The 57,671-nt window shown below is 66.5% G+C and carries 45 protein-coding genes (1 of these 45 running past the window's edge); 15 read left to right on the top strand and 30 right to left on the bottom strand.

Annotation, left to right across the window (positions count from 1 at the left end):
- The 3 genes from CL52_RS19250 to CL52_RS19240 form a co-directional block, all read right to left on the bottom strand.
- Positions 1–689 carry the 5' portion of a methyltransferase gene (locus CL52_RS19250; RefSeq protein ID WP_043222554.1) on the bottom strand. Its footprint begins 535 nt before the window's first position, so only the first 689 of its 1,224 coding nucleotides appear in the window; it begins with the start codon at positions 687–689; its stop codon lies off the left edge, out of view.
- 90 nt (positions 690–779) lie between these two features.
- Positions 780–2,156, bottom strand: a complete 1,377-nt coding sequence (locus tag CL52_RS19245) for a TRAP transporter large permease (protein WP_041109523.1) — start codon at positions 2,154–2,156, stop codon at positions 780–782.
- Complete coding sequence (locus CL52_RS19240; RefSeq protein ID WP_041109524.1) at positions 2,149–2,700, bottom strand: TRAP transporter small permease subunit; 552 nt, start codon at positions 2,698–2,700, stop codon at positions 2,149–2,151. The genes CL52_RS19245 and CL52_RS19240 overlap by 8 nt, the downstream gene beginning before the upstream one ends.
- Positions 2,701–2,992: 292 nt before the next feature.
- Between CL52_RS19240 and CL52_RS19235 the strand changes: the two genes are divergently transcribed.
- Positions 2,993–4,093: a TRAP transporter substrate-binding protein gene (locus tag CL52_RS19235; protein WP_043222552.1), complete on the top strand. Its 1,101-nt coding sequence runs from the start codon at positions 2,993–2,995 to the stop codon at positions 4,091–4,093.
- Positions 4,094–4,169: 76 nt separating this feature from the next.
- Here the strand turns inward: CL52_RS19235 and CL52_RS19230 are convergent, their stop codons facing one another.
- From CL52_RS19230 to CL52_RS19215, 4 genes are all read right to left on the bottom strand, one after another.
- Positions 4,170–4,595, bottom strand: coding sequence for an OsmC family protein (locus CL52_RS19230; RefSeq protein WP_041109528.1), 426 nt, complete (start codon positions 4,593–4,595; stop codon positions 4,170–4,172).
- Positions 4,596–4,637: 42 nt separating this feature from the next.
- Positions 4,638–4,952 carry a DUF2388 domain-containing protein gene (locus CL52_RS19225; protein WP_043222550.1) on the bottom strand — a complete coding sequence of 105 codons (315 nt, stop codon included), beginning with the start codon at positions 4,950–4,952 and terminating at the stop codon, positions 4,638–4,640.
- Positions 4,953–5,023: 71 nt separating this feature from the next.
- Positions 5,024–9,004: a PAS domain S-box protein gene (locus CL52_RS19220; RefSeq protein ID WP_043222547.1), complete on the bottom strand. Its 3,981-nt coding sequence runs from the start codon at positions 9,002–9,004 to the stop codon at positions 5,024–5,026.
- Positions 9,005–9,178: 174 nt separating this feature from the next.
- Positions 9,179–10,777 carry a L,D-transpeptidase family protein gene (locus tag CL52_RS19215; RefSeq protein WP_043222546.1) on the bottom strand — a complete coding sequence of 533 codons (1,599 nt, stop codon included), beginning with the start codon at positions 10,775–10,777 and terminating at the stop codon, positions 9,179–9,181.
- A gap of 203 nt (positions 10,778–10,980) precedes the next feature.
- Between CL52_RS19215 and CL52_RS19210 the strand changes: the two genes are divergently transcribed.
- A complete protein-coding gene (locus tag CL52_RS19210) occupies positions 10,981–11,694 on the top strand; it encodes a murein L,D-transpeptidase catalytic domain family protein (protein ID WP_041109534.1) in 714 nt (237 codons plus the stop codon).
- A gap of 99 nt (positions 11,695–11,793) precedes the next feature.
- Here the strand turns inward: CL52_RS19210 and tfpB are convergent, their stop codons facing one another.
- Both tfpB and CL52_RS19200 read right to left on the bottom strand, forming a co-directional pair.
- Positions 11,794–13,578, bottom strand: coding sequence for a type IV pilus assembly ATPase TfpB (gene tfpB / locus CL52_RS19205; RefSeq protein WP_043222543.1), 1,785 nt, complete (start codon positions 13,576–13,578; stop codon positions 11,794–11,796).
- A gap of 90 nt (positions 13,579–13,668) precedes the next feature.
- On the bottom strand, positions 13,669–15,033 hold the full coding sequence (locus tag CL52_RS19200; RefSeq protein ID WP_043222541.1) for a CYTH domain-containing protein: 1,365 nt from the start codon (positions 15,031–15,033) through the stop codon (positions 13,669–13,671).
- A 110-nt stretch (positions 15,034–15,143) separates the two neighbouring features.
- Between CL52_RS19200 and CL52_RS19195 the strand changes: the two genes are divergently transcribed.
- From CL52_RS19195 to argA, 4 genes are all read left to right on the top strand, one after another.
- Positions 15,144–15,821, top strand: coding sequence for a TIGR00153 family protein (locus CL52_RS19195; protein ID WP_041109542.1), 678 nt, complete (start codon positions 15,144–15,146; stop codon positions 15,819–15,821).
- A gap of 39 nt (positions 15,822–15,860) precedes the next feature.
- Positions 15,861–17,126: an inorganic phosphate transporter gene (locus tag CL52_RS19190; RefSeq protein ID WP_041109544.1), complete on the top strand. Its 1,266-nt coding sequence runs from the start codon at positions 15,861–15,863 to the stop codon at positions 17,124–17,126.
- A 112-nt stretch (positions 17,127–17,238) separates the two neighbouring features.
- Positions 17,239–18,393 carry an acetylornithine deacetylase gene (gene argE, locus CL52_RS19185; RefSeq protein ID WP_043222537.1) on the top strand — a complete coding sequence of 385 codons (1,155 nt, stop codon included), beginning with the start codon at positions 17,239–17,241 and terminating at the stop codon, positions 18,391–18,393.
- Positions 18,394–18,422: 29 nt separating this feature from the next.
- A complete protein-coding gene (gene argA / locus CL52_RS19180; protein ID WP_043222536.1) occupies positions 18,423–19,721 on the top strand; it encodes an amino-acid N-acetyltransferase in 1,299 nt (432 codons plus the stop codon).
- 287 nt (positions 19,722–20,008) lie between these two features.
- On the opposite strand, the gene gshA is transcribed toward argA, so the two are convergent.
- From gshA to CL52_RS19125, 11 genes are all read right to left on the bottom strand, one after another.
- Entirely contained in the window at positions 20,009–21,583 is a 1,575-nt protein-coding gene (gene gshA, locus CL52_RS19175) for a glutamate--cysteine ligase (protein ID WP_043222533.1), read from the bottom strand.
- Positions 21,584–21,690: 107 nt separating this feature from the next.
- Complete coding sequence (locus tag CL52_RS19170; RefSeq protein WP_052264604.1) at positions 21,691–22,080, bottom strand: PaaI family thioesterase; 390 nt, start codon at positions 22,078–22,080, stop codon at positions 21,691–21,693.
- A gap of 2 nt (positions 22,081–22,082) precedes the next feature.
- Complete coding sequence (locus CL52_RS19165; protein WP_043222531.1) at positions 22,083–24,395, bottom strand: Tex family protein; 2,313 nt, start codon at positions 24,393–24,395, stop codon at positions 22,083–22,085.
- A 105-nt stretch (positions 24,396–24,500) separates the two neighbouring features.
- The gene (gene bcsC / locus CL52_RS19160) at positions 24,501–27,977 is read right to left on the bottom strand and encodes a cellulose synthase complex outer membrane protein BcsC (protein WP_235366379.1); all 3,477 of its coding nucleotides are present in this window, start codon (positions 27,975–27,977) and stop codon (positions 24,501–24,503) included.
- Positions 27,978–27,988: 11 nt separating this feature from the next.
- Positions 27,989–30,220 (bottom strand): cellulose biosynthesis cyclic di-GMP-binding regulatory protein BcsB, encoded by a 2,232-nt coding sequence (gene bcsB, locus CL52_RS19155; protein ID WP_043222528.1) that lies wholly within the window; start codon positions 30,218–30,220, stop codon positions 27,989–27,991.
- Complete coding sequence (bcsA, locus tag CL52_RS19150; RefSeq protein WP_043222526.1) at positions 30,217–32,805, bottom strand: UDP-forming cellulose synthase catalytic subunit; 2,589 nt, start codon at positions 32,803–32,805, stop codon at positions 30,217–30,219. The genes bcsB and bcsA overlap by 4 nt, the downstream gene beginning before the upstream one ends.
- Entirely contained in the window at positions 32,798–33,541 is a 744-nt protein-coding gene (gene bcsQ / locus CL52_RS19145; protein WP_043222524.1) for a cellulose biosynthesis protein BcsQ, read from the bottom strand. The genes bcsA and bcsQ overlap by 8 nt, the downstream gene beginning before the upstream one ends.
- A complete protein-coding gene (gene bcsR / locus CL52_RS19140; RefSeq protein WP_043223348.1) occupies positions 33,538–33,762 on the bottom strand; it encodes a cellulose biosynthesis protein BcsR in 225 nt (74 codons plus the stop codon). The genes bcsQ and bcsR overlap by 4 nt, the downstream gene beginning before the upstream one ends.
- 5 nt (positions 33,763–33,767) lie before the next feature.
- Positions 33,768–35,393 carry a cellulose biosynthesis protein BcsG gene (gene bcsG / locus CL52_RS19135; RefSeq protein WP_043222523.1) on the bottom strand — a complete coding sequence of 542 codons (1,626 nt, stop codon included), beginning with the start codon at positions 35,391–35,393 and terminating at the stop codon, positions 33,768–33,770.
- Positions 35,390–35,578, bottom strand: a complete 189-nt coding sequence (gene bcsF / locus CL52_RS19130) for a cellulose biosynthesis protein BcsF (RefSeq protein WP_043222521.1) — start codon at positions 35,576–35,578, stop codon at positions 35,390–35,392. Before bcsF ends, bcsG begins: the two co-directional genes overlap by 4 nt.
- The gene (locus tag CL52_RS19125) at positions 35,575–37,110 is read right to left on the bottom strand and encodes a BcsE family c-di-GMP-binding protein (RefSeq protein ID WP_052264603.1); all 1,536 of its coding nucleotides are present in this window, start codon (positions 37,108–37,110) and stop codon (positions 35,575–35,577) included. Before CL52_RS19125 ends, bcsF begins: the two co-directional genes overlap by 4 nt.
- A gap of 176 nt (positions 37,111–37,286) precedes the next feature.
- Here CL52_RS19125 and CL52_RS19120 point away from each other — a divergent pair, with 176 nt between their 5' ends.
- The 3 genes from CL52_RS19120 (at position 37,287) to CL52_RS19110 (ending at position 39,887) form a co-directional block, all read left to right on the top strand.
- Positions 37,287–37,685 carry a diacylglycerol kinase gene (locus tag CL52_RS19120; protein WP_043222518.1) on the top strand — a complete coding sequence of 133 codons (399 nt, stop codon included), beginning with the start codon at positions 37,287–37,289 and terminating at the stop codon, positions 37,683–37,685.
- Between the two features lie 113 nt (positions 37,686–37,798).
- On the top strand, positions 37,799–38,533 hold the full coding sequence (gene ompR, locus CL52_RS19115; protein ID WP_041109552.1) for an osmolarity response regulator transcription factor OmpR: 735 nt from the start codon (positions 37,799–37,801) through the stop codon (positions 38,531–38,533).
- Positions 38,534–38,567: 34 nt separating this feature from the next.
- Positions 38,568–39,887 carry an ATP-binding protein gene (locus CL52_RS19110; protein WP_043222516.1) on the top strand — a complete coding sequence of 440 codons (1,320 nt, stop codon included), beginning with the start codon at positions 38,568–38,570 and terminating at the stop codon, positions 39,885–39,887.
- Between the two features lie 10 nt (positions 39,888–39,897).
- On the opposite strand, the gene rimK is transcribed toward CL52_RS19110, so the two are convergent.
- Positions 39,898–40,803, bottom strand: coding sequence for a 30S ribosomal protein S6--L-glutamate ligase (gene rimK, locus CL52_RS19105; protein ID WP_041109556.1), 906 nt, complete (start codon positions 40,801–40,803; stop codon positions 39,898–39,900).
- Positions 40,800–41,267, bottom strand: a complete 468-nt coding sequence (rimB, locus tag CL52_RS19100) for a retropepsin-like aspartic endopeptidase RimB (protein WP_102847920.1) — start codon at positions 41,265–41,267, stop codon at positions 40,800–40,802. The genes rimK and rimB overlap by 4 nt, the downstream gene beginning before the upstream one ends.
- Positions 41,268–41,361: 94 nt before the next feature.
- Between rimB and CL52_RS19095 the strand changes: the two genes are divergently transcribed.
- The 4 genes from CL52_RS19095 to CL52_RS19080 all read left to right on the top strand — a co-directional run bounded on the left by CL52_RS19095 (position 41,362) and on the right by CL52_RS19080 (position 45,224).
- Positions 41,362–41,763: an RNA-binding S4 domain-containing protein gene (locus CL52_RS19095; protein ID WP_043222514.1), complete on the top strand. Its 402-nt coding sequence runs from the start codon at positions 41,362–41,364 to the stop codon at positions 41,761–41,763.
- A 117-nt stretch (positions 41,764–41,880) separates the two neighbouring features.
- Positions 41,881–42,768: an Hsp33 family molecular chaperone HslO gene (gene hslO / locus CL52_RS19090; RefSeq protein ID WP_043222509.1), complete on the top strand. Its 888-nt coding sequence runs from the start codon at positions 41,881–41,883 to the stop codon at positions 42,766–42,768.
- 156 nt (positions 42,769–42,924) lie between these two features.
- On the top strand, positions 42,925–44,469 hold the full coding sequence (locus CL52_RS19085) for a phosphoenolpyruvate carboxykinase (RefSeq protein WP_043222505.1): 1,545 nt from the start codon (positions 42,925–42,927) through the stop codon (positions 44,467–44,469).
- A 152-nt stretch (positions 44,470–44,621) separates the two neighbouring features.
- Positions 44,622–45,224 (top strand): nitroreductase family protein, encoded by a 603-nt coding sequence (locus CL52_RS19080; protein WP_043222503.1) that lies wholly within the window; start codon positions 44,622–44,624, stop codon positions 45,222–45,224.
- Between the two features lie 64 nt (positions 45,225–45,288).
- Here the strand turns inward: CL52_RS19080 and CL52_RS19075 are convergent, their stop codons facing one another.
- Positions 45,289–47,310, bottom strand: a complete 2,022-nt coding sequence (locus tag CL52_RS19075; protein WP_043222500.1) for an FIST N-terminal domain-containing protein — start codon at positions 47,308–47,310, stop codon at positions 45,289–45,291.
- 939 nt (positions 47,311–48,249) lie between these two features.
- On the opposite strand from CL52_RS19075, the gene CL52_RS19070 reads away from it, so the two are divergent.
- Positions 48,250–48,999 carry a dienelactone hydrolase family protein gene (locus tag CL52_RS19070; protein ID WP_158485401.1) on the top strand — a complete coding sequence of 250 codons (750 nt, stop codon included), beginning with the start codon at positions 48,250–48,252 and terminating at the stop codon, positions 48,997–48,999.
- On the opposite strand, the gene CL52_RS19065 is transcribed toward CL52_RS19070, so the two are convergent.
- From CL52_RS19065 to CL52_RS19050, 4 genes are read right to left on the bottom strand one after another with little or no spacing between them, the layout of a single operon-like run.
- A complete protein-coding gene (locus CL52_RS19065; RefSeq protein ID WP_043222497.1) occupies positions 49,000–51,192 on the bottom strand; it encodes an urea transporter in 2,193 nt (730 codons plus the stop codon).
- Positions 51,192–52,622, bottom strand: a complete 1,431-nt coding sequence (locus tag CL52_RS19060; protein ID WP_041109576.1) for an alanine racemase — start codon at positions 52,620–52,622, stop codon at positions 51,192–51,194. Before CL52_RS19060 ends, CL52_RS19065 begins: the two co-directional genes overlap by 1 nt.
- On the bottom strand, positions 52,619–53,704 hold the full coding sequence (locus tag CL52_RS19055) for an ATP-grasp domain-containing protein (protein WP_052264601.1): 1,086 nt from the start codon (positions 53,702–53,704) through the stop codon (positions 52,619–52,621). Before CL52_RS19055 ends, CL52_RS19060 begins: the two co-directional genes overlap by 4 nt.
- The gene (locus CL52_RS19050) at positions 53,701–54,006 is read right to left on the bottom strand and encodes a PqqD family protein (protein ID WP_043222494.1); all 306 of its coding nucleotides are present in this window, start codon (positions 54,004–54,006) and stop codon (positions 53,701–53,703) included. Before CL52_RS19050 ends, CL52_RS19055 begins: the two co-directional genes overlap by 4 nt.
- A 246-nt stretch (positions 54,007–54,252) precedes the next feature.
- On the opposite strand from CL52_RS19050, the gene CL52_RS19045 reads away from it, so the two are divergent.
- Complete coding sequence (locus tag CL52_RS19045; RefSeq protein WP_043222492.1) at positions 54,253–55,812, top strand: ABC transporter substrate-binding protein; 1,560 nt, start codon at positions 54,253–54,255, stop codon at positions 55,810–55,812.
- 52 nt (positions 55,813–55,864) lie between these two features.
- Here the strand turns inward: CL52_RS19045 and CL52_RS19040 are convergent, their stop codons facing one another.
- From CL52_RS19040 to CL52_RS19030, 3 genes are all read right to left on the bottom strand, one after another.
- Complete coding sequence (locus CL52_RS19040; protein WP_041109581.1) at positions 55,865–56,488, bottom strand: hypothetical protein; 624 nt, start codon at positions 56,486–56,488, stop codon at positions 55,865–55,867.
- Between the two features lie 313 nt (positions 56,489–56,801).
- Positions 56,802–57,356 (bottom strand): ATP-dependent Clp protease proteolytic subunit, encoded by a 555-nt coding sequence (locus CL52_RS19035; RefSeq protein WP_256363852.1) that lies wholly within the window; start codon positions 57,354–57,356, stop codon positions 56,802–56,804.
- Between the two features lie 67 nt (positions 57,357–57,423).
- Positions 57,424–57,630: a DUF2795 domain-containing protein gene (locus CL52_RS19030; protein ID WP_041109585.1), complete on the bottom strand. Its 207-nt coding sequence runs from the start codon at positions 57,628–57,630 to the stop codon at positions 57,424–57,426.
- Between the last annotated feature and the right edge of the window lie 41 nt (positions 57,631–57,671).

Raw genomic sequence — 57,671 nt, 5'->3', positions numbered from 1 at the left:
ATGCGGTTGTAGCAACAGGGCGAGAGCGCCAGTTGCCGGCATTCGCGCACGACCGTCAGTTGCAGCAGGCGCACGTGCAGATCGCCGCAGGCGTGCAGGGCGATGGCCGTGTGCTGCGGCTGCAACACCGTGGCACAGCTGTCGGCGAGCACGTCCTGGCCGCGATGGTCGGCGGAGATGCCGAGGCGGGCGCTCAGGCGGGCGCCCTCGCGGACCAGTTCGGCATCCCATTCCAGGCAGGTCAACGATGCGCCCTGGCGGGCCAGGTAACGGCCGAGGTGGCCCTTGCCGGCGCACCAGTCGAGCCAGTGCGCAGGGCGCTCGGTGAATTGCAGGCGTGCAGCGAAGGCCTCGATCTGCTGCCACTTGCGGCCGGGGACGTCGAGCTGTTGGCGATGCTCGCCAGCGGGCGCAGGGTGGCCGGGCAGCGGCTCGACCTCACTCAGACGGCGGGCCTGCTCGGCCAGCGCGGCAAAGGGGGCCGGTGCCTTGAGCATGGCCGGGTCGCGCTGGACGGCTTCGGCATCGTTCAGCGAGCGGCTGCGCAGCCAGGCCGCGAGTTCCGGATGGTCGTCCTCCCAGGCCAGCCGCCGCTCGACGAACGGCCGCGGTCGCCAGAGCGACTGGTGTTCGAGAAGAAACGCGTCCAGCGCGCGGAAACGTTCGGCAAGCGGGGTTCGGCTGGGCATGGCGGTGTGGTGGTCGGGCGGGGCTGCGATTGTCGCGCATTACAGCGGTACGGAAAATGAAACGCCCGTCGGGTGACGGGCGTTGTGGGCTCAGTTGCCGTAGACCTGCTCGGGTAGCCAGGTGATGAGGTCGGGCCATAGGTAGGCGATCACCAGCATGGCGATCTGGATACCGATGAAGGGGATCACCCCCTTGTACATGGTGCTGGTCGGCACGCTGCGCGGTGTCACCCCGCGCAGGTAGAACAGCGAGAAGCCGAACGGCGGGGTGAGGAAGGAGGTCTGCAGGTTCAACGCGATCATCACGCCGAGCCAGATCGGGTCCAGGCCCATGGCCAGGAGAATCGGCCCGACGATGGGCACCACGACGAAGATGATCTCGATGAAGTCGAGGATGAAGCCGAGCAGGAAGATCACCAGCATCACCACCAGGAAGGCGCCGAGCACGCCGCCGGGCAGCTGGTTGAGCGCGTGCTCGATCATCATCTCGCCGCCGAAGCCACGGAACACCAGCGAGAACAGCGAGGCGCCGATGAGGATGAGGAACACCATCGAGGTGATCTCGGTGGTGCCGCGGGCGACCTCGCGCAGTTGGCCGAAATCGAGCTGGCGCTTGGCCAGCGACAGCAGGGTGGCACCCAGCGCGCCGATCGCAGCCGCTTCGGTCGGTGTGGCGTAGCCGGCGAGGATGGAGCCGAGCACCGCAGCGATCAGCACCAGCGGCGGCAGCAGGGCACGGAACAGCTTGCCCCATTCGATCGGCCCCAGCTCCGATTGCGGCAGCGCTGGCAGCTTCTTCGGCTGGAAGATGGCGATTGCGATCAGGTAAAGGATGTACAGGCCGACCAGTGTCAGGCCGGGAATCAGCGAGCCGACGAAGAGGTCGCCGACCGAGACGGTCTTCGGCGAGAAGATGCCCATCTTCAGCTGGGCCTGCTGGTAGGCGCTGGACATCACGTCGCCGAGCAGCACGAGGATGATCGACGGTGGAATGATCTGCCCCAGGGTGCCGGTCGCGGCCAGGGTGCCGGTGGCGACCGCCGGGTCGTAGCCGCGGCGCAGCATGGTCGGCAGGGCCAGCAGGCCCATGGTCACCACGGTGGCGCCGACGATGCCGGTACTGGCGGCGAGCAGCGCGCCGACCACGCAGACCGAGATCGCCAGGCCACCGCGCAGGGTGCCGAACAGGCGTGACATCGATTCGAGCAGGTCCTCGGCGACGCGCGATTTCTCCAGCATCACGCCCATGAAGACGAACAGTGGCACGGCCAGCATCGTCTGGTTGTTCATGATGCCGAAGATGCGGTTGGGCAGCGCATGCAGGTAGCCGACATCGAAGGTGCCGGTGAGCACGCCGGCGCCAGCGAACAGCAGGGCCATGCCGCCAAGGGTGAAGGCCACCGGGTAGCCCGACATCAGCGCGATGCAGATGCTGACGAAAAGGGTGATCGCCATGATCTCAGCCATGCTTCACCTCCGCTTGCTCTTCCGGCAGGCGGCCGGCGAGGCGATAGCCGACCTTGATCAGGTCGGCGATCGCCTGCAGCGCGAGGCTGAGGACCAGCACCAGGATGATCGTCTTCTGCAGGTAGACGAACTTCAGCCCGCCCGATTCGCTGGAGCTTTCGAACGTGGCCCAGGAATTGGCCACGTAGTCCCAGCTGTTCCAGGCGAGGAACAGGCAGACCGGCAACAGGAACAGCACATGGCCCAGGCCGTCGACCAGCGCCTGACGGCGGGCGGGAAACTTCTGGTAGAAGATGTCGACGCGCACGTGGCCGTTGCGCTGCAGCGTCCAGGCGGCGGCGCCCATGAACACCAGCGCGTGGGCGTACATGACGGCTTCCTGCAGGGCGATCGCGCCGATGCCGAAGCCGTAGCGCAGGATCACCACGATCGCGGTGCCGACGACGAGAAACAGGGTCAACCAGGCGCACAGCTGGCCGAGGCGCTGGTTCAGCGCATCGATGAGGCCGGCCGCGCGGAGCAAGGGCGGGTGGCTAGGGGACATTTGGCAGTCCTTCTTGTAGGGCAGCAAGGGTGGGCGGGTTGGCGATTCTTGCAGTAGTGGCGTTTTGCATCAATCGCCGGCGTCTCATACCAAGTATGGGCTAGGCTTGGAACGCTGGAGCCTCTAATGTTGTCCGGCCTGGCGTTGCGCTTGGCCGAGGCGGGCAGGTGCGAGGAGACCAAGCCATGAGCGCGCCGGCCCCGACCGAGTTTGCGTCGAATCGCTCGCCGATCGACCAGGCAACAAGCTTTCTCTGTGCTGCGTTACAAGACAAAACAACAAGGAGCATCGAATGAAACGTCGCGACATTCTCGCCGCCGCCGGTGTTGGCCTGGCGGCCACGGCCCTGGCCGGCTGCAACGACAAGAACGAAACCGCCGGCGCCGACAAGCAGGCGGCCGAGCAGCAGACCTTTACCTGGAAGATGGTCACCTCCTGGCCGAAGAACTTCCCGGGCGTCGGCGTTGGCGCCGAGCGCTTTGCCAAGCTGGTCAACGAGATGAGCGGCGGGCGCCTGAACGTCAAGGTCTATGCGGCAGGCGAGCTGGTCCCGGCGCTGGAAGTCTTCGATGCGGTCTCGCGTGGCACCGCCGAGCTCGGCCACGGCGCACCCTACTACTGGAAGGGCAAGGTCCCGGCTGCACAGTTCTTCTGCGCGCTGCCGTTCGGCCCGAACGCCCAGGAAATGAACGCCTGGCTGCATCGCGGCGGCGGCATCGAACTCTGGGAAGAGGTGTACAAGCCCTTTGGCGTGCTGCCGATGGCCTGCGGTGCGACCGGCGTGCAGACCGCCGGCTGGTTCAACAAGGAAATCAACTCGGTCGATGATTTCAAGGGCCTGAAGATGCGTACCCCGGGCCTGGGCGGCGAAGTGCTGACGAAGATGGGCGGTACGGTGGTCAACCTGCCGGCGGGCGAGATCTTCACCGCGCTGCAGACCGGCGCCATCGATGCCACCGAGTGGATCGGCCCGTACAACGACCTTGCCCTCGGCCTGTACAAGGCGGCCAAGTACTACTACACCCCGGGCTGGCAGGAGCCGAACGTCACCTTCGAGCTGGACGTCAATCTCAAGGCGTGGGAAACCCTGCCGGACGACCTCAAGGCCATCGTCCGCGCCGCCGCGCGCGACGTGAACGGCGACATGCTCGATGACTACAACGCCAAGAACATGGAGGCGCTCGAGCAGCTGCGCGCGCAGGGCGTCGAGGTTCGTCGCCTGCCGGATGAAGTGCTGGCGCGACTGAAGGAGGTCGCCGCCGAGGTGGTCGAGGCCTCGGCCAAGGCCGACCCAGTGGCAGCCAAGGTGTGGGAGCAGCAGAGCGCCTATCTCAAGCGGCTCTATGCCTATGCCGAGCTGAACGAGAAGGACATCTACAACATCCGCGGCTGATCGCCGGGCGACACAAGAACGCCACCGCGGCAACGCGGTGGCGTTTCTTTTTTGCGCTCCCGAAAACCGCGTGCGCTCAGCTTTCCAGCGTCGCGTTCAGGCTGATCCGCGCGTTAAGCACTTTCGACACCGGGCAACCTTCCTTCGCCTGGTTGGCGATCTGTTCGAAGCGCGCCTGGTCGGCCCCGGGGATGCGTGCCTTGAGCGTCAGGTCGACGGCGGTGATGCTGAAGCCTTCGCCGTCCTTGTCGAGGGTGACCACGGCCTGGGTCTCGATGCGTTCAGCGGTCAGACCGGCCTGGCCGAGCATCATCGACAGGGCCATCGAGAAGCAGCCGGCATGGGCAGCACCGATCAGTTCCTCGGGGTTGGTACCGGGGGCGTCTTCGAAGCGGGTGTTGAAGCCGTAGGGGTTGTCCTTCAGCGCACCGCTCTGCGTGCTGATGGTGCCCTTGCCGTCTTTCAGGCCGCCTTGCCAGACGGCCGATGCGCTCTTCTTCATGCTGCCTCCTCTGGAAAAAGGCCCGCATCAGCGGGCCGTGGGTCAACGTGGGGTCTGTTCGGCGGCCAGGATCGCGCGCGCCAGCTCCATGTCGCTGTTGGCCTGCAGATCGGGCCGTTCGCTGCGCAGGCGCTGCAGCGTGGCTTCCAGATGCGCGCCGCGCACCGCGCCGTCGGTGGCGACGAAGCTGCCGGCATCCTCGCGCAGGGCCAGCACCTGCTTTTCGTCGCGGAAGGTCATGTAGGTGGACGCCGTGGTCGCGCCTGACGACAGAATGTCACGCACGAGCCCGTCGGCCAGGGCGCTGCCGAGCGGAGCGGCAGCCAGGGTCAGCATGGCGAGAGTCTTGATTCGCATGATCGCATCTCCTTGGGTCACGTCTGTTCAGAGTGCGCAGCGAACCGCCGAGTTCCGGCGTGCCGGGACGCTCAGCTTTCGATCAGCTGGCGAATCCGGCTGGCCAGCTCGTCGATGTTGAACGGCTTGGCCAGCATGTCCATGCCGGGTGCGAGGAAATCCTTGCGCTGTTCGGCACTCGGCACATAGCCGGTGATGAACAGCACCTTCAGCGTCGGGCGGTGCTGGCGCGCGAGGTCGGCCAACTGGCGGCCATTGAGCCCGGGCAGGCCGACGTCGCTAACCACCAGGTCGATGCGCCGGTCGCTTTCGATGAAGGGCATGGCGCTTGGCGCGTCGCTCGCTTCGAGCACCTGGTAGCCAAGCTCGCGCAGCACCTCGATGACCAGCATGCGCACGGCGACTTCGTCCTCGATCACCAGCACGGTTTCGCCGTCCGCCTCGGGCGGCTGGGCCAGGGCCCGGCGCTGGGCATCGGCGGTGTGCTCGATGTGGTTGCGCGGCAGGTACAGGCTGATCAGCGTGCCTTCGCCGGGCGTGCTGTCGATGTGCACGTGGCCGCCGGTCTGCTTGGCGAAGCCGTAGACCATCGACAACCCGAGCCCGGTGCCCTGGCCGATCGGCTTGGTGGTGAAGAACGGATCGAACGCCTTGGCGATGACCTCGGCGGACATCCCCGAGCCGGTATCGGCAACGCTGAGCAGTACGTAGTCGCCAGCCTCCGGGCTGTCCGGTTCGCCCGGCTGCACCTGCACATTGCGCGTGGCGATGTTCAGGTGGCCGCCGTCAGGCATGGCGTCGCGCGAGTTGATGACCAGGTTGAGCAGGGCGTTTTCGAGCTGGTGCGCATCGGTGTAGGCCTGCCAGAGCGGCTCCTGCAGCGCGCTGTCGAGGCGGATGTGCTCGCCGATGGTGCGACGCAGCATGTCCTCCATCGAAGCCACCAGCTGGTTGACGTCCACCGGCCGCGGGTCGAGCGACTGGCGGCGCGCGAAGGCCAGCAAGCGGTGGGTCAGGGCGGCGGCACGGTTGGCCGAGGTCATCGCCGCATCGAGGTAGCGGCCGAGTTCGCCGAAGCGGCCGCTCTCGACGCGCCGCTGGATCAGGTCCAGCGCACCGAGCACGCCGGTCAGCATGTTGTTGAAGTCGTGGGCCAGGCCGCCGGTCAGCTGGCCGATGGCTTCCATTTTCTGCGCATGGCGCAGTGCTTCCTCGGCGCGTTCGCGCTCGGCCATCTCGATGTGCAGGCGGTTGTTGATCTGTGCCAGCTCGCGGGTCCGTTCGATGACGCGGCGTTCCAGGCTGTCGTTGAGTTCGCGCAGTGCTTCCTCGGCGGCGACCTGGGCGGTGACATCGGTGCTGGTGCCGAACCAGTGGGTAACCTGGCCATAGTCGTCACGGATCGGCAGCGCGCGCGAGAGGAACCAGCGGTAGCGCCCGTCCTTGCCACGCAGCGGAAAGGTTTCCTCCCAGATCGAGCCAATCGCAAAGGCGCGCTTGAGCGAACCGGTGACCCGCTCGCGATGCTCGGGATGCTGAACCGTGGCCCAGCCGAGCGCCCGCATGGCTTCAAAGGTGGTGCCGGTGTAGTCGTACCAGCGCTTGTTGTACCAGTAGATGCGCCCGGAGGGATCGGCCATCCAGGCGAACTGGCTCATGTTGTCGGCCAGGGTGCGGAACTGCTCCTCGCTTTCGCGCAGGGCGCGCTCGGCGCGCATGCGCTCGTCCGCGGTCCAGGCGCGGTCGGCGACCTCGCGGATGAAGGCGATCTCGTCATCCTGCCAGTGCCGCGGTGCCTCCTCGAGCAGCATCAGCGCCGCCGCCAGCTGGCCCTGCTCGAACAACGGCACGCAGACCAGGCTGGCGATGCGCCGCTCGGCAAAAAGCGCGGCCCGCGGCGCGGTGCGGGCGTCGTTGAGCACGTCGTCGATGACCACCAGTTCGTCGTTCAGCAGGTCGTAATGCAGGTCGCCGAAGTCGGCGAAGTACACGCGCTCGTTGCCGACGGCCGACAGCCCGTCGCTCCAGTAGCGCTCGATGGTGCCGGACAGCCCGCCGGGGTCGAGGTTGGTCAGCAGTACCCGGTCGATGCGCAGCGTGCTGCCGATGACCCTGACCGCGGCCTCGGCGATGGTCGGGCTGTCGTGCTCCTCGCGCAGCAGGTCGCCAAGCTCGATCAGTGCCGCCTGGCGCCGCTCGACCAGCCGCCGCTCGTTGATCTGCTCTTCGAGCAGGGCGTTCATCTGGCGCATGTGCTCGGCCGCGTTGCGCTCGGCGGTGACTTCGCGCGAGGTGCCGAGAATGCGCACCTCACCGTTGGCATCGAGCACGCGGCGCCCGCGGTTGGTCAGCCAGATGTAGTCATCGCTGCGCGGGTCGAGGATGCGGTAGTCGACATGGAATTCGCCGCCGTCCAGGCCCTGCAGGGCGCGGCGCAGAGCATTCAGCAGTTCGCCACGGTCTTCTGGATGGACGCGCTGCAGGACATCCACCGCGCTTGGCGTCGGGTCGTCCGGCTGCATGTTGGCGAGTGCCTTGAGCTGGTTGTCCCAGTGCAGGCTGCGGCGTGTCTCGTTGTATTCCCAGACGCCGATCGAGGCGATCTCGTTGGCCAGGCTGATGCGCTGCTCGGCCTCGCGCAGGGCATGCAGCGTGGCGATGCGCTCGCCTGCGGCGCGGATCCGCTCGGTGAGTTCTCTGACCAGCGCGATGTCGCCCGAGGGCCAGTCGCGCAGCTGGTTGCTGGTGAACAGCAGGAACAGCGTACCCGGTGCCTGCTCGGGCAGGGACAGCGGCGCCAGCAGCAGGGCCTGGCTGCCGAGACTGGCACCGAGCGTGGAGGTTGCGGGGTCACCGTCCGCCTTGAGGCTGACGATGCTGCCGGCGGCCAGCCGGGGCGCCAGGTCGAGCCCGCCGAGCGGGTGCCGGCCAAGGCGATCGGCGGCATTCGGCGCGCGCCATTGTTCGGTCAGTACCAGCGCATCGTCACCGTCCAGGTGGCCGAGGGCGATACCGTCGCTGTTGGTCAGCCGGCCGAGGCGAGCATCGAGCACGCAGCGCAGGTCGATGTGCTCGCTGCTGGCCTGCAGGCGGTCGCTGATGTCCAGCAGTAGCGCCTGCAGGGCTTCGCGGCGGGTGCGCTCGCTGACGTCGGCAAAGGTGCAGAGCGCACCCTGCAGCACGCCGTCGCGGTAGACCGGCACGACGCGGTATTCGACCGGCAGTGCGCTGCCGTCCTGGCGGAAGAACAGCTCGCGCTCGACATGGGCGGACTCGCCGCTGCGCGCGCTACGGTGGATCGGGCAATCGCGAACGTCGTAGGGCCGCCCGTCGGGGTGACTGTGGTGGATCACGTCGTGCAGCTGGCGGCCGAGCACTTCGTCGCGGCTGGCGAAGCCAAGCAGGCGCAGAAAGGCTTCGTTGCACAGCGTCACCCGGCCTTCGGTGTCGATGGAATAGAAGGCCTCGCTCGCCGAGTCCAGCAGCAGGCGCACATAGGCCTCGCTCTGCTCGCGAGCGATTTCCACCTGGCGCTGGCCGTCGCGGAGCACGCCGGCCTCGTCCTCACGCTGCAGGCGCAATTCGAAGAGCGCCATGACCTGGTCGGCCAGGGTCTGCAGCTGCCTGGCCTGTTGCGCGGGCAGCGGCTGCACCGCGGCATTCAGCACGCACAGCGTACCGAGCGGCCGGTGCTGCCCGTCGCGCAGGACGACGGCCGCGTAATGCCGCACCGGCGTACCGTCGCTCAGCGAGAGAGCCGTTGCGTCGTCGGCGGCGAACTCGACGAACGCCGCCGCGCTCGCGAGCGCCCGCGCACTGGGCGAGTGCTCCAGCGCCACCGGGCCGTCCGGTAGGTTCAGCGCCGCCAGCGTGACCTGATGCCCGGTGATCAGGTGGATCGCGACCGCAGGCGCCTCGCACAGCTGCGCGGCCAGCCCGAGCAGGCCATGCAGGCGTTCGACCAGTCGCGCATCGGGCGCGATCAGGCGCGCCGCAGCAGTCAGGCGGTCGGGGTCGTGCCAGAGGGCGGGGCTGGAAGATTGCTGGGTCAAGTGTCGTCGCTCGGCTGTCCGTTGCCTTTGGCCAGTGCGCCACTGGCAGGAGTGCGGGTGGTCTTGTGCATGGCGGTCACGGCTGCAGAAAACCCCAGCAACAGACTACATCAGCCCCGCATGGTTCAGCGCCCGGCCGCTGGTCGTGCCGCCGAGCGGTCGTCCTCTGCGGCCTCAGGGCTGGCTGCGCTCGGCCGCCTCGAGGGCCCGCAGCAGCGCGGCATCGTGGTGGTAGATGTCGGGATGGAAGAACAGCTCGCCGTCTTCCTGCGCTTCGGCCGTCCAGTAGGCCATGAGGATGGGCGTCGGCCGCGCCAGCCGGTATTCGTGGGTGCGGCCGCTTTCGAGCAGCTCGGCCACGTGCTCGCGCTCGCCATCCTGCAGCAGCAGGTCGACCAGATGCATGGCGTCCTGCACGCGCACGCAGCCGGAACTGGTGGTGCGTCCGGCGCGGGCGAACAGCGCCTGGCTCGGGGTGTCATGCAGGTAGACCGAGAAGGGATTGGCGAAGCGGATGGCCACGCGACCCAGCGGGTTCTCCGGCCCGGCGTCCTGGCGCAGCATGATGCCGCCGGGGTTGTGCCAATCGACCGTAGCCGGATCCAGCCGGTTGCCCTGGCGGTCGAGCACGCTCATGCGGCTGCGCGCGAGATACTCCGGATCCTGGCGGATCAGCGGCAGCTTGTCCTCGCGCAGGATGGTCGGCGGCACCGTCCAGGTCGGATTGAGAGTCAGGCGCGTCACGCGCGACTTGAGCGGTGGCGTGCGCCGCGCTTCGCGGCCGACCTGGGTGCGGGTGCGCCAGCGCGTCTGGCCGTCCTCGATATAGCTGAGCGAGGCGCCGGCGATGTTCACCAACAGCGAACGCGAGTCCAGCTCGGCCGCCAGCCAGCGCAGCCGCTCGAGGTTGATGCGCAGTTGATCGAGCCGGCTCGCCGGGCTGACGTTGAGCGCGGCGAGCGTGCTGCGACCGACCACGCCGTCTTGCTCGATCCCGTGATGCAGCTGAAAGTCGCGCACTGCTGCGGCCAGTGTGGCGTCGTAGCGCTCGGCTTCGCCCGCGGGCGCAGCCGTGTCGCCGAGCAAGCGCCGGCGCAGCAGGGGCACGCGCGCGTCGCGCTCGTCCGGATGCAGGCTGGGCCCGGCGGGTATCGGCTGCCAGTCCGGCAGCGCCTGGCGGCGCCGTTCGGCGTAGACCTGGCGCAGCTGGCGGTACTGCGGCAGCTCAGGGCGCGCCGAGGCCAGCGCCTGGCGTGGGTCGTCCAGGCCGCGCCAGGCGCGGGAGAGGGTCTGGTGCGGGTCTTCGCGTGCAGGGCTGTCCGGGCTGCGCCAGAGCGGCTCGAGTGCGTCCTGCTGGAGCCTGCCGTGCGCCAGGTGATCCAGCGCCTGCAGGTAGGCATGGCTGGCCACGATGTCGGCGCAGAGGCGGTGCCGTGGGTCGCTGGAGGCGCTGTGGGTCAGCCGGCGGATCTTCTGCGGGGCATAACTGGCCGGCGAGAGGCCGTCGTCGGCCAGTGACTCCAACGCTTCAAGCAGGTGATCGATCTGCCGGTAGTCGCGCCAGGCGAGCTGATAGTCGCGACCGCGATAGAACGCCTCGAGGCGTTCGAGCGCAGCGCCGACCGGCGCCGGGCGCAGCACGTCGCAACTGCTTGCGGGCGCCGCCAGCGCCTCGGCAAGCGGATTCACGGTAGGCGCGGGTGGATTGGCCGTGGCCGCGAACGGCAGTAGAACCAGCCAGACGGTCAGACAGAATGCACGTTTTTTGAACAAGGTTTCGCTCCAGAGCCAGCCCACGACTGCTAGACTGCGCCGCGGCACCCGGCATCGCCGGGCTGCAGGTCATCAGACCCTAACAACATATCGCGTCGAGCGATCCGTCCGATCGCTCGAACCTGAGTCGCTGCCGTCTATTGGCAGCGGTGGTAGGCGCCGGCGGACAGGAAGTCGGCAGCCGTGCCCGAAGAGGTTACATCATGCTTGTACTGCTTCGACGTCTCTGCCTGGCGGCAGGTCTCGTCGCCCTGGCGTCCCCGGCCCTTGCCGGCGCGCCGGCCTACGAACCGCTGGTCGACAGCCTCGCCAGGACAGCGCCCAAGCTTGACCGTCAAGTCCTTACCCATGCCGTCGCCGCCATGCAGTGCGCGGTGAACAATGGCGCTACGCCGGCCGACCGCCTGGCGGTCATCGATTTCTCCCGTCCCTCGTCCGAGCGTCGCCTGTGGATCTTCGACCTTCGCCAGCAGCGTCTGTTGCTGCGTGATTTCGTGGCCCATGGGCAGAAGTCCGGTGAGAACCTGGCGACGCGCTTTTCCAACCGCGTCGGCAGCCACCAGTCCAGCATCGGGTTGTTCCGCACAGCCGAAAGCTACACCGGCAAGCATGGCTATTCGCTGCGCATGGACGGGCTGGAGCCGGGCATCAACGACCGCGCCCGCGAGCGCGCCATCGTCATCCATCCGGCGGCCTATGTGAACCCGGCCTGGATCGCCACCCAGGGGCGCATCGGTCGCAGCCAGGGCTGCCCGGCAGTACGCCCGGAGGTCGCACGCATGGTGGTCGACAGCCTCAAGGGTGGGCAGTTCATGTTTTCCTGGTATCCGGACCAGAAGTGGGTGCGCAATTCGGCCTACCTGAACTGCAAGCCGAACCAGGTGGCGGGTATCCTGGCCGCGCGTTCGGACGGCTGAACCTCGCATCGCCAATGGCTGGCAACGCTGCGCTCGGCGTCTGCCGAGCCCGTGCCGCGTGAGGCAGGGGGCGCTTCGCGCGCCCCGGAGCGAAAACCCCTAGCGTTGCTCGCTCTGGGGTGTCACCCGCAGCACTTCGTCAATGGTGGTCAGCCCGGCCGCGATCTTCTGTGCGCCGGACAGGCGCAGACTGCGCATGCCATCCTTGAACGCGGCCCGGCGCAGCGCAACGAGGTCGGTGTCGGCGGTGATCAGCGGCTTGATGGCGTCGTTCATCAGCATGATCTCGTAGACCCCGGCGCGCCCGCGATAACCGGTATCGCGGCATTCCAGGCAGCCGACCGCCCGCTGCGCATGGGTCGGTAGCGGCGCGTTCCACGGGCGGGTCAGCGTCTGCCAGTCGTCGGCGTCGAGCGCGGTGGGCTGCTTGCAGTGCGGGCAGAGGGTGCGCACCAGGCGCTGGGCCATGACGCCGAGCAGCGTGGCCTTGAGCAGGTAATGCGGCACGCCGAGTTCGAGCAGGCGGGTGATCGCGCTCGGCGCGTCGTTGGTGTGCAGGGTCGAGAGCACCAGGTGGCCGGTGAGCGCCGCCTGGATCGCCATCTCGGCGGTCTCCAGGTCGCGGATCTCGCCGACCATGATGATGTCCGGGTCCTGACGCATCAGCGCGCGTACACCGCTGGCAAAGGTCAGGTCGATGTTGTGCTGCACCTGCATCTGGTTGAAGGCGCCCTCGATCATCTCGATCGGGTCCTCGATGGTGCAGACGTTCACTTCGGGCGTCGCCAGCTGCTTGAGCGTGGTGTAGAGCGTGGTGGTCTTGCCCGAGCCGGTCGGCCCGGTGACCAGGATGATGCCGTTAGGTTGGCCGGTCATGCTCTGCCAGCGCTTGAGATCGTCGCCGGAGAAGCCGAGCTGGTCGAAGCTTTTCAGCAGCACCTCGGGGTCGAAGATGCGCATCACCATCTTTTCGCCAAACGCGGTCGGCAGGGTCGACAGGCGCAGCTCGACCTCGTTGCCGTCGGGGGTGCGCGTCTTGACCCGGCCGTCCTGTGGCTTGCGTTTCTCGGCGACGTTCATGCGACCGAGCGACTTCAACCGGCTGACCACTGCCATGCTGACCTGCGGCGGAAACTGATAGACGTTGTGCAGCACGCCGTCGATGCGAAAGCGCACCGTGCCCTGTTCGCGTCGCGGCTCGATGTGGATGTCGCTGGCGCGCTGCTGGAAGGCGTACTGGAACAGCCAGTCGACGATGTTGACGATATGTGCGTCGTTGGCGTCGGGTTCCTGGTCGCTGGCGCCGAGGTTGAGCAGCTGCTCGAAGTTGCCGCTGCCACTGGGCTTCTGCTCGCCGGCCGAGGCACCGCTGACCGAGCGGGCCAGGCGGTAGAACTCGACGGTGAAGCGCTGGATGTCCGCCGGGTTGGCCACCACGCGCTTGATCGGCCGCTTGAGCACGTGGGTGAGGTTGGCCTCCCAGCCCTGCACGAAGGGCTGGGCGCTGGCGATGGTGACCGCGCCGGGCTCCACCGCGACGGCGAGGATGCCGTGCCGCTGGGCGAACGCGTAGGACATCAGCGGGGTGACGGCGGCGACATCGATCTTCAGCGGGTCGATGCGCAGGTAGGGTTGGCCGGCCTGTTCGGCGAGCCAGACGGTCAGGCTTTCCAGGTCGAGCTTGCGCCCGGGATGCCGCAGGTCGTCGATCTGCTGCGCGGCGAGGAACTCCAGCGGGTGTTGCTGGGTGTTCGTCATGCTGCGGCGCACTGCCAGACATTGCTCTGCCGTGTCCTGGCTGACGTGGCCCTGGGCAACCAGTTCGCGCAGCAGGTCGTTGAGGTCGAGAAAGCGGTCCCGGGCAGGGCTGTTCAAGACGGTCATGGGGCTCCTCAGGCAATCGGGCGGGACAGCACCGGCGACCCTACCGGAAGGGCGGTGGCCGGCGCTGCGCCGCAGCGCTCATCCCGGCAGTTACCTTTCCAGCTGCTTCCAGGCCGGCAGGGTCCAGACGCGATGCGCCTGCTCGCTGCGCCGTGGGCGGCTCTCTTCGCTGAGCGGTTCGCTGGCCAGCGACTGCAGCTTGGCCAGCTCGCCATACAGACGATCGACTTCGGGCAGGTCGAGCACGCTGCGGGCGAGCTTCAGCCAGACCAGCAGGCGCTCCATGCGCGGCAACTGCTCGGCCAGATCCTCCGGCTGGCGCTGGTACAGCGGCAGCTGCAGCGCCTTGGCTTCATCGCGGCACAGATGCAGCAGCCAGTTGCCCAGCGGGGCAGCGCCCTGGCGATCGCCGCGGGCGTTGCGGCCGTTCTGCCAGCCGCTTTGCAGCAGCCACAGCGAGGCCTTGAGCGAGAGCAGCCCCCAACGGGTCTGGCCAAGCTCCTCGGCGAACAGGCCGGGGGCCTGCTGCCGCAGCTGCTCGTCCTGCTGCCCGGCCTCGATGCGCGGGCGCCAGTCGCCGATCAGCGCGTCGAGCAGCTCGCGCAGCTCACGGGTGCTGGCCCGCGGCGCGGCCTGGCCGAGGCTGGCGAGCAGTGCCCGCAGCCCGGTCAGCTGTTCGAACCAGTCGGCCAGCAGGCGCCAGTGCCCGCTGTGGCGATACTGCTCGGCCAGGCGCCCGCTGTTGCCCAGCAGGTGCCAGGCCAGCGCCGGAATCGCCTGGTCCAGCGGCATGGTGGCGGTGAGTGACGGGGCCGGCAGCTGCACCTGGTAGTGCGCCGGGTCGTGCAGGCGATAGCCACGCTCGGCCTTGCTGATATCGCAGGGCATCAGCGGCAGTTCGGCGGCCAGTTCGATGGCCAGCTCCAGCAGTGCCGCCGGCTCGCCCTGGCGCAGCTCCAGCTCCAGTTCGCTGATCGGTTCGGCGGCCTTGCCGGCGAGTACCTGGCCCTGGTCGAGCGCGGCCTCGATGACGACCTTCTGCTTGCCGCGGCCCCAGGCGATATCGGCCTTTTCGCGCACGAAATCGGTGGTGAAGATCGGCTTCAGCGTCTTCTTGTCGAGGCCTGCGAGGCTGGCCGGCCAGCAGTCGTCGGTGAGCTTTTTCGGGTCGAGTTTCGGCTTGTCCAGATACCAGTCCCATTCGTTGCGCTCGGACAGGCCGGCGACGCTCTGGCCGCGGCTCTTGAGGGTCTGGATGTACTGTTCGCCGTCGCGGCGCAGGCGCAGCGCGACGCGCGCCTGGGCCAGGGCGTGGTCGGGGCTGTCGAAATACTGGTTGAACAGTTCGTGGCGCTGCCAGCCGCTCTTGTTGCGCTTCTTCAGCAGCGGGTGCTCGCGCAGCGCCAGAAGGGTCTCGCGGCTGGCGTGCAGCTTGATTTCGGTTTCTTTCTGCATGGTGCCGACAGATGCCTATAGTGTGAGTTGTTTCAGCTTTCTTTCACGCGGTGGCGGGTGTTCGGGCACGTCCGTATACTTGGCGCCTCTTTGAAACCGGGGCCCACCCTATGCCAGTCAATCCTTTCGTCAGCCTGTTCGGCCGCTCGCCCATCGGGCCGATGCAGCAGCACATGGCCAAGTCTCACGAATGTGCTGCCAACCTGGTGCCGCTCTTCCAGGCGGTCATGGCCGAGGACTGGGAGCGTGTCGAGCAGATCCAGAAAGAGATGGCCCAGCTGGAGAACGAGGCCGACAAGCTCAAGAAGAGCGTCCGCCAGCACCTGCCGAAAAGCCTGTTCCTGCCGGTTCCGCGCTCCGATCTGCTGGATTTGCTGAGTGTACAGGACAAAATCGCCAACCGTGCCAAGGACATCGCCGGCCTGATCCTGGGCCGCTGCATGAAGGTCCCGCAGGACCTGCAGCCGCAGATGCTCGCCTACGTGCAGCGCAGCGTGGATGCCAGCGCCCAGGCCCTGAAGGCGCTCAAGGAACTGGATTCGTTGCTCGAGACCGGCTTCAGTGGCCGAGAGGCGACGCTGGTCGAGAAAATGGTCGAGGAGCTCGAGGAAATCGAGCGTGACACCGACCGCATGCAGGTCACGGTACGCCGCAGCCTGTACAAGCTGGAAAAGGACCTTCCGCCGGTGGACGTGATCTTCCTTTACAAGATCATCGAGTGGATTGGCGACGTGGCCGACCGGGCCGAGCGAGTCGGCAACCGACTGGAACAATTGCTGGCGCGCTAAGCGCCAGCGTCCTTTCTGGGTTCAACAGGTAATTCTTCTATGTCTCTCATCTCGGATTACGGCCTCGTACTCCTGGTACTCGCCTGCGCGTTCGGTTTCTTCATGGCCTGGGGCGTGGGTGCCAACGACGTGGCCAACGCCATGGGCACCTCGGTCGGCTCGCGCGCGCTGACCATCAAGCAGGCGATCTTCATCGCCATGATCTTCGAGTTCTGCGGTGCCTACCTGGCCGGCGGCGAAGTCACCGAAACGATCAAGAACGGCATCGTCGACGCCCAGGTGATCGCCCCGGACCTGATGGTGCTGGGCATGATGTCGGCGCTCCTGGCCGCGGGCACCTGGCTGCTGATCGCCACCATGAAGGGCTGGCCGGTTTCCACCACCCACTCGATCGTCGGCGCGGTGATCGGCTTCGCCGCGGTCGGCGTCTCGCTCGATGCGGTGCACTGGGAGGCCATCGGCCCGATCGTCGCCAGCTGGGTGGTCACGCCGATGCTCTCGGGGGTGGTCGCCTTCGGTCTGTTCATGAGCGTGCAGAAGCTGATCATCAACACCGATCACCCGTTCGAGAACGCCAAGCGTTTCGTCCCGCTGTACATGTTCCTCACCGGCTTCATGGTCGCGCTGATGACCGTGACCAAGGGGCTCAAGCACGTCGGCCTGCAGCTGACCAGCGAGCAGGGCGTGCTGGTAGCGCTGGGTATCGGCGTGCTGGTTGCGCTGCTCGGCGTCGCGCTGCTCAGCCGCATCAAGCTGGACCTGGAAGCCGACAAGACCTTCCACTTCGCCAGTGTGGAAAAGGTCTTCGCCGTGCTGATGATCTTCACCGCCTGCTCCATGGCCTTTGCCCACGGGGCCAACGACGTGGCCAATGCGGTCGGCCCGCTGGCAGCAATTGTTGGCGTCATCCAGTCCGAAGGCGCGGCCGAGATCGCCGCCAAATCCGCGGTACCGGGCTGGGTGCTGCTGCTCGGCGCGGTCGGTATCGTCATCGGCCTGGCCACCTACGGCTACAAGGTGATCGCCACCATCGGCAAGGAAATCACCGAGCTGACGCCCAGCCGTGGCTTCGCCGCCGAGCTGGCTACCGCGACCACCGTGGTCGGCGCCTCGGCCATCGGCCTGCCGGTCTCGACCACCCACACGCTGGTCGGCGCGGTGCTGGGTATCGGCATCGCGCGCGGGATCGGTGCGCTGAACCTGGGCGTGGTCGGCTCGATCTTCATGTCCTGGCTGATCACCCTGCCGGCCGGTGCCTTCCTCGCCATCGTGTTCTTCACTGTTCTCAAGTTCATCTTCACCTGAGCCCACCGGCTGTCGCGCGCGCCCCGTTTCGACGGGGCGCTGCTGTTTTGGCGCCGCTCGCGGCCCGTTTCATGCTTCACTGAAGGGCCGCAACCTTCAGGAGGTAGCTTCGGTGGCCATTCCCGACTTCAAGCAGCAGTTCGCCGCGCTCATCGCCGCGCCGTCGGTGAGCTGCACGCAACCGCACTGGGACCAGACCAACCGGCCGGTGATCGAGCTGCTCGCCGCCTGGCTCGGCGACCTCGGCTTCGCCTGCGAGACCCAGCAAGTCGCCCCCGGCAAGTTCAACCTGCTGGCCAGCTACGGTAGCGGCCCCGGCGGTCTGGTGCTGGCCGGCCACAGCGACACCGTGCCCTACGATGCCGGCCTGTGGAACAGTGACCCGCTACGGCTGCGCGAGGCCGATGATCGCTGGTACGGGCTGGGCAGCTGTGACATGAAGGGCTTCTTCGCCCTGGCCATCGAGGCGGTGCGCACGCTGCTCGACCAACCGTTCCGCCAGCCGCTGCTGATCCTCGCCACCTGTGACGAGGAAAGCTCCATGTCCGGCGCCCGTGCGCTGGCTGCCGCCGGGCGGCCGCTGGGGCGCGCCGCGGTGATCGGCGAGCCCACCGGCCTGCGCCCCGTGCGGCTGCACAAGGGCATCATGATGGAGCGTCTGGATATCCTCGGGCAGAGCGGCCACTCCTCCAACCCGGCCTACGGCCACAGCGCGCTGGAAGCGATGCATGCCGCGCTCGGCGAGCTGATCGCGCTGCGCGGGCAGTGGCAGCGCGAGTACAGCAATCCGCTGTTCGACGTGCCGACGCCGACGCTCAACCTCGGCTGCATCCACGGCGGCGACAATCCCAACCGCATCTGCGGCCAGTGCGCGCTGGAATTCGACCTGCGCCCGCTGCCGGGGATGGATGCCGAAAGCCTGCGCGCGGCGATCCGCCAGCGGCTGGCGCCGGTCGCCGAGCAGCACCAGGTGAAGATCGACCTGGGGCCGATCTTCCCCAGCGTGCCGGCCTTCGAACAGCGGGCTGACAGCGAGCTGGTGCGCCTGGCCGAACGCCTGACGGGGCACCAGGCCGAGGCGGTAGCGTTCGCCACCGAAGCGCCTTATCTTCAGCAGCTCGGCTGCCAGACGCTGGTGCTCGGCCCCGGCGACATCGCCTGTGCGCACCAGCCCGACGAATACCTGGAACTTGCGCGTATCGAACCGACCCTCGGCCTGCTGCGCAGCCTGATCGAACATTACTGCCTGCGTCCGGCCCACGCCTGAGCGCAGCGCGACAGCACACGGATTTCCGCATGCACGACTACGTCACCTGGCTTCGCGACTCCTCGCCCTACATCAATTCGCACCGTGAGCGCACCTTCGTGGTGATGTTGCCCGGCGACGGGGTCGCGCACCCGAACTTCGCCAACATTGTCCACGACCTCGTCTTGCTGCACAGCCTTGGCGTGCGCCTGGTGCTGGTGTTCGGCTCGCGTCCGCAGATCGAGGCGCGCCTGGCGGCGCGGGGTATCGAGCCGCGCTTTCACCGCGACCTGCGCATCACCGACGCGCAGACGCTCGAATGCGTGATCGATGCGGTCGGGCAGATGCGCATCGCGCTGGAAGCGCGGCTGTCGATGGACATGGCCGCTTCGCCGATGCAGGGCGCGCGGCTGCGCGTGGCCAGCGGCAACTTCGTCACTGCACGGCCGATCGGCGTGCTCGACGGCGTCGACTACCACCACACCGGCGAGGTGCGACGCATCGACCGCAAGGGCATCGGCCGGTTGCTCGACGAACGCACCATCGTGCTGCTGTCGCCGCTGGGCTATTCGCCGACCGGGGAGATCTTCAACCTGGCCTGCGAGGACGTCGCCACGCGTGCGGCGATCGATCTCAGCGCCGACAAGCTGGTGCTCTACGGTGCCGAGCCGGGCATGCTCGACGAAGACGGCCAGCTGGTGCGCGAACTGCGCCCGCAACAGATCCCGGCCTACGTCCAGCGCCTCGGCAGCCAGTATCAGGCCGAGCTGCTCGATGCCGCCGCCCAGGCTTGCCGCGGCGGCGTGCGGCGCAGCCATGTGGTCAGCTACGCCGACGACGGTGCGCTGCTCAACGAGCTGTTCACCCGTGACGGCGCCGGCACCCTGGTGACCCAGGAGCAGTTCGAACAGCTGCGCGAGGCGACCATCGAGGACGTCGGCGGGTTGATCGATCTGATCACCCCGCTGGAGGAACAGGGCATCTTGGTGCGCCGCTCGCGCGAGGTGCTCGAGCGCGAGGTCGAGCAGTTCAGCATCGTCGAGCGCGACGGGTTGATCATCGCCTGCGCGGCGCTCTATCCGATCGCCGACTCGGACGCCGGCGAGCTGGCGTGCCTGGCGGTCAATCCGGAATACCGCCATGGCGGGCGCGGCGACGAGCTGCTCGAGCGCATCGAGGAGCGCGCCCGCAAGCTGGGGCTGAAAAAGCTCATCGTGCTCACCACGCGCACCGCGCACTGGTTCCGCGAGCGCGGCTTCGAGCCGATCGGCGTCGAACGGCTGCCGGCGGCGCGGGCTTCGCTGTACAACTTCCAGCGCAATTCGAAGATTTTCGAAAAGAGTCTGTAGTGCCGCGATCGCAGATGACCTGCGACTTGGGGGGCCGAAGGCTTGCGTTCCTGGCGATTGGCGAGTTCCTGTTGGCAGCCGCCCCGTAAGAGGCCAGAACAACCGTAGGGTGGAAAACCGCGCAGCGTTTTCCACCTTGTTTGGGTGAGGTTTCGGCGCGCGCCTCTATGCCCGACGCCGCGCTTTGCTCGCCCGGCCTGCAGGTTGCGCCTTGCACGGCGCCAAAGAAAAGGCGGCCGCACCTGGCGACCGCTGATCTCTACCGCGCAGCCTCACTCCGGCTCCTACTACCCCAGACTCCGCTGATACTGCTCGACGAAGCTGTCGAAGTCCTGGCTGTCGGCCGCCTCGATGGCGGCCTGCTGCTGCAGCGACTCGCGCGCGGCCTGTTCGAAGCGGGCGAGCGCTCCATCCGGCAGCGGGCGGCTGCGGAAATACTCGGCGTGGCGCAACGTCTGGCGCATGGCGAAGCGGGTGAAACTCTCGCCCGTGTCGCGCATGGCCTGCAGTACCTGCGCCGAGGGTGTCAGGCGGCTGTCGGCGACCTTGGCCCGCTGCTCGGCCAGCGCCTGGGCGTGGCCCTCGCCGCCCAGGCTCTGGTCGAGCTGCGCGGCGACCAGGCCGATGCGTTCGAGCAGCTCGCCGGCCCACTGCTGCAGGCCGACCTCCTGCTCGCCGCGGCGCAGGGTCAAACCCGGACGCCGGCCCTCGTTGACCACGCGCAGGAAGTTGTCGGTGGCCGCGCCGCATTCGCAGGCGGCCAGGCAGGGGCTTTCGTCGAGCGCGCAGAACAGCAGGAAGGCGTCGAGGAAGCGCGCCTCGGCCAGGTCGATGCCCAGCGGCAGGAACGGGTTGATGTCCAGGCAGCGCACTTCGATGTACTGGATGCCGCGTGCGCGCAGCGCCTGCAGCGGGCGCTCGCCGGTGGCGGTGACGCGCTTGGGGCGGATGTTCGAGTAGTACTCGTTCTCGATCTGCAGCACGTTGGTGTTGAGCTGCCGCCAGTTGCCCGCGGCGTCCTTGATACCCAGCGCCGCGTAGGGCGGGTAAGGCGTGGACACCGCGGCGTGCAGGCTCTCGGTGTAGCTGTCGAGGTCGTCGTAGCAGGGCGTCAGGCCGGCCTGGGCATTGTTCTGGTAGCCCAGGTCGCTCATCCGCAGGCTGGTGGCGTAGGGCAGGTAGAGGGTATCGGCGTCGAGCTGCTCGAGCTGGTGCGGGCGGCCGCGCAGGAAGCCCTTGTCCAGTGCCGGCGAGGCGCCGAACAGGTACATCAGCAGCCAGCTGTAGCGGCGGAAGTTGCGGATCAGCGCGATGTAGCGCGAGGACTGGTAGGCCTGCGGCGAACGGCGATCGCCGTCGTCGGCCTGCAGCAAGGGCCAGATGCCTTCGGCCAGCGAGAAGTTGTAGTGGATCCCGGCGATGCACTGCATGGTCTTGCCATAGCGCAGCGCCAGGCCCTGACGGTAGACATGCTTGAGCCGGCCGACATTGGAGCGGCCGTACTCGGCGATGGGGATGTCGGCCTCGTCCGGCAGCGGGCAGGGCATCGACGGGCTCCACAGGAGCTCGTCCTGCAGCCGCGTGTAGGTGAAGCGGTGGATGGCGTCGAGCTCGTCGAGGGTCTGCTGCGGGTCGCTGGCAGTGCCGGTAATGAACTCCAGCAGCGCTTCGGAATAGTCCGTGGTGATATGCGGATGGGTCAGTGCCGAGCCCAGCATCGACGGGTGCGGCGTCAGGGCCAACTGGCCGTGGCTGTCGACGCGCAGGCATTCGCGCTCGATCCCGTGCAGGCATTGGCGGAGCAGGGGCAGGTTGGAGTGCTCGGCCAGCAATGCCAGACGATGGGAGAGAAGATCGCTCAAGGTGTGGATTCCTTCACCGACAGTCGGGCCAATATGGGGGGGCGGCTCGGCGGCTTCAAGCGCCAGACGACAAGAAAAAGCGCGGGGTTGCCGCGCTTCGGCCGGTATTACAGGCAGGCGAAGGTCGCCTGGGCCTTGGCGATCAGCTTGTCGCCCTGATGCACCTCGGCTTCGAGCACCTGGGTGCGCCGGCCACCATGCACCACCCAGGCGCGGCAGCGCAGTTCGCCGTCGGTGACCGGGCGGATGTAGTTGACCTTGCATTCGAGCGTCACGCTGTTCGGCGAGCCGTCGCCCAGGCTGTGGCTGGCCTGACCCATGGCCGTGTCGATCAGCGAGAACAGTGCGCCGCCGTGCAGCTTGCCGTGCAGATTGCGCAAGCCGTCGTGCATGGTCAGGCCGAGCACGGCCTCGCCCTGGCCGACCTGATGGATCTCCAGGCCGAGCAGGCGGCCGAAGGCGCTGGAGCTACCCACCGCCTCGACTTGAATGCTCATGCTTATTTCCTCAGCTGCTTGGCATTGGCGAACAGCGCGGCCATGCCGGCATTGGCCGGCGCCGGCTTGTCCTGCTTCGAGTGGCGCTCGCTGCGCGGGCTGTTACCGCGCGACGGGCCGCCGCGTTGCCCTTCGATCTTCTCCCCGGGGGTATCGTTCAGGCGCATGGACAGGCCGATGCGCTGGCGCGGGATGTCCACTTCCATCACCTTGACCTTGACGATGTCGCCGGCCTTGACCACCTCGTAGGGGTCCTTGACGAACTTCTCCGACAGGGCGCTGATGTGCACCAGACCATCCTGATGCACGCCGATGTCGACAAAAGCGCCAAAGTTGGTGACGTTGGTCACCACGCCCTCGAGGGTCATGCCGGGCTTGAGGTCGGCGAGCGTCTCGACGCCATCCTGGAACTCGGCGGTCTTGAACTCCGGACGCGGGTCGCGGCCGGGCTTGTCCAGCTCCTTGAGGATGTCGGTGACGGTCGGCAGGCCGAAGGTTTCGTCGGTGAATCTGGCCGGGTCGAGGCGCTTGAGGAAGCCCGAGTCGCCGATCAGCGAGCGGATGTCGCGGCCGGTGTCGGCGGCGATGCGCTTGACCAGCGGGTAGGTTTCCGGGTGCACCGCCGAGGCGTCCAGCGGGTTGTCACCGTTCATCACACGGAGGAAGCCGGCGGCCTGCTCGAAGGTCTTCTCGCCCAGGCGCGGCACCTTCTTCAGCTCGCTGCGCGACTTGAACGCGCCATTGGCGTCGCGGAACTGCACGATGTTTTGCGCCAGGGTCGCGTTGAGCCCGGAGATGCGCGCCAGAAGCGCCGCCGAGGCGGTGTTCACGTCCACGCCGACGGCGTTCACGCAGTCCTCGACCACCGCATCCAGCGAGCGCGCCAGCTTGAGCTGTGAGACGTCGTGCTGGTACTGGCCGACGCCGATGGCCTTGGGCTCGATCTTCACCAGTTCGGCGAGCGGGTCCTGCAGGCGCCGGGCGATGGACACCGCGCCACGCAGCGACACATCCAGGTCGGGGAATTCCTTGGCGGCCAGCTCCGAGGCCGAGTACACCGAAGCACCGGCCTCGCTGACCATGATCTTGGTGAGCTTGAGGCCCGGCAGCTTCTTGATCAGCTCGCCGGCCAGCTTGTCGCTCTCGCGGCTGGCGGTGCCGTTGCCGATGGCGATCAGGTCGACGGCGTGCTTGGCGCACAGCTTGGCGAGGATCGCCAGGGTGCCGTCCCAGTCGTTGCGTGGCGCATGCGGATAGACGGTGGCGGTGTCGAGCAGCTTGCCGGTGGCGTCGACCACCGCAACCTTGCAGCCGGTACGCAGGCCCGGGTCGAGCGCCAGTACCGCGCGCGGGCCGGCCGGTGCGGCCAGCAGCAGGTCGTGCAGGTTGCGGGCGAACACGCTGATCGCCTCGTCCTCGGCCTGCTCGCGCAGTTCGCCGAACAGGTCGGTTTCCAGGCTGGTGTAGAGCTTGACCTTCCAGGTCCAGCGCACCACCTCGGCCAGCCACTTGTCGGCAGCACGGCCGCGGTTGGCGATGCCGAAGCGCTCGGCGACCATGACCTCGCAAGGGTGCAGGTTGCCCGGCACTTCGTCGCCGACCTTCAGCGCGATCGACAGCACGCCCTCGTTGCGCCCGCGGAAGATTGCCAGCGCACGGTGCGAAGGCACCGCCTTCAGCGGCTCGTCATGCTCGAAGTAATCGCTGAACTTGGCGCCTTCGGCTTCCTTGCCCGGCACCACGCGCGCGGCCAGGGTGGCGTTGTGCTTGAGGAACTCGCGCAGCCTGGCCAGCAGATCGGCGTCCTCGGCGAAGCGCTCCATGAGGATGTACTTGGCGCCCTCGAGCACCGCCTTCACATCGGCGAAGCCCTTGTCGGCATCGATAAAGCGCTCGGCTTCCTGCTCCGGGGCCAGCTCCGGGTTGCCGAACAGCGCATCGGCCAGCTCGCCGAGGCCGGCCTCGAGCGCGATCTGGCCCTTGGTGCGACGCTTCTGCTTGTACGGCAGATAAAGGTCTTCCAAGCGCGTCTTGGTGTCGGCCAGCTTGATCTCACGCTCCAGCTCGGCGGTCAGCTTGCCCTGCTCGGCGATGCTGGAGAGGATCGCACCGCGACGGTCTTCGAGTTCGCGCAGATAGCGCAGGCGCTCTTCCAGGTTGCGCAGCTGGGTGTCGTCCAGGCTGCCGGTGACTTCCTTGCGGTAACGGGCGATGAAGGGCACGGTCGAGCCTTCGTCGAGCAGTGCCACGGCGGCGGCGACCTGCTGCGGGCGCACGCCCAGTTCTTCGGCGATGCGGGAATTGATGCTGTCCATCTCGGGGTCCTGCTGGCGGGGATGAAACGGCCGTCCGGCCGGAAAGGGCGGCAGTATACCTGCCACCGCCACGGGGTGGACTCGCGAATGAGCGGCTGCCGACGCTCAGCGGAATTCGGCGTATGGCTGCAGCGGCTCCACCGGCCAGGACAGGTCGCCGCGCCACGGTGCGAAGTGATAGCGCAGAAAGAGCAGTGCACTGCTCGGCGCGTAGTCCTCGCTGTAGACCCAGTTGAATGCACCGCCGAGCACGAAGTGATCGGTCAGGCGACGCTCGAACAGGCCTTGCAGGCGGTAGCTGACGCCGCGGCTGGTCGAGCCCTCGCTCACTTCGCTGGCTGCCTGCGGTGAAATGATCGGGAGCCGGGCGTTCAGCTCGTCTAGCGGGTAGCGGCGGCTATCGTCACTGCTCGAGACTGCCCATCCCAAACCGCCTTCGAGCAGAATGGACCACTCCGCGTTGCGCCAGGCATAGCTGACCGGTACGCCGATGGAGTCGTAGCGTTGAGGGCTCCAGTAGCCGCCCTGACCCAGCGTATGGCCGCTGAGGTCGCGCTCGTAGCTGAAGTGGATGTACGTCAGGCCCGTGCGCAGGCGTTCGTCCACGCGGTCGAGCCACTTGTAGTAGTAGCCGGCCATACCGGTGAACCGCTGGTTGTCGGCAACTCTTTCGCCGCGCAGCCAGTGCTGGCCAAGGTTGGCCCAGACGCCATGGGCGCCGCCTTCATCCACGCTCAGGCCAAGGCTGGCACCGTTGGCGGTGACCGCCCCCCAGCGCGTGTCGGTGGCCGGGTCGACGCTGCCGCCAAAGGACAGTAGCGAGTTGCTCATCGGTCGGCGGGAAGCGGTGAGCGACCAGCCCAGCGGGCCGAGATCACCGTTGGCGCTCAGTCCGCCGAACAGATTGTCGATTTCGAAACCCTGGCTGAACCCGGCGTCGAGCGCCAGCCGATCGTTGCCGATCCCCCCCGCCAGCATCAAGGCATCGGTTTGCTGGCGCTTGCCATCACAGCCATCGGTCTCGCGGCAGGCGCCGAAGTCAGGACCGCGACCGGTTTGCCGGTCGGCTTCGAGCGAGCCGGCGTTGAGATCGATGCGCTCGGCACGTAGGAAGCGTCGCTGGCCGGCGCCCGGCCATTGCAGGTGGAGCAGTGTGGTGTTGGACTTCAGTTCCGAGATGCCGGGCGTGCCGTCGTCGTTGCGCCAGCCGAAGTGGTGCTGCAGCGTCAGGGTCGGATTCTGCGCCTGGTACAGCTCGGCCAGGTCGCTGCGCAGGCTGCGCGCGAGCCAGTCGTCGTTCGCGTCGGTACGCGTTGCCGCTGTCATGCTCGCTGCGTCGTCGGCACCCGCCAGCAGCCCGGCTTCGAGCATGGCCTGTCGGTAGAGGCCGATGGCCTGCTGCGGCTCGCTGTCGCGCAGCAGGCGGGCGGTATCACGGCGCAACAGAGGATCGGCCTCCGCCTGCTGGCGTTCGAGCGCGATCAGCTGCGTACGGGCGGTTGCGAGTTCGCCGACCGCTGCCCAGCTGTTGGCCAGTCGGCGACGCCCATTGATGTCCCCTGCAGCCAGCTGCGGCACGTCGTGCACGAGCCTATCGCGTGCCTCGGCGAGGCGGTTGGCGGCCACCAGTACCTCGATACGGGCCAGGCGTGCGCCGGCATGCTGACGATCGAGCGTCAAGGCCTGTTGCAGGTAGTCGAGCGCCTTGTCAGGCTCACCCCGGCTCGCCGCCCAGTCGGCCAGCATGACGAGATCATCAGGTGGGCCGCCATTCTCGCGCACCGCGTGTTCGATCAGCCCGACCGCGGCGGCCTCGCGCCCGCTGGCGCGCAGCGTTTCAGCACGTTCTAGCAACTGGCGACGCTGGACGCGAGCGGCGAGCGTGCGCATACCTTCGTCCCATAGTTCTGGGGCAACGTCGCCGAGCGTTGCCAAGGCAGCAACGTCGCGTTGGGCTGCCGCCAGGTAGAGCCCATGGGCATAGTGGGCAGTGGGGTCGCCGGGCTGGCGCAGCAGCAGGTCTGCGAATACGGCATCGGCCTGACGTCGCTGGCCCTGCTCCTCAAGCAGGTTGGCCAGTCGATAGGCCAGCCAAGGATCCGCCGGTGCGAGCGCCCGGGCCTGCCGCAGCGCCGTAAGGGCGGCGGCGTGATTCTGTGCCTGCAGGGCCTGTTCCGCCCGGCTGGTGTAGCGCTCGAGCAGCAGATCGCGGCGCAGTGGCTCGAAGGTCTGACGCTGCGCCGAAGCCAGCGAGTCGATGAAAGCCAGCGCCCGATCGCTCGACTGACTGCGATACAGCCGGACCAGCCCGCGGATGGCACTGCCGTTGCCTGGCTCGTGCTCGAGTACCTGACGGTAGCCGGCTTCGGCATCCTCGGTGCGCCCCTGCTGTTCGGCGACTTGTGCCAGCCCGACGCGGGCGAACAGGCTGTTCGGCTGCTGGCGCAGCGCGGCGGAATAGCGCGCCTGGGCCTGGGCCGCATCATGCTGCTCGAGCGCCAGGTCGGCCTGTTCGAGCGTCAACCAGTAGCTAGTGGCTGCAATCAGGTCGTTCCACTTGGTCAGGTTGTCGATGTCCTGCTCGTGGGTCTTGGCCCGTTCGAAATAGCGAAGGGCCTCGGGGCGGCGCCCGGGACGCATCAGCGAGCGGCCCAGCCCACCGAGAAAGGCTGGCTCATCGGGGTAACGTTCGAGGGCCTTTCGTAGTGGCCCTTCGGCAGCTTCGTCCTGGCCTCGCGAGACCAGCTCCAGGCCTCGCTGGCCGGCTTGCCAGAATGGGTCTGCGCTGAGCCGGCGGGTCCGCTCGAGGTGCTGGTTGGCGTCTTCGGCGAAGCGCGTGTTGGCATAGCGCTCCAGGAAGCTCTGCCAACCGGCGAGCGCCCTTGCACCGACGGGTTGCGCGACCCGATATTCAAACTCACGCTGGGCAGCGGCGTCGGTGGCCGCCGGGTTGCGGCCGAGTTCGGCGAGCAGCGCCAGAGCGGCTTCATCTTGCCCGGCTTCGAACAGCAGGTTGGCCAGCAGCTGGCGCGCCGGCGGGTTGCCTGGATATTGCTCGTCCAGAGCGCGCAGGGCGGTGATGGCGGGCTCGCGCTGTCCCGAGCGGGCACTGCGCAGGCGCCAGTATTCGACCGCCAGTTCGAGGGTTGGCGGTGTCTCGCCGAACAGCGCGGTCATACGGGCGAAGGCGTCGTCACTGCGGCCGGCAATCGCAGCGAGTCGAGCCTGCTGTACGTCCTTCTGGGTCTGTTCGTCTGCCAGCCGGAGCAGCTGGCTCGCTTGCGCGCGGGCGTCGGCATTCGCGCCGGTAGCCGGCAGCCGTGCATGCACCGCCCGCACGCGTGCAAAGTCCCGTTGGCGCAGCGCCAGGCGCATCTCGGCCAGCAGCAGCTGCGGATCGTTCGGTGCGACCAGGCGCAAGCGGTTCAGTGCATCGGCGATCAGATCGTCACGGTTGAGCGCCTCGCCGGTCCTGGCTTGGGTTAGCAGCCAAGCCGTCTGCTGAACGCTATCGCGCGGGCTCTCGGCCTGCGCGCAGAGCGACGGCGAGAGCAGGGTGAGCAGCACCAGCAGGCGCTTCATCACAACCGATCTCACTGGCCGTCCGCGAGGCGGCGCGCGGCCGCCCAGCGTAGCGTGCGCCACAGCACGACGGCCAGCAGCACGATGCTCAGCACAGCCATGAATGCTAGCAGCACGGGATGTTCGGACAGGTGGAACCAGAGCAACAGCCACCAGGGCAGTTCGCCTACGTAGTAGGGCTCGCCGATCGCATGGCTGCTTACGCCGCTCTCACGGATCAGCGCCACCGAGCCAGCAAACGCCTGCTGCTTGCCGACGTCGCCTAGCGCGTCGCGTAGCAGTCGATTGTCTTCGCCAGAGGTGGCCAGCAGTGCGACCAGGCTGCGTTGCTCATGGAACGGTGACTGAAGGCCGAGCACGGCGGCCAGCGGGGCGCCCGCGCGCATGGTCAGGCGTGTCACGGTGCTGCTGCCGCCTGGGCCGGACGATTCCTGTGTGAGCCAACTGCGTGGTGCATCGAGCAGGACGGGAAGCGCCTTCTCGCTGCGCAACGCATCGGGCAGCGGGCCGACCAGCAGCAGGTCGGCATCCGCCGCCTGGGCTTCGTTCCAGTCATCGGTCACCCGCACGGCCAGGGCCGGATAGCCCACCTGAGCGCCGATCAAACCTAGCGTGTCGAGCAAGGTGCCGACTTCCGAAGTGCTGGGTTCCCGAGGGATCAGCACGAGCGTCTCGGAAAGGTCGGCCATGCGGCTGAAGGGAAAGCCGCTGCGCACGAAGGCCTTGAGATCCGGCATGGCCATGTAGTGGTGGTAGCCCGATAGGTCGATGGTGGAGCTCTCGTCGATCGCCGCCTGGATGTTGGTCGGCAGGTAGGTCTGGCAGTGGTCGCGCTGGGCGTTGCCCAGCTTGCTGGCGAAGTTGAATTCGAAGCGTACCTTGTTGCGCATGCCCATCTTCAGGGCTGGCACCAACAGCTCTTCACGCTCGGTCGAAGCGTCCGCAGACAGTACCGACAGGCGCAGGTTTTCCACACTGCTGCGGCTGTCGCTGGGCTTGAGCGCAATGCTACTGATGTATTGGTCGTTAACCGTGATGTTCAGGCGAGACTCATCTTGCGTGGCCGGCGGCGTGTAGCGGTAACGCGTCTCCAGCGGAATGCCCTGGTTGCGCCAGACGAACAGGTCTGGTGGCAGGTTGATCGCGAGCGAGATCGGATAGGGTTGCAGGCCGCTCACTTGGAGCTGCTGTGGATAATCGACGAGCTCGGAGAAGGCCACCGGCCGATCGGTGCGAATCCAGTTCGGTGCATCGTAGGGCTGGCGTGGCGCAACCTCGACCCTCTCGATGGCCACCCGGCTACCGCGCAGCTGGCCCTGATCGAGGGCGAGTGCGGTCGCGGCCTGGACGAGGTCGGCCTCGTCGCGACCAAGTACCAGCAGCAGCTTGGTGTAGCGATCGGTTGGGTGGTCGATCAGCTCGACGACCGGACCGTCCACCGGGGGATGATCGCCTAGCAACGGCGGACGATGGTCATTGGTGGCGAACACAACGGCCGGCTGCGGACGTCCGGCCGTTGCCGGCAACTCGCCGTAGTGCACGGCAAAGCTGGCGCCACGCCAGGCCGCTCGACTGCCGAAGTACGAGGCCAGAATGCCGGCGGCGCGCAGTGTCTGCGGCGTTGGTGCCCCGGCGAAGAGCATCGGCAGTTGCAGCGGCGCATTGTCGCGCTGATCGAAGAAAGGCAGGGGAAACCAGGCCAAGTCGCTGGCGATGTCGAGGGCTTGTTCGTGAAGCACGATACGGCTCTGACGGCCGAGATTGAGCCACAGACCGCTGTGCGCCGGGTCCTCGCAAACATCGGTGTAGTGGCCGACGAACTCGACCCGGATGCGGTTGAAGTCACCGAGCAGATAGGGATCCAGCACAATATCCTGGCGAACCCGTTGGCCAAGCTGTTCCTGGCTGATGGGCAGGGTCCGCATCAGTTCGTCGTTCAGGTAGATGCGCAGATGCGACAGCACCGGGAGCAGAGCCGGCGAAGGGGTGTAGTCGAGCATCAGGCGCGCATCGGTGGCGATACGATCGCGTCGCAGCTGGAATTCGACCTGTTCGGCGTTGCGAATGCCGAGCAACAACTGGTCCTGCGGCCGACCCAGCTCGCTGAAGCTGCGGCTGGTCTGCCATGCGGGCGGCGCAGCCGCCTCGGCTGTCTGGAGGCCTTCGGCGGGAGCCGACAGGGCCGGTCCGGTGGCCGGGAGCAGGGCGAGGAGGGTCAGCAAGGAGGCCAATCGACGCTTCATGTGCGGTATTCCAGTGGGCGGGCGGCCGGCGTGCGCGGTAAGTAACTGAGCAGCCAGGCCGCCAGCCGGAAGAGGGGACGCAGGGGTTTGCCGAAACCGGCGGGAATGTACTCGAGCAGCCGGTAGTAACCGCGACCGCCCAGACGCAGCACCTCGATGAAGCTGCGCAGTGGTCGGTCGGCTTCGAACTGGTCGTGCCGGTTGAGCCAGACGTCGGCCCGGGCAAAGGTGCATTGCACGAAGTCGATCTGCTGAGCCAGGTCGAGGTCTTCGAGGCGCAGACCCAGGTGCTTGCCGGACAGGCGCGTCACCCGTGCCGGAAAGGAGAATTCACGCTCGCCGCGTCGTAGCAACAGCTGTACCCGGTCTTCCGGGGCCAGGGGCAGCGGCAGGGGCAGCTCGAGGCCGGCGCCACTGTCGGAGAAGTCGCTCAGCGTGCAAGGGTGCACGTGGCCGCTGGGAATCCGCAGCGAGGCCGGCAGCTGTGTCAGCACGCGGTGCGAACGGCGCACCTGACGCACCTCGGCGGCGACGGCGACTGCGGTGCCAATGATCAGCAGGTTGTAGAGGACCCACAGAGTGCTGACCAGTACCGTGGCAATTTCTGCGGCGGGACCGAAGACGATGCGCCACGCCGCGAAGCCCAGGCCGAGCACGTTGAGCAGTGCCAGCAGCAGATAGGGCCGGGCGATATGCCAGTCGAACTGGTTCTCGTCCATCAGGCCGCCTTTGGCCGTGACGTTGAACTTGCCTTTGCCGGGATTGAACAGCGCCACGGTTGTCGGGCGAGCGATGTACCACGCCAGGACCGTCTCGTAGACCTCGCCCCAGAACGAGTGTCGGTGCTTCCCCTGCAGTCGGGCATTGGTCAGGCTGGCGTGAATCATGTGCGGTAGTACGTAGAGCACAATCAGCAGTGCCGGGGCATAGATGATGTAGGCATGCAATAGAAGGAAGGCGAGCGGTGCGGTCAGGTAAATCAGTCGCGGCAGCCCGACGAGGAAGTGCAGCATCGCGTTGGCGTAGCACAGACGCTGGAATATCGTCAGGCCCTTACCCAGCAGGGGGTTGTCGGTACGAAAGATCTGGGCCATCCCGCGTGCCCAGCGGATGCGCTGACCGATGTGCGCCGACAGGCTTTCGGTCGCCAGGCCTGCGGCCTGGGGCGTGCGCAGGTAGGCGGAATTCCAGCCGGCACGATGCAGACGCAGGGCGGTATGCGCATCCTCGGTGACCGTTTCTACCGCGAAGCCGCCGATGCTCTCGACTGCCGTACGGCGCAGTACTGCGCACGAGCCGCAGAAGAACGCCGCATTCCACATGTCGTTGCCGTTCTGCACCAGGCCGTAGAACAGCTCGCCCTCATTGGGTTTGTGGCGGAACGAGCCCAGATTGCGCTCGAACGGATCCGGCGAGAAAAAATGGTGCGGAGTCTGGACCAGCGCCATTTTCGGGTCGCGCACGAACCAGCCGGCGGTGACTTGAAGAAACGAGCGGACCGGTACGTGATCGCAATCGAAGATGGCGATCAGCTCGCCGCTGGTCACGGTCAGCGCATGGTTGAGATTGCCGGCCTTGGCATGGCGGTTGTCGGGGCGGGTGATGTAACCGATGCCCACCTCGTCGGCGAACTGCCGGAACTGTTCGCGGCGACCGTCATCGCACAGGTAGATACGCAACCGGTCGGCCGGCCAGTCCAGGCCCAGGGCAGCGAGCACCGTGGTGCGTACAACTGAAAGGTCCTCATTGTAGGTTGGGATCAGCAGGTCGACGCTCGGCCACTGCGTGGGCGAGGTGGGCAACTGAGCTGGCTGGCGATTGAGTGGCCAGCAGGTTTGCACATAGCCGAGGATAAGGACCACCCAGGAGTAGGTTTCGGCTGCCAGCAGGACCAATCCGCAGATGAGGTCGAAGGACGAATCCCATTTCAGCGTGGCGCTGTAGCGCCACCAGATGTAGCGGCAGGAGACGATCGCCGACAGTACGATCAGCATCAGCACCGCAAAGCGCCCCGGCAGGCGTCGGACGGCTAGCGCCAGCCCCCACAGCAGGAGCACGAAGATAACCTGCGCGCCATAACTGAACGGCTCTGTCACGCACAACAGGGCGAGTAGCGTTGCGACGGTCGCGAGCAGTCCCTGCAGCGCCAGCCTGGCCGATGGCGAAAGCGAATCGAGCAGGCGATCGGTCCATGCACCGGAGCGCTCCAGCAGTGGCAGGGGCGCTGGCGCAAGGCCACGCGCCAGCGCTCCGCCACGGCGCCAACCTGTACGTAAGACGGCGGGCCAGCGTAGCCAGCGCTGGGCTGGTGCATCGACCGCCACGTCGCAGGGGCGGGGCGGGCGCGCCAACAGCAGCCATAGCGTCTGTAGCAGTACGCGCAGCGGGTCGCCGAGCGAAGGCGCCTTGCCTGCCAGGTGGGGGTACAAGCGCTGCCGGTCAGCCAGCACGGACTGCCACGCCGGCCCTTCAAGGCGTAACAGCACGACAGCGAGCAGATAGCCAAAAGCCCACTGAGTCGCTGCCAGGCGCCCGGCGCCACGGACGCTTCGCAGGTGCCGATAATAGGCCCGAACGCTAGGCATGCCGCGTCCCCGCCTTTTTGCGCGCCAGACACCAAAGTGCCAGGTTGCGCAAGTCGCCGGCGGCTTGACTATGAGGAGCATAGAGACCAACGGGAAGCTTGTGCGCCAGCGCCTCGGCGACAGCCTCATCCTCATGGATGATCTGCGGCGCCTGCGCCGGGCTGTAGGCAACGCGCCAGAGTAGTACCAGGTCTCGCTGCAGCTGGCTGGCGGGGTTGAAGCGATTGATCAGCATCAGGTCTGGCTGCCTGTCAGCTGCTCGGTGCAGCACGGCATGGCAGGCCGGTGTCGGCGTGGCCACGTCGATCAGGAGGTCGACCCCGTCATGTTCCGTTCGCGCGGCATGCGAATCGCCGCTGATCGATGGCAGGTCGAACAGCACCCAGTCGTGATACGGCCGCAACTGTGTGCAGCGTGTCGGCCAGAACTCGGGCTGCTGTGCCATGAGCCGATCAATCTGCCGGATTTCAGCCTCCGCGAGGCGGCCGTAAGGCAATACCTGCAGCCCCGGGCGCACCTCCAGCGCCTCGTTCCAGGCGGTGCCATCGAGGTGTGCCCGTGCCCAACCGGTGGTGTTAGCCAGTTCGTCGCCGAAGTGCAGACGCGCCAGGTCGTGGGGACTGCCATCGATCAGCAAGACGCGCTCACCCTGCTCATGCAGCGCCAGGGCGAGGCCGCACAGCACGGCAGTCGTTCCTACCCCGCCGCACAGTCCTTGCAGGATCAGGCGGTTCACGCCAGCCGCTCCTGTGCGATGGGTTTCTGATCATCGGAGGGCGAGCGCAGCGCGCTGTCCAGAGCGCGGATGCTTTCGCTTTCTGCCAGCAGCGGCCAACGCCGCACCGCCTGGTCCAGTGCGTTGGCGGCCGAGATGTCCAGATAGCGCAGGTGCGGCATGCGCAGGTGCTGCCGCAGCGCGGTAACGTCGTCGAGTGGGGGCGGATAGAGGCGTGACATGGGCATCACTCGAATCGGTTCGGATAGGGCAGCCAGAGCGCCTGGCCATTGACGCGGACGTAAGGCCTGCCGCTGTACTCGATGACCTGAGCGCCAGCGGTCTCGGAGACCGCGTCGGTCGCCGGCAGGCCGGCCACCAGTGTCGCCAGGTCGGGTGTCTGTGATTCGCTTTGTGCGGCATACAGGCGCGACACCAGCTCGGACAGGGCGAGAAAGCTGGATGGCTCGGTGACATGCAGCGGCCCGTCCGTCGCCGACAGGCCCATGCCGATCAGCTTCAGACCAACCGGTACCTGCGTGATCGAGGCGCGGGGAATTTCGCGCATCCCGGCGATCTGCATCTTGTCGCCATGCAGGGCGGCGCCGTGCTCGGGAACGATCAGCAGCGCGACGCGTCGGCCGCTGCGCTCCAGTTCGTCGATAAAACTGCTCAGATCACCGAGCAGGCGCTGGGCGCGCAGCCTGTAATCGGCTGACTGGGCCTGGCCGTCCGGGCCGAGGATCCGGTTGCCGTCGTGCAGGCTGATGCTGTTGTAGAACAGGCCAACGTGTGGCTCGCTGAGTGACTGACGATGGTTCCACCAACCGCGCAGGACATCCAGGTCGCGAGCGATTGGCGAGCCGTCGAAGCCGGCCATCGCGCGCGGGAAACGCTGGCTCGGCAATGCCGGCTGAGGCAGGCCCTGTGCGGTCACGTCGTCGGTGAAGCCGTCGAAGCGCCCGTTGTGGTTGAGCAGTGTTTCGGCACGAAAGCCCAGGTTCGCCAGGTTCTGAAACAACAGGCACTGTTCGGGAGCGGCCTGGTAGAGGGCTTGGTGAGGTGTCTGGCCGCAGCTGGCGCGCAGCAGGCGGATCGCTGCCGGGCCGCTGTAGGAGGTGGCCGAATTGAAACGGTCGAAAAGGATGTCCATACGCGCGAGCAGCGCATTGTCCTTCAGGCCTATGGCGTCCAGATCCTCCCAGGCGAGCGAGCAGATGTTGACCACCAGCACGTCGAATGCGGCCGCATCGTCGTTTCGCGGAGGGAACAAAGTCTGTCGACCGGCTTCTCGTTCGAAGAATCTCTGCAACCAGGCGTCGAGGGCTGTGTTGTCTGTCGCGACCTGGGTGCGCTCCAGCGGTGTGCTGGCGGTGACGGCCGCCTCAACCGGCTTCGCCGCCGTGCCGAGAGCGGGCATGGCTACCGGTAACCACAGCCAGATCAGGCCGAGCAGGCTGAAACTGGTCAGCCGCAGCCACTGCGCCAAGTAGCAGTAAGCAATGAGTAGCAAAGCGAGCAAGGCGACCGTCTGCCAGTCGATGAGACGCCCGGCGAGCTCCAAAAGATAGGTAGGGGTGAAGTCGAGCACGCCGGGTTGCGCCAGCAGGCGCTGGAACGGTGGTAGCCAGGTCTCGTGATACAGCAGGGCGGCTCCCGCCGGTACGGCGATCACTTGACGGGTCAGGCGCAACGATCTGCCTGGCAGCGGTGCGCAGAGCAGCGCGGCCAGCAACAGGTTGGGCAAGGGCTGGAGTGCGATCAGGCCAAGCGCGAGCAGCACGAACTTGGCCAGGAAATACAGATTCCAGTGACCCAGTCCGGGCCAGCGATGCAGGTGGCTGGTCTGAGCCTGTACTACAGCGGCCGTCATGGCTGCTCCTTCCGCGGGGGAGCTTCGGAGCGGCAGCGAGTGCCCGCACGACGTAAATGACGAGGCGGCAGCAGGCGATCAAGCCGATTGAGCAACGCACGCCAATAGGCGGCGACCAGGCAACCGGCAAGCATGCCCAGGGTCAGGCACAGCAGGGCCACCTCGAGCAGCCCGGTATGTGTCATGGTCGGGCCTCCGTGCTCAGTTCGAGGCGCACTGAGCGCGGGGCGAGCGTCGCGCCCGGCGTATCGGCTGACGGGCGATCGGCTACGCCAGTCGATGGTGCCTCGTCTGCGAGAAAGACGGTTCCGTCCAGATCACTGAGGTCATTCAGGCGTTCGAAGCTGACGAACAATTCCTGCCAGCTCACCGGGAAAATGTTGTCCAGCGCGGCCTCCACGGTTTCGCTGCGGCAGGCGAAGAGAAACAGGTACAGGCCGTCCTCGGTTTGGCAGAGGATGTCGCCCTGGCGGCGGAAGCGCGACTCGCCAAGCAGGCTGTCGGGACTCAGCCCCGGTAACAGGCGTATGTGCAGCAGGCTGTGGTCCAGCTCGCCATGACGCTTGGCCGCCCACATATGGCGCACCGCTTCGGCAAACGCGCGCGGAGTCAGGCGTCCGCGCAGTGGGAGGGGCTTCGAGCGCCCGAGGCTGTCTGCGATGTCGTTCGGGCTCTGGCGCTGCCAGGTGTGGCCTTGAATGCCCTCGATCAGCGTGAGCATGCGCGAGAGCGGCGTGCCGAATGGCATGACCAGCGACGCGCCGGCGGCCATCAGCAACTGGTCGTCACGATAGCGCAGACAGGGCGATGCCTCGCGCACGATTAGCTTCAGCTTGTCGCCACAGCTACGGCGAAGCCGGTCGAGCTGTACGGCCAGCTCATCGACTTCATCGCTGCGGCTGATACCCAGCAGTACGCTGGCCTGTTGCGCTGTCGCCACGCGTGGTAGGAGTTCGGCACGGTCGGCATAGACCCGCCAGCCGAAGGGTTCCGCCCTCAAGCCGCTAAGGGCGGCCCGCTCGGCATGCACCTCATGGCGATCCGGCGCCGCCTCGGCCTGCGCACTGGAGCTCGGCAATAGCTGACGTGTTCGGAAGCCTTCCGCTTCCTCGCTGAGGAGAATTTCACGCGGGCCGGCAGCCGGCCGGCTGTGCCAGTAGTAGACCAGCAGGCGGGGCGTGCCGGCTTCCCGAGCGATCGCCGCATAGCCTGAAAGCCCAGATATACGCTGCTGTAGTTGGCTGGCGATAGCCGTTGAATGGCCTTCGCTGACAATCAGTAATGCAGTGCTCCGGCGGACCAGCCAGGCATGCACCTTCGCGATCCAGTTCGACGAAGGGGGCTGCGCAAAGGCGTCACCAGACAATGCAAGAATGACGAGCTGCGTTGTGCCGTGGATCGCGCGGTCGAGTTCTGATGGCAATACTCGCAGCAGCGCAGCCATGTGCGGCGGGGAGACGGTGAGCAGGTCAAGACGGTGTGGGCCCTGGTCGGGCTGCAGGCCATTGAGGACCGCATCCTGGCGCTCGCGTGTGCTGACCAGCGTCGCCCGCGCAAGGCTCAGGCCGATCAGCGTCTGGCGCAGTAGCCGTGTGGCATCATCGGCCTGCGCCACTTGGAGCCAATGGATATTGCCGGTAGCCAGCGTCATGCCGCCCAGCACGAGGTCGCCAGTCCCCAGCGATGCCAGAGGCGGCTCGAAAACGCGATCGATCAACGGTGGCACCTGTGGCGGGATAGCTAGCAATAGTTTTATCGGTTAGCTGCGACTGAGCTTGATAGGCCCCGCGACGCATTTCGTCGGATTGCATGCGTTGTGGTGTCAAAATAATATCAATTGGCTATCTGTTCGCCAATAATTTGCAAACACCTTTCGTCGCGCCGAGTATTTGCATGGAAACTGAGCCCCTTAACGATCGAGACGACGCATCTTTATTGAAGACTCGGCCAGGGCTGGGGCGGCTGTTGAAGGCGCTGGGGTATTCGGCCGCCGGTTTTGCCGCGGCCTGGCGTCACGAAGCAGCGTTCCGCCAGGTGGCGCTTTGTGCCGCCGTCCTCTCGGTGGTGGCGTTTCTGGTCACTGATGTGGCGCTGGAGCGCGCCATGCTTATCGCACCGCTGCTCATGTCGCTGGCAATCGAGCTGATCAATTCGGCGATCGAAGCGACGGTTGACCGGATCTCATTGAGGTTGCACCCGCTTTCCAAACGGGCGAAGGACCTTGGTAGTGCCGCACAATTCATGGCCTTGCTGTGTATCGCCGTGGTGTGGTCGCTGGTGCTCGGCGGGTAGCCGCAAGGTCTCGAGGCGAGCGCTAGCAGAGGAAAAATCTGCTAACAATGGCTCACACGGGCGGCGCGGGGTGCTGCGCCATAATGCCCGCCATTGATATCCGGGGAGCCGTCATGACCACCACCGCGTCTGCCAGCGAAGGCGAAAAAATCCTGATCGTCGATGATGACGCGCGTCTGCGTCGTCTGCTCGAACGGTTTCTCGACGAGCAGGGCTACCGTGTGCGCACGGTCGAGAACACCGAGCAGATGGACCGGCTGCTCAGCCGTGAGATCTTCCACCTGGTGGTACTCGACCTGATGATGCCCGGCGAAGATGGTCTGTCGGCCTGCCGGCGCTTGCGCGAGGCGAACAACCAGATTCCGATCATCATGCTCACCGCCAAGGGCGACGAGGCCAGTCGCATCCAGGGGCTCGAGCAGGGCGCCGACGATTACCTGGCCAAGCCGTTCAACCCTCGCGAGCTGCTCGCTCGGATTCGTGCCGTGTTGCGCCGGCAGGCGCCGCAGGTGCCGGGCGCGCCGGCCAGCGAGGATGAGGTGGTCACCTTTGGCGACTACCAGCTGTTCCTCGGCACCCGCGAGCTGAAGAAGGGCGACGAGGTACACATGCTTACCACCGGCGAGTTCGCCGTGCTCAAGGCGTTGGTGCAGCATGCCCGTGAACCGCTGACCCGCGACAAGCTGATGAACCTGGCGCGCGGCCGCGAATGGGATGCTCTGGAGCGCTCGATCGACGTGCAGATCTCCCGCCTGCGGCGCCTGATCGAGCCGGATCCTTCCAAGCCGCGCTATATCCAGACGGTCTGGGGCGTCGGCTACGTGTTCGTGCCGGACGGCAACCGGTGAGCCGTCGCGGCGCCGCGGCCGGAGCCCGGCTCCGGTGAAGACGCCCGTCTGGTTTCCGCAGAGCTTCTTTGCCCGCACCCTGTGGATGGTGCTGGTGGTGGTGCTCTTTTCCAAGGTGCTGACGCTGGTCTACCTCATGGCCAACGAGGACGTGCTGGTCGATCGCCAGTACAGCCACGGCGCCGCGCTGACCCTGCGTGCCTACTGGGCCGCCGATGCCGAGGACCGGGCGCGCATCGGCGCGGCTGCCGGTCTGCAGCAGGTGCCGGCGATCGAAGTGCCGCGCAGCGAATACCACTGGCCCTACACCGAGATCTTCCAGCGCCAGATGCGTGCCGAGCTGGGCCCGGAAACAGAGGTGCGCGTACGCATCCAGCCGGCGACGGCGATCTGGGTGCATGCACCCAGCCTGGGCCCGGACTGGATTCGCGTGCCGCTTTACGCCTACCCGCTGCGCGGGCAGCGGATCTGGAGCGTGCTCGGCTGGTTCCTCGGCATCGGGCTGCTGTCGACCGGGGCGGCGTGGATCTTCGTCAGTCAGCTCAATCTGCCGCTCAAGCGCCTGGTCTACGCGGCCCGGCAGATCGGCAAGGGCCGCAGCGTGCGGCTGCCGATCAGCGACACACCGAGCGAGATGACAGAGGTCTACCGCGCCTTCAATCAGATGGCCGAAGACGTCGAGCAGGCCGGGCGCGAACGCGAACTGATGCTGGCCGGCGTGTCTCACGACCTGCGTACGCCGCTGACCCGCCTGCGCCTGTCGCTGGAGCTGATGACGCGCGACGAAGAGCTCACCGAGGAGATGGTGCGCGACATCGAAGACATGGACGCCATCCTCGACCAGTTCCTCGCCTTCGTGCGCGATGGCCGCGACGAGCCGGTCGAGGAGATCGACCTGGGTGAGCTGATCAGCGAGGTGGTGGCGCCCTACAATCAGCAGAGCGAGCGCATCCGTCTCTGCGTGCAGCCGATGCCGCTGCTGTCGCTGCGTCGAGTGTCGATCAAGCGCCTGCTGGTCAACCTCATCGAGAACGCCCTGCGCTACGGTGGTGACGAGGTCGAGGTGGCAGCGGCGGTGACCGGCGACGCCAACGCGCCCTACGTGGTGCTGAGCGTACTCGACCGCGGCACGGGCATCGATCCGAAGGAACTGGGCGAGATCTTCAATCCATTCATCCGCGGCGATCGGGCTCGGGGTGGTCAGGGCGCGGGCCTGGGCCTGGCGATCGTCAAGCGTATCGCCAACCAGCACGGCGGCATCGTCGAGCTGCGCAATCGCGAAGAGGGTGGGCTGGAGGCGCGCGTCAGCCTGCCACTGGGCCTGCTGCTGCCGCGCGGGGCGATGGGCGCCTGAGGCGCGGCACTCAGCCCTTGCCCTTGGTGCGCGTCAGGTTCGGCCCGGCGTTCTTCTCGAGGAACTGGACGATCAGCCCGGCGACATCCTTGCCCGTGGTCTGCTCGATGCCCTCCAGGCCCGGCGAGGAGTTGACCTCCATCACCAGCGGGCCGTGGTTGGAGCGCAGGATATCCACCCCGGCGACCGACAGGCCCATGGCGCGGGCCGCGCGCACGGCGGTGGAGCGCTCTTCGGGGGTGATCTTGATCAGGCTGGCGGTGCCGCCGCGGTGCAGGTTGGAGCGGAACTCGCCGGGCTTGGCCTGACGCTTCATCGCGGCGATGACCTTGTCGCCGACAACGAAACAGCGGATGTCGGCGCCGCCGGCTTCCTTGATGTACTCCTGCACCATGATGTCCTGCTTCAGGCCGAGGAAGGCCTCGATCACCGATTCGGCGGCCTTCTGCGTTTCGGCCAGCACCACGCCCATGCCCTGGGTGCCTTCGAGCACCTTGATCACCAGCGGGGCGCCGCCGACCATCTGGATCAGGTCGGGAATGTCGTCGGGCGAGTGCGCGAAGCCGGTCACCGGCAGGCCGATGCCCTTGCGCGAGAGCAGCTGCAGCGCGCGCAGCTTGTCGCGCGAGCGGCTGATGGCGACCGATTCGTTGAGCGGGTAGACACCCATCATTTCGAACTGGCGCAGCACCGCGCAGCCGTAGAAGGTCACCGAGGCGCCGATGCGCGGAATCACCGCGTCGAAGCCTTCCAGCGGCTGGCCGCGGTAGTGGATCTGCGGCTTGTGGCTGGCGATGTTCATGTACGCGCGCAGGGTATCGATCACTACCACCTCATGGCCGCGCTGCTGGCCGGCCTCGACCAGGCGACGCGTGGAATACAGGCGTGGATTGCGCGACAGTACGGCGATTTTCATTGGGCACCGGAGGAAGTGAGGATCTGGGGTTTGTCTTGCAGATAGCTGCGCGACGGGTCGATCAGCCATTTGCCATCGACCAGCGCGCGCGAGCCCAGCAGCAGGCGGTAACGCATGTTCTTGCGGCAGGTCAGGGTGAATTCCACGGGCCAGACGTGGCTGCCGAGCGCCAGCAGGGTGCGCACCACGTAGCGGGTCTGGGTCTGGCCGTTGGAGCTCTTGATGGTCTTGTGTGCGACCAGCGGTGCTTCACAGCGGTGGCGGCGCTGCACCAGGGTACCCAGATGCGCGGTGAAGCGGACCCAGCGCTTGCCGTCACGCTCGAACTCGACGATTTCGGTGGCGTGCAGGGCCGAGGTGCTGGCGCCGGTGTCGATCTTCGCCCGCAGGCCGACCACGCCCAGGTCGGGCAGGGCGACCCATTCGCGCAAACCGATCAGCGTGTGGGGATCGAGGCAGTCCAAGCGTGGCATCCATGAAATTTGCGGGCATTCTAGACGGCGTGCATGACAACTGCACGGGTCGCTACAAGGCTATGACAACGAGGTCGGATACAGGTTGAGCACGAGCGAAAAGGACGACGGCAAGGTCCGTCTGGACAAGTGGTTGTGGGCAGCGCGCTTCTTCAAGACGCGCGCGCTGGCCAAGGAAGCGATCGACGGCGGCAAGGTGCACTGTCGCGGCGAGCGTTGCAAGCCGGGCAAGGAGCCGAAGGTCGGTGAACAGTACGAGATTCGCTGTGGTTACGACGAACGCACGGTGATCGTCCGCGCCTTGTCGGCCGTACGCCGTGGTGCGCCCGAGGCGCAGACGTTGTACGAGGAGACCGCCGAAAGCCTGGCTCGCCGCGAGGAGGCCGCCGCGCTGCGCAAGGCCGGCGCACTAGGCGTGCAGACCGACGGCCGGCCGAGCAAGAAGCAGCGCCGGCAGATCGAGCTTCTGCGCGCCTTCAAGGGCTGAACGGCAGGGAACGGCGCGGCGGCAGGCCGGTCCACCCAGGCGATGGCGGGTGCCTCGGCAGGCCGCCGCTTCGTGTAAAATGCACGGCTTTTTCCCGGCCACCTTGCGAGCACCGGCATGTCCGATCAGACCCAACGCTTTCTCTTCGATGATTTCGATGTGCGCGGCGAAACCGCCACGCTCGCCGAGAGCTATCAGCACGTCCTGGCCAAGCACGCTTACCCCGAGCCGGTGGCCCAGCTGCTCGGCGAGCTGCTGGCGGCCGCGGCACTGCTGGTCGGCACGCTGAAGTTCGAGGGGCTGCTATCGCTGCAGGCGACCTCGTCCGGTGCCGTGCCGCTACTCATGGTCGAGTGTTCGAGCGAGCGCCATGTGCGTGGCATCGCCCGTTACGATGCCGAGCAGATCGAGGCCGGCGCCAGCCTGCCGCAGCTGATGCCCGAGGGTGCCCTGGCGATTACCATCGACCCGGCGCGCGGCCAGCGTTATCAGGGCATCGTCGCGCTTGATGGCATTGATCTGGCGGCCTGCCTGTCCGCCTATTTCGCCACCTCCGAACAGCTGCCGACGCGTTTCTGGCTCAACGCCGATGGGCGCCGCGCCTGCGGTCTGCTGCTGCAGCAGCTGCCGGCCGACCGCATCCACGACGCCGAGGAGCGGGACGCCAACTGGGAGCACCTGCTGACCCTGGCCGATACCCTGACCGCCGAAGAGCTGCTCGGCCTGGACACCGAAACCATCCTGCACCGGCTGTTCCACCAGGAGCAGGTCCGGCTGTTCGAGCCGCTGCCGATCCAGTTCCGCTGCAGTTGCTCGCGTGAGCGCTCGGCGCGCGCGCTGATCAGCCTCGGGCAGGCCGACGCCGAGCAACTGGTCGAGGAGCAGGGCGGGCGGATCGCCATCGATTGCCAGTTCTGCAATCACCAGTATCTGTTCGATGCGGCTGACGTGGCCCAGCTGTTCGCTGGCGCTGGCAGTCAGGGACCGGCGGCTACGCGTCACTGATGGCCTCTGGCCACGGTGAACCTTTTCGCCATCACGGGCTCATACCCAGCGCGACGCCTTTTCTGGCATAATCGCGCGCACTTTTTTCGATGTAGTACGCCCGGAGGCGGACTACAACTGTACGGAGGATTCGGCCCAAGGCCGACGGGGACACTCATGACGCAAGCGACCAACGCCGTGTACACCGACATCAGCATCGCGCAACTGATCGAAGAAGCCGTCAAGCGCGGTGAAGGTGAACTGGCCGCCAATGGCTCTCTGGTGGTTAAGACCGGACATCGCACGGGTCGTTCGCCAGCCGACCGCTTCATCGTCGAAGAGCCGAGTACCCAGCACCACATCGCCTGGGGCCCGATCAACCGTCCGTTCCCGGCTGGCCAGTTCGAAGCGCTGTGGAGCCGCGTCGAAGCCTACATCGCCGAGCGTGACAACTTCGTCTCCCATGTTCACGTCGGCGCCGATCCCGAGCACTACCTGCCGGTCAAGATGACCACCGAGACCGCCTGGCACAACCTATTCGGCCGCTGCCTGTTCATCGAGCCGGCGCAGTTCAACCCGGCCGGCAAGAGCGAATGGCGCATCCTCAACGCCCCGTTCTTCCAGTGCCAGCCCGAGCGTGATGGCACCAACTCCGACGGTTGCGTGATCATCAACTTCGCCGAGAAGAAGGTGCTGATCGCCGGCATGCAGTACGCCGGCGAGATGAAGAAGGCCATGTTCTCCGTGCAGAACTTCCTGCTGCCGGACGTCGACGTGCTGCCGATGCACTGCGCCGCCAACATCGGCGAAGACGGCGACACCACCCTGTTCTTCGGCCTGTCCGGCACCGGCAAGACGACCCTGTCGGCCGACGAGTCGCGTTACCTGATCGGCGATGACGAGCACGGCTGGGGCGTTGGCCGCGTGTTCAACATCGAGGGTGGCTGCTACGCCAAGTGCATCGACCTGTCCGAAAAGAACGAGCCGGTGATCTGGAAGGCCATCAAGTTCGGCGCCGTGCTGGAGAACGTGGTCCTCGACGAGCGCACCCGCCTGCCCGATTACGCCGACGCCAGCCTGACCCAGAACAGCCGCGCCGCCTACCCGCTGGAGCACGTCGAGAAGCGTTCCGAGAAGAACCTCGGTGGCGAGCCCAAGGCGGTGATCTTCCTGACCTGCGACCTGACCGGCGTGCTGCCGCCGGTGTCGATCCTGAACAACGAGCAGGCTGCCTATCACTTCCTCTCCGGTTACACCGCGCTGGTCGGTTCCACCGAGATGGGTTCGGGCAGCGGCATCAAGTCGACCTTCTCCACCTGCTTCGGTGCGCCGTTCTTCCCGCGCCCGGCCGGTGAGTACGCCGAGCTGCTGATCAAGCGCATCAACGCCTTCGGCTCGAAGGTCTACCTGGTCAATACCGGCTGGACCGGCGGTGGCTACGGTGTCGGCAAGCGCTTCAGCATCCCCACCACCCGTGCGGTGATCGCGGCGATCCAGAGCGGCGCGCTGGTCGGTGCCGAAACCGAACACCTGCCGATCATCAACCTGGACGTACCGAAGGCTGTTGCCGGCGTCGAGCCGCAGCTGCTCAACCCACGCAACACCTGGGCTGACCCGAGCGCCTATGATCAGGCGGCGAAGGAACTGGCGGCGAAGTTCGTCGAGAACTTCAAGAAGTTCGACGTCTCCGACGCGATCAAGAACGCCGGCCCGCAGCTCTGATCCGCTGCCGCCCGCACGAGGCCGCCTACGGGCGGCCTTTTTTATGGGCGCAACCATTGAGTGGTTCGATGGATTTGTTCGGAAAAGCCCTGTGGATTCGATGGAAGCCCGGGCCTAGCATGGCGCGCATCCGAATCCCACAGGAGGTCCGCATGGACATCGAAGAAGCGATCCGCAGCCGCCGTGCCATCAAGGCATATGACACCACGCACCAACTCTCGCGCGAGGAAAAGGACGAGCTGCTGCAGCTGGCAATGCTGGCGCCCAGCGCCTTCAATCTGCAGCACGTGCGCCTGGTGGAGGTGAGCGACCCGCAGCTGCGCCAGCAGATCCGCGAAGCGGGCTGGAACCAGGCGCAGATGACCGACGCCGCGATGCTGGTGGTGGTCTGCGCGCAGGTCGACAGCTGGGAGAAGAATGTCCGCCGCGTCTGGGACGGTACGCCACAAGAAGTGCAGGATTACATGGCCGGCGCCATCGATAACTACTACCGCGACAAGCCGCAGGTCCAGCGTGACGAGGTCATGCGCAGCTGCGGGCTGATGGCGCAGACGCTGATGCTCGCTGCCCGCGGCAAGGGCCTGGACTCCTGCCCGATGGATGGCTTTGACTTCGACGCGGTCGGCCGGCTGATCAACCTGCCGGACAACCACGTGATCGGCCTGATGGTGGCGGTCGGCAAGCGCACCGCCGATCCGCGCCCGCGCGTGGGCAAGCTGCCGTTCGACGAGGTGGTGATTCGCGACCGCTTCTGACGGTTTGAGGCGGCTTCAGTGAGTGCCGAAGCCGCCTGCGTTGCACCGCTGAACCGGGTGCCGATCAGCGCGCGGTCAGGCCGATGAGCATGTCGGCCACCCCCTTGGTCTGCTTTGAGGTGTTGGCGGTCTGCTCGCTGGAGCTCTCCAGTGCATTCAGCAGCCCGGTCAGCGAGCCGACACCGGCCGAGTGCGTTTCGATGTGCTGCGCCACGGCGCGGATCTCGCCGGCCAGCCGATCGATGTCAGTGCCGATCTCTTCGGCGTTCTTGCCGGTGATCTCGGCCAGCTTGCGCACCTCGTCGGCCACCACCGCAAAGCCCCGGCCCATGTCGCCGGCTCGAGCGGCTTCGATCGCCGCGTTGAGCGCCAGCAGGTTGGTCTGGCCGGCGATCTGCTGGATCGTCTGTACCACCGACTGGATGCGCTGGCTCGACTGGGCGAGCTCGCGCGCGCTGGTGACCACCTCCTCGGCCTGGTTGACCATTTGCTTGACCGAGCTGCCGGCCTGCTCGATGACGGCGCCCTGCTCGTTGATCGTCAGGGTCAGCTCGTCCATCGAGCCGTGCAGGTCGGTGGCGCAGCGGCTCAGCTGTTCGGACATGCTCTGGCGCTCATGATCGGCCTGCGAAAGCACCTGGCCGAGATCCGCCAGCCCGCGAAACACCGGGCGGATCTGCTCGTCCAGGCCCGCGATGTCCACCGCGCTGCTGTAGTCCTGGCGCTTGAACTGCTCGATCTGCTTGACCACCACCTGGCTCAGACCGGCGAGCTTCTTGATCTGCCGACGCAGAAAGAACGCCTTGAATTCACTGTGATAGGCAATGAAGTTGTCGGTGTATTCGTCGTGGAATTCCGCCTTGTCGTCGGTGCGGAAGAAGAACACCGCCGTCAGGGTCTGGTTGAGGTTCAGGCCGAGGATTTCGCCAAAGGTGGAGTAACCGGCGACCGGCACATCGTCGAATACCGCGTCCATGCCGGCCAGCGCCTGCTCGTTGTTGAGCCGGCGCAGGATGCAGTCGTTGAGAATGCCAACCAGCGGCTTGCCGGGCTTGCCGCGCATGAAGCGCTGGTAGTCGCGGCGGGTCGCCTCGGCCAGCGGGGTGCGCTTGACCATGATCAGCTCTTCGCCGGGCGCCACGTCGCAGAACAGGTGCACGCGCTCGTTGGCGAAGTCGATCTGCGCGATCGAGCGGACGAACACTTCATCGCCCACCCGAATGGCGAACGAGTAATCGGCCAGGCGCTGTTCGAGGGCCTGGGGCGCGCAGTTCAGCGCCTCGCAGAGCGCCTGCACCATGCTGCGGATATTGCCGCGAGCGTCCACCACCTGGCTGATGTAGCGCTCCTCCAGGGAGGCGCTGAGCACGCTCAGGCTGAGCGGCGTGGGTTCGAAGTTCTGGCTCTTGAACACGCCGAAGCGCACATCGCGGGCGCACTTGAGAAAAACGATCAGGGCGTGATTCTGGTAGGCGCGCTGGCCGTCGTGCAGCTGCGTACTCTTGAAGTCCAGCTTGCCGCCGGCGGAACCGCCAACGAACAGGCAGGGAAAACGGCCGGACTCGTAGAGCGCCTCCATGAAGAAGGATTCAGACGCCGACAGCCCGTCGAAAAAGATGTTGGCCAGGGTGTCGCGGTAGTCGATCTTCATCGACACCTGCAGCCGCTTGATCGATTCGGTCAGCCGCGCGATACGTTCGCCCATCGACAGGCGCTGGCCGCCGCCCCGAATGTCCTCGCTGGCCAGCGGCACGTGTACCACTTCGGCGGCGGCGATGACGCTGGCATCGAACAGCTGCAGCACGATGCCATCCCACTGGCCGCTGGTTGCGCAGTACAGATGCCCGGCCTCGCTCGACAACTCGCCGGCGGTGCTGCACAGGCTCATGGCCGTGCGCGGGAAGCGCTGCCGCAGCTGCCGCGCCACTGCGTCTATATCGACGTGCGGTGACACGAAGCCGGCCAGATAGGTGGGCTCGAAACGCAGGGCCGCCAGGCGCTCGGACAACTGCCGGGCGCTGGTATGCAGGCTCATGACACCTTCGCCGGAACGGGCGCCGGCCTTGAGACGGGTGAACAAGGACATGATCGTTATTCTCATGCAAAGGGCTGCGGGAGCCGGCTAACTTCTTTTTGTTCGTGCCGGGCATAGCCTTTATCGGCAGATTTCACGGCGGCCGTAGCGCCGTTCGGCGGCTCTCCTGACGAACCGACCGTAGCGAGGCGCGGCGATAGTGGCCATGCCACTATGGTTGCCGTCCGAAAGTACTGGGTCGACACGCCAAAAGGCGCTTCCGGGCGTCTCTGCCTCTATATCGGCGCAGCATCGCAGCACTCATGCTGCGACTTGCCAGCTGCCCGTCCTGCCTCTGCCGGCCCTTGCGGTGCCCGCGGGCGCGTTGGCGGCGCGGACGCCCGGCCGCCGGGCGACGCATTTCGCCCCGCTCGGTGCGGCGGTACGAAACCATGAGCTTCGTCCATGCCCTGCTCCATTGCGGTGGTGGTGCCGTCGACGGCTGGCGCAGGGCTGCGTTGGTTAGGCGATCTGGCTATCTGCTGGGTTGATGGGCTCCGGCGGGGCCCTGCGTTGGGTGGAAGGGGCTGAGTACGTCACGAACCGGGCCGGCATCCGGCCAGGCACAGAATCGGGTCGTATTAAAAGTTGCCTGCTTATTCGTTAGTTGAACTTCAAGTTATTCGGCCATCGGTCGATTTCCTGAACAGCAACACGGATTGAAAAACAGCTTCCGTGTTCTTCTCTACTGGCACTTCCGTTATTATCGCCGGTTCGTTTGTTGGTCGGTTTTGTTATAGCTAAAGTTTCAGTTAACAAGTTGCTTTAAATTTCTTTCTTATTTGATTGTTCTTATTGGTTAATAGAGTCGAGCCGTATCATATGACCAAACTTTTCGTTCTGATGTCTTCGTTTTTCAGTCTTGCGCTTCTGGCGTTTTCTCCGCTTTCCCTGGCTCAGCCGCACAGTGTTCAGCTGCGCGCCTCCGAGCCTCACGTAGGCCGGTCGCTGATGCTCGAAGGCGAACTGTTCCGCCCCGAGGGCGAGGGCCCCTTTCCGGCGATTGTCCTGATGCATGGCTGCGGGGGTTGGCAGCCGGCGGTCCGGCAAGGCTTGCGTGCGCATGCCGACTATCTGCGCGAGCAGGGTTTCGTGGTGCTCAATCTCGACAGTTTCGGCCCGCGCCATTACGGCGGCGGTAAGTTGTGCTCCAACAATCCCGCCTTGTACGAAGCGCTCAACTACCGAACGCACGATGCCTTCGATGCGATGCGCTATCTGGCCGGGCAGGATTTTGTCGCAGCGGACAATATCTTCCTGATGGGACAGAGCAATGGCGGGGCGGTCGCCATTCGCGCAGCCAAGCGCTCGGCTGCGCAGCGCTATGGCCAGGGCGAGCCGGCGTTTCGTGGTGTGGTCGCCTATTACCCCTGGTGTGGCGAACTGGGGCGCTCGCGCGTCGAGCTGGGGGCGCCGCTGCTGATTCTCGCCGGCGGGCGGGACAACTGGGTGCCGGCGCGCGAATGCCTGGGGGTGCGAGGCGAGGGCGCGCCGCTGGACGTCAAGGTGTACCCGAACGCGGTGCATTCGTTCGACCTCGATCTGCCGCCACAGAGCTTCGCCGGCAAGCGGATCGGCGGCGATCCGGTGGCCACCGCAGACAGTCGCACGCGGATGTTGCGGTTCCTTGTCGGCAATCTCACGCCCGCCCAGCAGCTGGCCTACGCGGCACGACACGGACGGGAAGTCGCCAGCAACTGATCAGTAGTCGAACGGCAGGCCCGGTTCGAAGGAGATCAGCGTGTAGGTGATGCGCCCGTGCGGGAACTCGGCCTGCAGGTACACCGGGCCGCAGAGGCGGTCGAGCCGGCAATGCAGGCGCGAGGGCAACCAGGGCAGGGCGCTGGTCGTCTCGCTGACCACGGCCAGTCCGCGGCCTTCGCCGTCCGGTGCCGCCGTACAGTGGCAGCGGCTACGCACGAAAGGCTTGGATCGATAGGGCGCGAGGAACAGCGCGAGATCGGCTGGCAGCCGCGAGCTCAGCAAGGGTGTCAGGTCATCCCATTTCATTCCCGGGCCAGCGGCATAGGGCACCGTTGGCACGGCGAGGGCGAGTAGCCAGAGCAACGGCTGGCAGTCCCGCTGCAGCTCGGCGACACGCCAGGCATCGGCAGCCAGTTGCACGACCAGGGCTCCGCCGCGTTCGCCGCGCAGCAAGTGCTGGCCGGCCGTATCGAGCGTGATGCGGACCCGTTCGGTATCCCCCTGGCGCCGCAATACCTGCCGCGGCAGTTGGCCTTCGGTCTCGATGCTCCACACCGCCACGCCGGGAGCGGCACTGGCCAGCAGCGCCTGGGCGGCCGGGTTGGCTGGTGCTGGCGAGACCAGCGTGCCCTGCGATGGCAGCCCGGCCGAATGCCAGTGCAGGAAAGGCTGCTCGGCATCGGGCGCGGAGAGGAAGTTGGCCAGCCGGAACGGCAGCGTCGGTGCGCTGGGCTCGCCTCCGGTCTGGCATTGCAGGTGCACATGCGGCGCCGGTGAGCGCCCCGAGTTGCCCAGCCGGGCAATGAATGCCCCGGCTTCCACGCGGCTGCCGGGGGCCACCCGGATCGAGCCCTGCTGCAGGTGCGCGAGCAATGCCCAGCCGCCCTGGTCCAGGCGAATCGTCACGTAGTTGCCCCAGTTCTGCGCATAGTTGCAGATGCCGATCGGGTTGTCGGCGATACCGTCCTGTACGCGCTCGACGAAGCCGGATGCCGGCGCCATCACCAGGCCGTCGAAGGGGCCGGGCTCGGCGACCGCGATGGGCTGGAAATCCAGCGCATGCCGCCAAGGCCCGGCATGGCTCAGCGTGCCGTCCTCGCCCTGGGCGATCCGCGAGCGGCCGAATAGCGGCACGATCACGAACGGCCCGTTGCCACCGGAGCGACGCGACCAGTAGTCGAGCTGCTGCCAGGCGCTCTCCGGCGGCTCGTGCAGGGAGTGATTGCGCCGCACCAGGTAGCTTTCCGCGCTCCCCAGCGCGCTGAGCGCCACCCAGATCGTCAGCGCCGAGGCCAGCGGCAGATAGCCGAAGGCGGTGTAGGGCGACAGGTGCTGCAGCCCGGCGGCAAGCAGTGCGGCGCTGGCGCCGCCAAGCGCAGCCAGCGCCAGGCTGATGCGGCTGGGCACGAAGAACACGGCACCCAGCGCGGCACCGGCGAGAAACGAGTTGTAGGCCGTCGGCATCCAGTAGAACAGCACGCCCTGCTGGTTGAGCTGCACCGCAGTGACGATGCCGGCGATCCAGCCGATGGTCCCGGCGAGGAAGGCCAGACGCGACCAGAGCAGGATAGCCAGCGCGATGATCATGCCGATGCCCAGGGTCGGCGAAAAGAGCAGCGCTCCGAGCGTACGGAAATAGGTGACGAGCCATTGCTGCGGGGTTTCCGGCACGGGCCACCACTGCATCGCGGCCATCGCCGAAAGCGTCCAGTGGGGAAAGATGGCGAACAGGAATACCGAGACCAGGCAGTAGCTCACCACCAGCGGCGGCAAGCTGGCCCTGAGCAGCGTGCGCAGCATCGCGGTGGCGAGCACGGTGGTAGCGATGACGGTGCTCGCCACGACCAGGATCGGCGCCTCGACGGCCAGCCCGGCGAACTCGGTCAGCCAGGCGGCGGCCACCGCCGAGAGCAGGGCGTTGGCCTTGAGGTTGCCCTCGGCCGCGGAGTTGTCGCGGATCTGGAACAGCCGCAGGATGCCTTCGGCCAGTACCGTGCCGAACAGCGCGAAAGCGGCGAAGCGCAGGTTCTGAAACAGCCCCAGCCAGAGCAGCGCGCCGAGCCACGGGTGCGGAATGAGGAACGCCCCGCCGAGCGCGGGGCCAAGGATTGACACCAGCGGCGTGGAGAAACGATGCGCGGCTCTGAGCGAGCCGCCCGACAGCGCGGTCTCGTTCTGCGGTGCGTTCATCAGCGTTCAGCCAGGTGGTCGGGCAGGCGCTCGAGTCGCTGCACCTCTTCGAGCGTCTCGGCGAGACGGATCAGGTGCGCAGTCCCGTCTTCGCCAATCAGCACCACGGCCGGACGATAGGCGATGAACTGCATCGACTGGCTGAGGTTGTAGGCGCCGACCGGGTGAAGGCTGAGTACGTCGCCGACCTCCAGCGGAGGCAGGTCGACATAGTCGCGGATCACGTCGATCGCCATGCACAGCGAGCCGTACAGGCGTGACGGCATCGGCGGCTTGTCGATCAGGCGTGACGGGCGCACCTCGAAGCGATACCAGGCGGCGGTGTAGAGCAGATTGATGCCGGCATCGAGGATGTAGTTGACCTTTGAATCCTCGCCGGCGATCAGCTGTTCCTTGTAGTCGCGCGCCGACAGGCTGTCCTGCTCGGCACGCGAGCGGTGCACGCCCTTCACCGCGACGACGCTGGTGAGCAGATAGCCGGCTTCGTCCACCAGATGCCGACCGGTTTCCAGGCGCAGCAGCGGCCGCTTCTTCTCCGGCAGCCGGTTGAGCACCTCGGTGATGGCATCGGCATAGGCTTCGATCGGCGGCACCACCTGTTCGGCCGGGCCGGTCATGCCGTGCAGCAGGCTGTTGGACGGGAAGCCGCCACCCAGGTCGAGGCAGTCGATCAGGTGGCCGTGCTTGCGTTCGAGCGCATCGCGCAGTGCCAGCAGCTTCTGCGTGGCGGTGCGGTAGGCGGCCGGCTCGAGGATGTAGGTGCCGATGTGCGTATGCAGCGTATGCAGGCGCAGCGCGGGATTGCGCACGATGCGCTCGGCGGCGCGTTCGGCTTCGCCGTTGGCCAGGGCGAAGCCGAACTTCGACCACACCGGGCGAATGCCGGCGTCGAGCCATACGCGGATGCCGACGTCGAGCGGTTGCCGGCGCTTTTCCACCAGCTTCTCGATCAGGTTCAGCTCGTCCCAGTTGTCGACGTGCAGCAGCGCGCCTTCTTCGATGGCGCGCTCGAGGATGGCGCGTGGCTTGTAGGGGCCGTTGAAGAGGATTTCCGGGCCGGCAAAGCCGAGGTCGCGGGCCTTCTCGTATTCGAAGTCCGAGACCACCTCGGCGAGCCAGCCTTCCTGGCGCAGGATCTGGCAGATGCCCTTGAGCGGGTTGGTCTTGAGCGACCAGGCGAAGCTGGTGCGCGGATAGCGCTGCTTGAAGGCCTCGCGCGCGTGCCGCGCCTTGTGCCGCAGCGCATGTTCGGAGAAGACGAACAGCGGCGAGCCGAACTCGGCGACCAGCGCCGGGATCGGGTTGCCGTCGATCTCGAACAGCGCTGGCGTCTGCACGCCACGGGCAAAGTAGTTGCGTTCGGCGGCCGCGTTCGGGCGGTTGCTGCCCAGCTCGTCGCTGATGATCGGTTGGCTGTAATTCTGGGTCACGTTCTGTCACCTCGAGTGGGGCACACGCCGGCGACCGGCGTGCCCGTGCGGCAGCCGGAAATGGTCATCTGCGCGACTTCGGCGATATGGGTCACGACATCGATACTGTGGCGAATGAACATCTGCCCCGGCTCGCATGGCGGCAGCGCGGCGGGCGTCAGGCCCATGAGCCATTCGAGCAGCAGCGCCGGCATGTTGCAGTCGATCTGGGAGGGGAAATCGACCCAGGCCGGGAAGCGCGGATTCATCTCGAACAGGGCATGCGGCTGGCCGGGCACCTTGATGAATTCCAGCTCGAACGGGCCCGCCCAGCGCAGCGCCGAGATGATCCGCTCGACCTGTCGATCGAGCGCCGGATCGGCGATCACCACCCCGGCGAAGCCCTTGCCGGCCGAGGTGCGCAGCATCTTGCGGATCGAGCACGAAGCCAGCAGCCCACCCTGGCCGTCACCTACGCCAAGCACGTCGTACTCCTCGCCGACGGCCATTTCCTGCACCAGCACCGGAGTGCCCCAGACGCTGGCGATGGCATTGAAGGCCTCGTACAGCTCCTTGGGGGTGGTGGCCAGGTGCGCTTCGTAGAAGCGGCCCTTGACGTACACCGGGTAGCCGATCTGCAGCGCCAGCGCGGCGAGCGTGTCGGCGTCGGCGGCCGCCAGTGTGCGTGGCGTGGGGACGTCCAGCGGCTGGCAGAAGCGATAGAGGTTGGCCTTGGCGCGGTCGTCGAGCGCCCGCTGGCTGGGCAGCACGCAGGCGATACCGCGTGCCTCGAGTGCCGGCTGCAGTTCGATGTAGTTGTCCAGCTCCGAGTCCAGGCAGGGAATCAGGTAGTCGATCGGTTCGCTCTGGAGGATTTCGTCCAGGCGATCGAGCGTCGCCTGTGCGCCGGCGCCCGGAAACGGCATGAGGTAGGCGACATCCGGCCGCCCGCCGTCATGACAGTAGAGCGCGCTTTCCAGCGGGTCGTATGACAGCCCGATGACGTGCAGATCGGCGAAGCGGCGACGCAGGCTGGCGGCGACGGCGGCGCCCGGCTGGGGGTTGTTGCCGCGGTGCAGGCCGGTGATGGCGACCCTGATCATGATGCCTTCCTCGCCGCCTCGAACAGGCGGCCGAGCGGCTCCAGGGCTGCCAGGCTGTTGAGAAACAGCTGGGCGTCGCGTGCGGCCGTCGCGCTGTCGAGTGCGTAGTGGGCCTGCAGGCGCCGCGGAAGCTCCTCGGGTGTCGCGCCGGCAATCAGGGCGCGCAGCATGAAGCTGGCGCTGGGATTAAGCCGATGGAACATGCCCGATACGCTGTCGAAGACGAACTCGTCGTCATAGAACCGCAGGCGCTCGGAAAGCGGACCGGACTGCTCGCCGGCGGAGGAGGGCTGGGTCGACATGCTGTGCACCTGCCGTACGAACTGCGAAAAGGCCCGTGATGCTCTTCACAAAATAGCGGCGTTTTGCCGTCACAGCTTGTTATTTATCACCGCCCGCAGGGCGTTTTGGATTTTTTTCATCGCCCATTGATGGGAATCAAATGGCCATCAAAATGCCTCTTCCGGCTTAAGTAGCTGGGACTAATCTCCGTGTGATGAGTGCTTGTCTTGAACGGGCCTGACGGCGGGTCCGATAGGAGGTCGATGATGTACACACGGCAGAAAAACCTGTTCGCGCTGTCGGCAATGGCCGCGGCCCTGCTGCTCTCGGGGTGTGCGAACAAACTGGTCATCGCCTCGCACGCGCGGCTGACCACGCTTGACCCGATCACCAGCACCGCGTACGTGACGCGCAGCCACGGCTACATGGTTTACGACACGCTGTTCGCGCTCGACGAAAACCTGCGGCAGCGCCCGCAGATGGCGGAAACCTGGACCTCTTCGAGCGACCTCAAGACCTGGCACATCAAGCTGCGCGAAGGCCTGCAATGGCATGACGGTACGCCGGTCACCGCCGAGGACTGCGTCGCCTCGCTGCAGCGTTGGGGCAAGCGTGACGGCGCCGGCCAGCAGCTGTTCCGCAACGTCGAGCGCATCAGCATCGACGATCCGCACACCTTCACCATCGTGCTGCGCGAGCCTGATGTCGGCATCATCCGCACGCTGGGCAAGGTCTCGGTAAACGTTCCGTTCATGATGCCCAAGCGCCTGGCGCAGACCGACGCCTTCACGCCGATTACCGAAGCCACTGGCTCCGGCCCGTTCGTCTATCAGCCCGAGCGATCGACGGCGGACAAGGCCGTCTATGTGCGCAACCCGAACTACAAGCCGCGGCACGACCCGCAGTCGCAGGCCGCCGGCGCCAAGGTGGCGGGCGTCGATGTCGTCGAGTGGCGTTACTACCCGATGCAGCAGGAAGCCGTGCAGCGGCTGCTCGACGGCCGCGTCGACTATGTCGAGTCGCCCTCCACCCGCCTGGTGTCGATGATGGAGGACAAGGCGGACGTGACGGTCGCCTCGACCGACCCGCTGGGCAACGTGGCCATGGCACGCTTCAACCACCAGCAGGCCCCGTTCGACAATCCGGGCGTGCGCCGTGCGGTGCTGATGGCGATGAAACAGGACGCCTACATGTCCGCGGCGCTCGGTGACGCGCGCTACTGGCGCAATTGCTATTCGGTGTTTCCCTGCGGTACGCCGCTGGCCAACGAGGCCGGTAGCGAGGTGATGAAGCAGGGCGATCTCGGCGCCGCCCGCAAGGCCCTGGCCGCGGCGGGCTATGACGGCACGCCGGTGGTGCTGCTCAACCCCGTCGATATGCCGGTGATGACCGCCTTTACCCAGGTGACGGCGAACCTGCTCAAGCAGTTGGGCATGACCGTCGAGGTGCGCGACATGGACTGGGCGACCATGCTGCAACAGCGCGAAAGTCGGGCGCCGGTCGCAGAGGGTGGCTGGAGCATGTTCCACACCTGGTGGAACGCGGCGGATCTGTCCGATACCTCGGCCATTGCCTTCTCCGGCGATCCGCAGAACGGTTGGTTCGGCTGGGCTGACGACGCCGAACTCGAACGCCTGCGGGCCAAGGCGGCCAACGCCAGCGGTGCCGAAAAGCAGGCCCTGGCGCGAGAGATCCAGCAGCGCTTGTGGAATGACGGCGCCTTTGCCGTGCTCGGGCAGTTCTTCGAGCCGGTCGCCTTCCGCAGCGACCTGCAGGGCATCACCTCGCCGATGCAGTTCTACTGGGGCGTCTCGCACGCCAAGTGAGTGCAGCGCGCCGGCAAGGCCCGCCGTGATGGCGGGCCTTGCCGTTTTCGGGCTACTGCCCCGGCTCGGGACGCAGCCAGCCGGCCAGGTCGAAAAACAGCTCGCCGAGTTCGCGGAACTCGCCGGCCGCCGGGCTCCAACGGTCGACCAGGTGGTAGTGCCCGCCGCGCTGGCCTTCGATGACCCACTGCCCGCCGTGCACGCCGTAGAGCGTGCCCGAGGTCGGCAGGTGCCAGAAGTCGGCGCGCTGCAGGGCCTTTCGCAGGCGCTGCCAGTCCTCGGTGGTCAGGCGCTGCAGAGAGCGGGCGAGCGGCTCGCCGGGTTCGGCCCAGCCCCAGCCCGAGAGCTGGGCGGCGGCCAGCGTGGCGCCCTCGCCGTCGGCGGACACGCGGATCACCACCGGGTGGGCCAGGTTATTGAGCCAGAGCAGCCGATAGCTCTCTGCGGCCTCGGCCGGCGCGCAGGCCAGCGACGGTTCGCCCAGACGCTGCAACGGAGCGGCATAGCGGCGCCGGCGCAGTTCGTCCGAGGCGGGGTATTGGCTGGGAAACAGACCGGCGGGGAAATACGACGCTTCGTCCGCGCAGGAGCGACCGGGCGTCTGCGCGCAGCCGGCCAGGCCCAGCAGCGCAAACCCTCCGAGAATGATCACCGCTCGCCAGCCCTTGCCCGTCATGCTCGACACCTCCGCGCGGTATGGAAGGCCAATGTGCCTCGCTCGACCGGCGACAGGACTGATCCGGCTCAACGACGTGCCAGATGCGAGATAGGCATTAATCCTGTTCCGTTATAGCAAAAGGCTTACAAGACGCGACGGCGTTCTGCGCTGCCCCTGCCACTGACCGCCGGCTAATCTATGCCCATCTCTGAAGCGCAGGACGCGCTCGGGATCATGGATGACAGGCCATTGCCAGGACGGCGCCCCGAATGGATTCGGAATGGTCAGAAAAAACCCGCCTCGGCGGGTTTTTTGCTTTCCGGCCCAAGGGCTAGGAATGCACGCACCAGCTCACCGCGTCGCGCGGCACGCCGCATTCGTCGATCGCGTGGATCATGCCGGTGGCCAGCGCGGCTTCCGGCTCGAGGATACGCGGCGAGGCCTTCAGATAATCGGGGATGTCCAGCGGCTCGCGCGCGCCCTGGGTGCGTTCCTCGACGATGCGCGCATAGAGCACCAGGTCTTCGTCCAGGCTCATCGCGTATTCGGACATCCGTGCATGGTCGACCGAGCCATGCAGCGTCCAGTGGAACGGGTGGAAGAGGAACTTGCTGTGCCGGCACGCCGTGCGCCGCTCGCCAGCGAGAAAGATGATGTTGCCCATCGATTCCACGGTGCCCAGGTTGTGCGTGTGCACCGGGATCGGCAGCGCCATCAGGAAGTTGTACATGGAAAAGCCGTAGCTGCATTCGCCGCCCATGGTGGCGATCTTGATGACCAGGCGGGAGGCGCCGTCCTGGACCGCTTGCGAGCATTTGGCGATGAGCTGGCCGCAGGTCGCCGAATTGATCGGCGCGGTGAAGTTGACGATATGAACGGTCATGATTCGACTTCTTGTGTTGCGAGCGATGGGTCAGCCAGTGAGGCGGGCGGCAGGCCCGCCTCGTGGCGCTCTAGTGGGCTTCGCCGTAGCCCTTCATCACGTCCGCCATGTTGCCGTACTGCTGCTCCGGCATACGTTCGAGGACGTCGACGACATCCTGCTCGGCGCCGTTCTGCCTGGCGTGCTGGAGCAGGTCCTGTTTGTTTGCAGGGTAGTCGATACCCTTGAGGTAGGTTGCCACGTTAGCGGGTGATTCGCCGCCTACTCCGCGCGTCATGCTGACCTCCTAGGGATGCTGGCGAGCGGACGAGAGGCCCG

It is taken from the genome of Stutzerimonas balearica DSM 6083 (genome assembly GCF_000818015.1).
In the GTDB taxonomy this organism is placed as follows: domain Bacteria; phylum Pseudomonadota; class Gammaproteobacteria; order Pseudomonadales; family Pseudomonadaceae; genus Stutzerimonas; species Stutzerimonas balearica.
Note: the sequence above shows the minus strand (reverse complement) of the source record. Positions and strands in the feature narration are given on the sequence as shown.

Bases quoted from the DNA above. Each gene is read 5' to 3' on its own strand.
- tfpB (WP_043222543.1), bottom strand. From the start codon at position 13,578: ATGACCGTCTTGAACAGCCCTGCCCGGGACCGCTTTCTCGACCTCAAC.
- CL52_RS19085 (WP_043222505.1), top strand. From the start codon at position 42,925: ATGACGCAAGCGACCAACGCCGTGTACACCGACATCAGCATCGCGCAA.
- CL52_RS19030 (WP_041109585.1), bottom strand. From the start codon at position 57,630: ATGACGCGCGGAGTAGGCGGCGAATCACCCGCTAACGTGGCAACCTAC.
- bcsB (WP_043222528.1), bottom strand. From the start codon at position 30,220: ATGAAGCGTCGATTGGCCTCCTTGCTGACCCTCCTCGCCCTGCTCCCG.
- CL52_RS19165 (WP_043222531.1), bottom strand. From the start codon at position 24,395: ATGGACAGCATCAATTCCCGCATCGCCGAAGAACTGGGCGTGCGCCCG.
- bcsA (WP_043222526.1), bottom strand. From the start codon at position 32,805: ATGCCTAGCGTTCGGGCCTATTATCGGCACCTGCGAAGCGTCCGTGGC.
- CL52_RS19235 (WP_043222552.1), top strand. From the start codon at position 2,993: ATGAAACGTCGCGACATTCTCGCCGCCGCCGGTGTTGGCCTGGCGGCC.
- argA (WP_043222536.1), top strand. From the start codon at position 18,423: ATGCACGACTACGTCACCTGGCTTCGCGACTCCTCGCCCTACATCAAT.
- CL52_RS19055 (WP_052264601.1), bottom strand. From the start codon at position 53,704: ATGATCAGGGTCGCCATCACCGGCCTGCACCGCGGCAACAACCCCCAG.
- ompR (WP_041109552.1), top strand. From the start codon at position 37,799: ATGACCACCACCGCGTCTGCCAGCGAAGGCGAAAAAATCCTGATCGTC.
- CL52_RS19200 (WP_043222541.1), bottom strand. From the start codon at position 15,033: ATGCAGAAAGAAACCGAAATCAAGCTGCACGCCAGCCGCGAGACCCTT.
- CL52_RS19050 (WP_043222494.1), bottom strand. From the start codon at position 54,006: ATGTCGACCCAGCCCTCCTCCGCCGGCGAGCAGTCCGGTCCGCTTTCC.
- bcsF (WP_043222521.1), bottom strand. From the start codon at position 35,578: ATGACACATACCGGGCTGCTCGAGGTGGCCCTGCTGTGCCTGACCCTG.
- bcsG (WP_043222523.1), bottom strand. From the start codon at position 35,393: ATGACGGCCGCTGTAGTACAGGCTCAGACCAGCCACCTGCATCGCTGG.
- CL52_RS19080 (WP_043222503.1), top strand. From the start codon at position 44,622: ATGGACATCGAAGAAGCGATCCGCAGCCGCCGTGCCATCAAGGCATAT.
- rimK (WP_041109556.1), bottom strand. From the start codon at position 40,803: ATGAAAATCGCCGTACTGTCGCGCAATCCACGCCTGTATTCCACGCGT.
- CL52_RS19170 (WP_052264604.1), bottom strand. From the start codon at position 22,080: ATGAGCATTCAAGTCGAGGCGGTGGGTAGCTCCAGCGCCTTCGGCCGC.
- CL52_RS19240 (WP_041109524.1), bottom strand. From the start codon at position 2,700: ATGTCCCCTAGCCACCCGCCCTTGCTCCGCGCGGCCGGCCTCATCGAT.
- CL52_RS19070 (WP_158485401.1), top strand. From the start codon at position 48,250: ATGCTCGAAGGCGAACTGTTCCGCCCCGAGGGCGAGGGCCCCTTTCCG.
- CL52_RS19040 (WP_041109581.1), bottom strand. From the start codon at position 56,488: ATGACGGGCAAGGGCTGGCGAGCGGTGATCATTCTCGGAGGGTTTGCG.
- bcsR (WP_043223348.1), bottom strand. From the start codon at position 33,762: ATGTCACGCCTCTATCCGCCCCCACTCGACGACGTTACCGCGCTGCGG.
- CL52_RS19225 (WP_043222550.1), bottom strand. From the start codon at position 4,952: ATGCGAATCAAGACTCTCGCCATGCTGACCCTGGCTGCCGCTCCGCTC.
- CL52_RS19195 (WP_041109542.1), top strand. From the start codon at position 15,144: ATGCCAGTCAATCCTTTCGTCAGCCTGTTCGGCCGCTCGCCCATCGGG.
- CL52_RS19230 (WP_041109528.1), bottom strand. From the start codon at position 4,595: ATGAAGAAGAGCGCATCGGCCGTCTGGCAAGGCGGCCTGAAAGACGGC.
- CL52_RS19065 (WP_043222497.1), bottom strand. From the start codon at position 51,192: ATGAACGCACCGCAGAACGAGACCGCGCTGTCGGGCGGCTCGCTCAGA.
- CL52_RS19120 (WP_043222518.1), top strand. From the start codon at position 37,287: ATGGAAACTGAGCCCCTTAACGATCGAGACGACGCATCTTTATTGAAG.
- hslO (WP_043222509.1), top strand. From the start codon at position 41,881: ATGTCCGATCAGACCCAACGCTTTCTCTTCGATGATTTCGATGTGCGC.
- CL52_RS19210 (WP_041109534.1), top strand. From the start codon at position 10,981: ATGCTTGTACTGCTTCGACGTCTCTGCCTGGCGGCAGGTCTCGTCGCC.
- CL52_RS19245 (WP_041109523.1), bottom strand. From the start codon at position 2,156: ATGGCTGAGATCATGGCGATCACCCTTTTCGTCAGCATCTGCATCGCG.
- CL52_RS19075 (WP_043222500.1), bottom strand. From the start codon at position 47,310: ATGTCCTTGTTCACCCGTCTCAAGGCCGGCGCCCGTTCCGGCGAAGGT.
- CL52_RS19045 (WP_043222492.1), top strand. From the start codon at position 54,253: ATGTACACACGGCAGAAAAACCTGTTCGCGCTGTCGGCAATGGCCGCG.
- CL52_RS19190 (WP_041109544.1), top strand. From the start codon at position 15,861: ATGTCTCTCATCTCGGATTACGGCCTCGTACTCCTGGTACTCGCCTGC.
- bcsC (WP_235366379.1), bottom strand. From the start codon at position 27,977: ATGAAGCGCCTGCTGGTGCTGCTCACCCTGCTCTCGCCGTCGCTCTGC.